49 protein-coding genes (2 of these 49 running past the window's edge) are annotated in these 56,592 nt (G+C 69.4%); 32 read left to right on the top strand and 17 right to left on the bottom strand.

Annotated elements, in window-relative coordinates; genetic code table 11:
• Together QTI45_RS26055 and QTI45_RS26050 are read right to left on the bottom strand one after the other, a co-directional pair.
• Positions 1 to 1,356 carry the 5' portion of a DUF3300 domain-containing protein gene (locus QTI45_RS26055; protein ID WP_286656364.1) on the bottom strand. It extends 192 nt beyond the left edge of the window, so 1,356 of the gene's 1,548 nt are visible here — the first part of the coding sequence; the start codon lies at positions 1,354 to 1,356; the stop codon falls past the left edge of the window.
• Positions 1,357 to 1,384: 28 nt separating this feature from the next.
• Positions 1,385 to 2,155 (bottom strand): response regulator, encoded by a 771-nt coding sequence (locus tag QTI45_RS26050; protein WP_353621332.1) that lies wholly within the window; start codon positions 2,153 to 2,155, stop codon positions 1,385 to 1,387.
• Positions 2,156 to 2,419: 264 nt separating this feature from the next.
• Here QTI45_RS26050 and QTI45_RS26045 point away from each other — a divergent pair, with 264 nt between their 5' ends.
• Positions 2,420 to 3,202 carry a Crp/Fnr family transcriptional regulator gene (locus QTI45_RS26045; RefSeq protein WP_286656363.1) on the top strand — a complete coding sequence of 261 codons (783 nt, stop codon included), beginning with the start codon at positions 2,420 to 2,422 and terminating at the stop codon, positions 3,200 to 3,202.
• Positions 3,203 to 3,218: 16 nt separating this feature from the next.
• Here QTI45_RS26045 and QTI45_RS26040 read toward each other — a convergent pair whose 3' ends face one another.
• On the bottom strand, positions 3,219 to 3,605 hold the full coding sequence (locus tag QTI45_RS26040; protein WP_286369585.1) for a response regulator: 387 nt from the start codon (positions 3,603 to 3,605) through the stop codon (positions 3,219 to 3,221).
• Between the two features lie 203 nt (positions 3,606 to 3,808).
• On the opposite strand from QTI45_RS26040, the gene QTI45_RS26035 reads away from it, so the two are divergent.
• Positions 3,809 to 6,754, top strand: a complete 2,946-nt coding sequence (locus tag QTI45_RS26035; RefSeq protein ID WP_286656362.1) for a PAS domain S-box protein — start codon at positions 3,809 to 3,811, stop codon at positions 6,752 to 6,754.
• Here the strand turns inward: QTI45_RS26035 and QTI45_RS26030 are convergent.
• Complete coding sequence (locus QTI45_RS26030; RefSeq protein WP_286656361.1) at positions 6,696 to 8,000, bottom strand: flavin-dependent oxidoreductase; 1,305 nt, start codon at positions 7,998 to 8,000, stop codon at positions 6,696 to 6,698. The genes QTI45_RS26035 and QTI45_RS26030 overlap by 59 nt on opposite strands.
• A 129-nt stretch (positions 8,001 to 8,129) precedes the next feature.
• On the opposite strand from QTI45_RS26030, the gene QTI45_RS26025 reads away from it, so the two are divergent.
• The 17 genes from QTI45_RS26025 to QTI45_RS25945 all read left to right on the top strand — a co-directional run bounded on the left by QTI45_RS26025 (position 8,130) and on the right by QTI45_RS25945 (position 23,926).
• Entirely contained in the window at positions 8,130 to 9,302 is a 1,173-nt protein-coding gene (locus tag QTI45_RS26025; RefSeq protein ID WP_286656360.1) for a CaiB/BaiF CoA transferase family protein, read from the top strand.
• 60 nt (positions 9,303 to 9,362) lie between these two features.
• Entirely contained in the window at positions 9,363 to 10,376 is a 1,014-nt protein-coding gene (locus QTI45_RS26020; RefSeq protein WP_286656359.1) for an AraC family transcriptional regulator, read from the top strand.
• Positions 10,377 to 10,466: 90 nt separating this feature from the next.
• Positions 10,467 to 11,969 carry a class I adenylate-forming enzyme family protein gene (locus QTI45_RS26015; protein ID WP_286656358.1) on the top strand — a complete coding sequence of 501 codons (1,503 nt, stop codon included), beginning with the start codon at positions 10,467 to 10,469 and terminating at the stop codon, positions 11,967 to 11,969.
• Positions 11,966 to 12,385, top strand: coding sequence for a PaaI family thioesterase (locus tag QTI45_RS26010; RefSeq protein WP_286656357.1), 420 nt, complete (start codon positions 11,966 to 11,968; stop codon positions 12,383 to 12,385). Before QTI45_RS26015 ends, QTI45_RS26010 begins: the two co-directional genes overlap by 4 nt.
• Before the next feature lie 28 nt (positions 12,386 to 12,413).
• Positions 12,414 to 13,400 carry a tripartite tricarboxylate transporter substrate binding protein gene (locus QTI45_RS26005; protein ID WP_286656356.1) on the top strand — a complete coding sequence of 329 codons (987 nt, stop codon included), beginning with the start codon at positions 12,414 to 12,416 and terminating at the stop codon, positions 13,398 to 13,400.
• A gap of 5 nt (positions 13,401 to 13,405) precedes the next feature.
• On the top strand, positions 13,406 to 14,221 hold the full coding sequence (locus QTI45_RS26000; RefSeq protein WP_286656355.1) for an SDR family oxidoreductase: 816 nt from the start codon (positions 13,406 to 13,408) through the stop codon (positions 14,219 to 14,221).
• Positions 14,218 to 14,643 (top strand): PaaI family thioesterase, encoded by a 426-nt coding sequence (locus tag QTI45_RS25995; protein ID WP_286656354.1) that lies wholly within the window; start codon positions 14,218 to 14,220, stop codon positions 14,641 to 14,643. Before QTI45_RS26000 ends, QTI45_RS25995 begins: the two co-directional genes overlap by 4 nt.
• 106 nt (positions 14,644 to 14,749) lie before the next feature.
• Positions 14,750 to 15,934 carry a lipid-transfer protein gene (locus QTI45_RS25990; protein WP_286656446.1) on the top strand — a complete coding sequence of 395 codons (1,185 nt, stop codon included), beginning with the start codon at positions 14,750 to 14,752 and terminating at the stop codon, positions 15,932 to 15,934.
• Between the two features lie 5 nt (positions 15,935 to 15,939).
• Positions 15,940 to 16,383: a MaoC family dehydratase N-terminal domain-containing protein gene (locus tag QTI45_RS25985; RefSeq protein ID WP_286656353.1), complete on the top strand. Its 444-nt coding sequence runs from the start codon at positions 15,940 to 15,942 to the stop codon at positions 16,381 to 16,383.
• A gap of 10 nt (positions 16,384 to 16,393) precedes the next feature.
• Positions 16,394 to 16,822, top strand: a complete 429-nt coding sequence (locus QTI45_RS25980) for a MaoC family dehydratase (protein WP_286656352.1) — start codon at positions 16,394 to 16,396, stop codon at positions 16,820 to 16,822.
• Between the two features lie 13 nt (positions 16,823 to 16,835).
• A complete protein-coding gene (locus QTI45_RS25975) occupies positions 16,836 to 17,663 on the top strand; it encodes an SDR family NAD(P)-dependent oxidoreductase (protein WP_286656351.1) in 828 nt (275 codons plus the stop codon).
• Between the two features lie 17 nt (positions 17,664 to 17,680).
• Complete coding sequence (locus tag QTI45_RS25970; protein WP_286656445.1) at positions 17,681 to 18,817, top strand: acyl-CoA dehydrogenase family protein; 1,137 nt, start codon at positions 17,681 to 17,683, stop codon at positions 18,815 to 18,817.
• Complete coding sequence (locus QTI45_RS25965) at positions 18,814 to 20,505, top strand: long-chain-fatty-acid--CoA ligase (RefSeq protein WP_286656350.1); 1,692 nt, start codon at positions 18,814 to 18,816, stop codon at positions 20,503 to 20,505. The genes QTI45_RS25970 and QTI45_RS25965 overlap by 4 nt, the downstream gene beginning before the upstream one ends.
• Positions 20,502 to 21,305 (top strand): enoyl-CoA hydratase/isomerase family protein, encoded by an 804-nt coding sequence (locus tag QTI45_RS25960; RefSeq protein WP_286656349.1) that lies wholly within the window; start codon positions 20,502 to 20,504, stop codon positions 21,303 to 21,305. Before QTI45_RS25965 ends, QTI45_RS25960 begins: the two co-directional genes overlap by 4 nt.
• A complete protein-coding gene (locus QTI45_RS25955; RefSeq protein ID WP_286656348.1) occupies positions 21,302 to 21,703 on the top strand; it encodes a Zn-ribbon domain-containing OB-fold protein in 402 nt (133 codons plus the stop codon). Before QTI45_RS25960 ends, QTI45_RS25955 begins: the two co-directional genes overlap by 4 nt.
• Complete coding sequence (locus QTI45_RS25950) at positions 21,700 to 22,878, top strand: thiolase family protein (RefSeq protein ID WP_286656347.1); 1,179 nt, start codon at positions 21,700 to 21,702, stop codon at positions 22,876 to 22,878. Before QTI45_RS25955 ends, QTI45_RS25950 begins: the two co-directional genes overlap by 4 nt.
• A gap of 85 nt (positions 22,879 to 22,963) precedes the next feature.
• A complete protein-coding gene (locus QTI45_RS25945) occupies positions 22,964 to 23,926 on the top strand; it encodes a Bug family tripartite tricarboxylate transporter substrate binding protein (protein ID WP_286656346.1) in 963 nt (320 codons plus the stop codon).
• Between the two features lie 16 nt (positions 23,927 to 23,942).
• On the opposite strand, the gene QTI45_RS25940 is transcribed toward QTI45_RS25945, so the two are convergent.
• A complete protein-coding gene (locus tag QTI45_RS25940; protein WP_286656345.1) occupies positions 23,943 to 25,232 on the bottom strand; it encodes an aminotransferase class V-fold PLP-dependent enzyme in 1,290 nt (429 codons plus the stop codon).
• Positions 25,233 to 25,364: 132 nt separating this feature from the next.
• On the opposite strand from QTI45_RS25940, the gene QTI45_RS25935 reads away from it, so the two are divergent.
• Positions 25,365 to 26,288 carry a LysR family transcriptional regulator gene (locus tag QTI45_RS25935; RefSeq protein ID WP_286656444.1) on the top strand — a complete coding sequence of 308 codons (924 nt, stop codon included), beginning with the start codon at positions 25,365 to 25,367 and terminating at the stop codon, positions 26,286 to 26,288.
• Between the two features lie 20 nt (positions 26,289 to 26,308).
• On the opposite strand, the gene QTI45_RS25930 is transcribed toward QTI45_RS25935, so the two are convergent.
• Together QTI45_RS25930 and QTI45_RS25925 are read right to left on the bottom strand one after the other, a co-directional pair.
• Positions 26,309 to 27,202, bottom strand: a complete 894-nt coding sequence (locus tag QTI45_RS25930; protein WP_286369581.1) for an amino acid ABC transporter substrate-binding protein — start codon at positions 27,200 to 27,202, stop codon at positions 26,309 to 26,311.
• Between the two features lie 160 nt (positions 27,203 to 27,362).
• Positions 27,363 to 27,761, bottom strand: coding sequence for a hypothetical protein (locus tag QTI45_RS25925; protein WP_286656344.1), 399 nt, complete (start codon positions 27,759 to 27,761; stop codon positions 27,363 to 27,365).
• A 182-nt stretch (positions 27,762 to 27,943) separates the two neighbouring features.
• Between QTI45_RS25925 and QTI45_RS25920 the strand changes: the two genes are divergently transcribed.
• Positions 27,944 to 28,366 carry a GNAT family N-acetyltransferase gene (locus tag QTI45_RS25920; protein WP_286656343.1) on the top strand — a complete coding sequence of 141 codons (423 nt, stop codon included), beginning with the start codon at positions 27,944 to 27,946 and terminating at the stop codon, positions 28,364 to 28,366.
• On the opposite strand, the gene QTI45_RS25915 is transcribed toward QTI45_RS25920, so the two are convergent.
• Genes QTI45_RS25915 through QTI45_RS25900 form a run of 4 tightly spaced genes read right to left on the bottom strand, consistent with a single transcriptional unit; the run spans position 28,347 to position 33,607 of the window.
• A complete protein-coding gene (locus tag QTI45_RS25915; protein ID WP_286656342.1) occupies positions 28,347 to 29,792 on the bottom strand; it encodes a class II fumarate hydratase in 1,446 nt (481 codons plus the stop codon). The two genes, QTI45_RS25920 and QTI45_RS25915, sit on opposite strands and share 20 nt — an antisense overlap.
• 2 nt (positions 29,793 to 29,794) lie before the next feature.
• The gene (locus QTI45_RS25910) at positions 29,795 to 30,769 is read right to left on the bottom strand and encodes a tripartite tricarboxylate transporter substrate binding protein BugD (RefSeq protein ID WP_286656341.1); all 975 of its coding nucleotides are present in this window, start codon (positions 30,767 to 30,769) and stop codon (positions 29,795 to 29,797) included.
• A gap of 26 nt (positions 30,770 to 30,795) precedes the next feature.
• The gene (locus QTI45_RS25905; RefSeq protein WP_286656340.1) at positions 30,796 to 32,208 is read right to left on the bottom strand and encodes a cation:dicarboxylate symporter family transporter; all 1,413 of its coding nucleotides are present in this window, start codon (positions 32,206 to 32,208) and stop codon (positions 30,796 to 30,798) included.
• 22 nt (positions 32,209 to 32,230) lie between these two features.
• Positions 32,231 to 33,607: a class-II fumarase/aspartase family protein gene (locus tag QTI45_RS25900; RefSeq protein ID WP_286656339.1), complete on the bottom strand. Its 1,377-nt coding sequence runs from the start codon at positions 33,605 to 33,607 to the stop codon at positions 32,231 to 32,233.
• A gap of 102 nt (positions 33,608 to 33,709) precedes the next feature.
• On the opposite strand from QTI45_RS25900, the gene QTI45_RS25895 reads away from it, so the two are divergent.
• Complete coding sequence (locus tag QTI45_RS25895; protein WP_286369570.1) at positions 33,710 to 34,459, top strand: GntR family transcriptional regulator; 750 nt, start codon at positions 33,710 to 33,712, stop codon at positions 34,457 to 34,459.
• Between the two features lie 40 nt (positions 34,460 to 34,499).
• On the opposite strand, the gene QTI45_RS25890 is transcribed toward QTI45_RS25895, so the two are convergent.
• Entirely contained in the window at positions 34,500 to 34,835 is a 336-nt protein-coding gene (locus QTI45_RS25890) for a hypothetical protein (protein WP_286369569.1), read from the bottom strand.
• Between the two features lie 352 nt (positions 34,836 to 35,187).
• On the opposite strand from QTI45_RS25890, the gene QTI45_RS25885 reads away from it, so the two are divergent.
• From QTI45_RS25885 to QTI45_RS25860, 6 genes are all read left to right on the top strand, one after another.
• A complete protein-coding gene (locus QTI45_RS25885; protein WP_286656338.1) occupies positions 35,188 to 41,451 on the top strand; it encodes a peroxidase family protein in 6,264 nt (2,087 codons plus the stop codon).
• A gap of 106 nt (positions 41,452 to 41,557) precedes the next feature.
• Positions 41,558 to 43,240, top strand: a complete 1,683-nt coding sequence (locus tag QTI45_RS25880; protein ID WP_286656443.1) for a type I secretion system permease/ATPase — start codon at positions 41,558 to 41,560, stop codon at positions 43,238 to 43,240.
• Positions 43,241 to 43,268: 28 nt separating this feature from the next.
• Entirely contained in the window at positions 43,269 to 44,615 is a 1,347-nt protein-coding gene (locus tag QTI45_RS25875) for an HlyD family type I secretion periplasmic adaptor subunit (RefSeq protein WP_286656337.1), read from the top strand.
• Between the two features lie 50 nt (positions 44,616 to 44,665).
• Complete coding sequence (locus QTI45_RS25870; RefSeq protein ID WP_286369566.1) at positions 44,666 to 45,970, top strand: TolC family outer membrane protein; 1,305 nt, start codon at positions 44,666 to 44,668, stop codon at positions 45,968 to 45,970.
• 136 nt (positions 45,971 to 46,106) lie between these two features.
• A complete protein-coding gene (locus tag QTI45_RS25865; protein ID WP_286656336.1) occupies positions 46,107 to 46,901 on the top strand; it encodes a response regulator transcription factor in 795 nt (264 codons plus the stop codon).
• 16 nt (positions 46,902 to 46,917) lie between these two features.
• Positions 46,918 to 48,177 carry a sensor histidine kinase gene (locus tag QTI45_RS25860; protein WP_286656335.1) on the top strand — a complete coding sequence of 420 codons (1,260 nt, stop codon included), beginning with the start codon at positions 46,918 to 46,920 and terminating at the stop codon, positions 48,175 to 48,177.
• A gap of 10 nt (positions 48,178 to 48,187) precedes the next feature.
• Here the strand turns inward: QTI45_RS25860 and QTI45_RS25855 are convergent, their stop codons facing one another.
• The 5 genes from QTI45_RS25855 to QTI45_RS25835 all read right to left on the bottom strand — a co-directional run bounded on the left by QTI45_RS25855 (position 48,188) and on the right by QTI45_RS25835 (position 53,068).
• Positions 48,188 to 48,991, bottom strand: coding sequence for an ABC transporter substrate-binding protein (locus QTI45_RS25855; protein ID WP_286656334.1), 804 nt, complete (start codon positions 48,989 to 48,991; stop codon positions 48,188 to 48,190).
• Complete coding sequence (locus tag QTI45_RS25850) at positions 48,991 to 49,863, bottom strand: metal-dependent hydrolase (protein ID WP_286369562.1); 873 nt, start codon at positions 49,861 to 49,863, stop codon at positions 48,991 to 48,993. Before QTI45_RS25850 ends, QTI45_RS25855 begins: the two co-directional genes overlap by 1 nt.
• Positions 49,864 to 49,944: 81 nt before the next feature.
• Positions 49,945 to 51,315, bottom strand: coding sequence for an MmgE/PrpD family protein (locus QTI45_RS25845; protein ID WP_286656333.1), 1,371 nt, complete (start codon positions 51,313 to 51,315; stop codon positions 49,945 to 49,947).
• Positions 51,316 to 51,369: 54 nt separating this feature from the next.
• A complete protein-coding gene (locus QTI45_RS25840; RefSeq protein WP_286656332.1) occupies positions 51,370 to 52,341 on the bottom strand; it encodes a Bug family tripartite tricarboxylate transporter substrate binding protein in 972 nt (323 codons plus the stop codon).
• A 34-nt stretch (positions 52,342 to 52,375) separates the two neighbouring features.
• Positions 52,376 to 53,068 carry a GntR family transcriptional regulator gene (locus QTI45_RS25835; RefSeq protein ID WP_286656331.1) on the bottom strand — a complete coding sequence of 231 codons (693 nt, stop codon included), beginning with the start codon at positions 53,066 to 53,068 and terminating at the stop codon, positions 52,376 to 52,378.
• Positions 53,069 to 53,203: 135 nt separating this feature from the next.
• Between QTI45_RS25835 and QTI45_RS25830 the strand changes: the two genes are divergently transcribed.
• The 4 genes in view from QTI45_RS25830 to QTI45_RS25815 are tightly spaced (at most 33 nt apart) and all read left to right on the top strand, a layout consistent with a single transcriptional unit that may run on beyond the window.
• Positions 53,204 to 54,394, top strand: coding sequence for a CaiB/BaiF CoA transferase family protein (locus QTI45_RS25830; RefSeq protein ID WP_286656330.1), 1,191 nt, complete (start codon positions 53,204 to 53,206; stop codon positions 54,392 to 54,394).
• Between the two features lies 1 nt (position 54,395).
• On the top strand, positions 54,396 to 55,205 hold the full coding sequence (locus tag QTI45_RS25825; RefSeq protein WP_286656329.1) for an enoyl-CoA hydratase: 810 nt from the start codon (positions 54,396 to 54,398) through the stop codon (positions 55,203 to 55,205).
• 24 nt (positions 55,206 to 55,229) lie between these two features.
• Positions 55,230 to 56,216: a zinc-binding dehydrogenase gene (locus QTI45_RS25820; protein WP_286656328.1), complete on the top strand. Its 987-nt coding sequence runs from the start codon at positions 55,230 to 55,232 to the stop codon at positions 56,214 to 56,216.
• Between the two features lie 33 nt (positions 56,217 to 56,249).
• Positions 56,250 to 56,592 carry the start of a Bug family tripartite tricarboxylate transporter substrate binding protein gene (locus QTI45_RS25815; RefSeq protein WP_286656327.1) on the top strand. 629 nt of this gene lie beyond the right edge of the window, so 343 of the gene's 972 nt are visible here — the first part of the coding sequence; its start codon is at positions 56,250 to 56,252; its stop codon lies off the right edge, out of view.

The raw sequence follows: 56,592 nt of genomic DNA, 5'->3' as shown, positions 1-56,592 counted from the left end.
GCCGTGGTTCTGCGCCATCGACTGCCGGCTGGCATCGCCCCGGCTGGCCTGCTGGCGTGCCTGGTTTCCGGCATCGCCGGCGCCCCTGAGCGCGTTGTCGCCGCCGCGCGTCTGCGGGCGGTTCTGGGCGCGGTCGCCGCCGCCGCGATCGCCGGCGCCCGGGCCTCCCCCGCGGTCACCTCCTCGGTCACCCGCGCGGTCGCCTGCCCGATCGCCTGCGCGGTCACCGGCGCGGTCACCTGCTCGGTCCCCGGAGCCGATGCCGCCGCGGTCCCCGCCCGCGTTCTGCCCGCCACGATCGCGCCCGGCGCCGCCTGCGGCCGCCTGCGCGCGTTCCCGTGTCGCCGGATCGTTGCGAAGCTGGTCGCGGCCCTGGCCCGGGTCCATGCCGCGCTGCTGCAACTGGTTCTGCGCCTGCTGGCGCTGCGCATCGCGGGTGGCGGCCTGCGCCGGGTCGCGACCGCGGTAGTCGCCGCGCTGGTTGGCACCGCCCACGTTCTTGCCGAACTGCTGCTGGCTCGCCGAATCCCGGTACGGCACGCCGCGGCGGTTGGCCGCGTTGTGCTGGAAGTTCGTCTGGCTGGCATTGAGCTGGCGGTTCGTGTTGACGCTGTTGTAGCGGTTGACGTTGACGTTCACGTTGCCGCCGCCCCAGTTGGCGTTGCCCCACAGCGCCGCCGTGGCCGCGACGCCGACACCGAACGCGATGCCGGTCGCCAGCGCAGCGCCGGGGTAGTAGTACGGCGCCGGCGGGTAGTAGTACGGGGGGTAGGCCGGATAGGGCCAGGTGCCGTACACCACTGTCGGGTTGTACGACGGCACATAGACCACCTGCGGATTCGTCGGCTCGATCTTGATGATGGTCTGCTGCGTCTGCGGCTCCTGCTCGACGATGACCTTCTGCTGATCGGAGCTCTTGAGGCTGCCCGTCTTCTGCGCCTGGGCGCGCAGCCGCTGCGCCGAATCGAGCACGTCCTTGGAGGAGGCGAGGAAGGCGTCGCCGAGGTTCTGCACCCAGTCGGGCTTGTCGCCCATCGTCTGGAGCACCTGCGGAAACGCGACCAGCGACTGCACGCTCGGGTCCCAGGGCTGGTCGGCCACCAGCTTCAGGGCCGCGTCGCCCTTCTGGTCCCGGTTCGCCTTCGACCACTTGGCGGCATCGGCAACGTCCGCGGGATAGGTCGAGGCCATCAGCACCTGCGACAGCAGCGAGTCGGGGTAGAGCGCGATCGGCGCCATCATCTGGTCGAGCTGCTCCCTGGAGAAGGTCTGCGCCTGCTGGGCACCCGCCAGCAGCGAGAACAGCGAGGTCGCCAGCACGAGGGTGCGCGCGATTCGGACGATCAGGGCACGCATGGCGCCTCCTTTTGTTGTGGGCGGAAGTTCAATGGCGGACCTCGTCCTTGCGATCGGCCAGGGATGGAGCCGTGGGCGGGCCGGCCGGATCGTCGATCCGGTTCTCCATCGCGTAGCGCACCAGCTCGGCCGTGCCCGACAGCTGCAGCTTGTCCTGGATGCGTGTCTTGTGCGTGCTCACGGTCTTGACCGACAGGTGCAGCGCGTCGCCGATGTCGGTGAGCCGCTGCCCGGCCGCGATGCGCTGCAGCACCTCGATCTCGCGATCCGACAGCAGCGTGTGCCGGGGCGCGTCGCGCGTGCCGTTGAGCTGCTGAACCACCTGCTCGGCGAGGCTTTCGTTGACGTAGGCGCCACCCGCGGCCACCCTGCGCACCGCGCCGACCAGCTCGAGCGCCGCGACATCCTTGGTGACGTAGCCGTTGGCGCCGGCCTTGAACGCGCGCAGCGCGTACTGCTCTTGCGCATGCATGCTCAACACCAGGATGCGGACGCGGGCGAACTCGGCCTTGATGCGCCGGACCAGTTCCAGGCCGGGCATGCCCGGCATCGACAGGTCGACCAGCGCCAGGTCGAATTCGTGCGCGCGCAGCAGTTCGAGTGCTTCGAAGCCGGTGACCGCCTCGGTCAGTTCCCAGCCGTTGCCCTGCGGATCGAGCACGCGCTTCAAGCCTTCGCGGACGATCGCGTGGTCATCGACCAGCAGCATCCGGATGGCGGGCAGGCCCGGCGCGGGCGCCGCCTCCCGGCGCGCAGACGGGTCGCTCGCATCGTTCTCGATTCCCTCGTTGTCATGCATACCCTTTCCTGACCGGAGGCAGCTTATGGGTGCATCCTGACCTTTCTGTTGACGAATATCAAGCCGTGGAAATAGGGGAGGCGATCGAACGATCCTTCGCCCGTCATTAGGAATATTCCGAATGCGATGTGGGAAAAAGACCTTGTCAGCGAGGGCAAGTCCGAAGAATTCCCAAGCATCCAGCCTATTCCCAGCAGCCGCCCCGGCGCGCAAAGTTCGTTCGCCCGCGATCTTCATGTCGCCGTGCAAGCCGGGAGTCTTCCGATGAATTCGATTCCAATGCGCGAGCTGCACCCTGGCGCAGTGCCCGAGATGCTCGCCCTGCTCGGCGTCTGCGTCGATCCGGGGCAGAAGCTGCCCGACATGCCGCTCGCCGAGCGCCGGATCCGGGCCGGCCAGTCGCTGTTCTTCGAAGGTGCCCCTGCGACCTCGATCTACGTCGTGCGCGCCGGCACCTTCAAGGCCTTCCATACGGCGGAAGACGGCTACGAACAGGTCTTCGGATTCGCTCGCCGCGGCGATCTGCTGGGCTGCGATGCCCTGTCCGGCGATTGCCATCTCATGGGCACGGTCGCGCTGGAGGATGCGAGCGTCTACGTCGTCGCGCTGCCCGACTTCTATGCGCTGGCGCAAAGCCTGCCGGCCTTCCATCGCGGCGTGATGCGCGCGGTCAGCGGCGCGATGGTCGACCTGACCCAGCTGGCCGACATGATGGCGGCCGTCGCATCCGAGGTGCGGCTGGCCCGGTTCCTGGTGCATCTGTCGCGGCGGATGTCGACCGGCGGCCAGCCCTCCACGTTCCTGCACCTGCTGATGACGCGCCGGGACATCGGCAGCTACCTCGGCGTTGCCCACGAGACCATCAGCCGTTCGTTCGCGGCGCTGGCCGCCCTGCGGCTGGTGAAGGTGAATCAGCGCGAGGTGGAGATCCTCGATCTCGCCGGATTGCAGGGCTTCGCGCAGGGCACGCGGACGCCGGTCAAGGCGAGCTTCGGCACGGCGGTTGCCGGGCTGCGGCCCGGTCGCGTGCTGGCGCTGGCCGCCTGAACGAGGCACGCCGGGCTCAGGGCTTGGGCTGCGCGGCGTGGGCGAGCGAGAGCTCCGCGATCCAGTCGCGCGCCTGCTGGAATTCGGTCGCCTTGTCGAAATAGGCGAGGGCGCCGGCCTCCAGGTGGGTCTTGCGCATCGAGCTCCAGTTGAACTGGGAAAAGACGACCACCTTGATGCCGGGGTACTGCAGCCTGACCCGCCGCAGCACGTCGAGGCCCCGGTCGTGGCCGCGCAGCCGGACATCGAGCACGATGAGGTCCGGCGGGTTGGCCGCGATCGCGGCCAGGGCCGTCGCGACGTCTTCCGCGCAGCCCACGACCTCGACGTCGGGCGCGCTGGCCAGCAGTGCGCCGAAGCTCTGTTGAATGATCACGGAGTCGTCGACCAGCAGCACTTTCACGTCCGTACCTCGTCCGCGCTTGCCTCATTGACCAAGGCCCCATGTTGGCATCGGATGGCGCCCGGCGAAGTGCGCATGCTCAATGTTTGCGGTCGAAGCGCGAAATTTTCGGCCGCGAACCGACCCCGGCGGGCGTTGGTTTCCAGACATAGGAGAATGTCCAGCGCATCGACTCCCTCATCCGCCGAATGACGAGAGGTCCCATGGCTTCGTGGTTCGAGAACCTGAGCTTGCGCCGCCGGATCGTCCTGTGGACGGGAGCGGTCATGCTCGGCTTCGCGGCAGTGGTGGCATCGATGCTGGCCACCGAGGCGCAACGGATTCGAAACGCCGCGCACGAGAAGGTGCGGATCCTTGCCACGGCATCGGCCGCCGACCTGCAGCGCGTGCTCGACCTGTACCGGTCTGTGCTGGAGCGGCCGTCGGCGAGGCCGCTGGTGCAGGCCATGGAAAGCGGTCGCTGCGATCCCTTCATTGCCGAGTCCCTGCGCTTCGCTCCCGCGTTCCTGGGCTACGTCGTGCGCGACAAGCAGGGCAACACCCTCTGCGCCCACGACGCCGGTCCGCTGCCGAGCTTGCCGGCGGCGGACGCCGCGGGTTTCTCGGCCAGCGACCTGTTCGTCGACGAACGCACCGGCAGGAAGGTCGTGGCGCTGGGCCAGGCGGTTCGCGATCCGCAAGCCGCCCGGGTCGGCCAGCTGGTGATGATCGTGGATCTGCTGGCGCTCAACGAGCAGCTGTTCGCCGGGGTCCCGAAGAACGCGCTGGTCTCGGTGGCCGATCGGACGCGCACCGTGCTGCTGCGATCGGCCGACCCGGCGACATTCATCGGCTCGCGCCCTTCGCCCGGCGATGCCGATCCGGTGGCGGGGGCGCGCGAGGGCAGCTTCAGCGCCCCGGGTCGCGACGGCGTGCCCCGGCTGTTCGCGCTCCTGACCCTGCCGGGCGCCGACTGGCGGGTGGCCGCGGGCCTGCCCGAGGCCGATGTGTTCTCCGGCTACCACGACGCCCTGTGGCGAACCCTGGGCTTCGGCGTCGGGCTCTGCGTGATCCTGTTCGTCCTGGCATGGCGCCTGAGTGCAGGCATCGCCGACCCCATTGCGCGACTGGAGCGGGTCGCGGTGCAGATCGCCGCGGGCCGGCACGCGGTCCGCGCCGAGGTCGACGGTCCGCCGGAGATCAGGGCGGTCGCGCAGCAGATCAACAAGATGCTCGATGCGCGGGCCGTCAGCGAGGCGCGGCTGCGCGGCATCTTCGAGTCGGCGGTCGACGCCATCCTGACGGCCAACGATCGCCAGATCATCGTCGAGGCCAACCCGGCGGCGGCAAGGATGTTCCGCTGTCCGCTCGATGAACTGGTCGGCTCGCCGCTGAGCCGGCTGCTGCCGGAGCGCCTGCGCGAGGACTACGCGAGGGATGTAGCGGCCTTCGCCGCCGACCCGCTCTCCGAGCCCCGGATGGGGCGCCAGCAGGAGCTGGTCGGCTTGCGGGCCGACGGCGTGGAGTTCCCGGTCGAGGGCGCCATCTCCCGGCTGACGATCGCCGGCCATCCGCTTTTCACGGTCATCCTGCGCGATGTCACGGAGCGCAGGCAGGCCGAGGAGGAGCTGCGGGCCGGCGCCTCCAAGCTGCAGGCGGCGCTGTCGAGCATGAGCGACGCGGTGTGCATCTCCGACACCGCGGGGCGGCTGGTCGACTTCAACGACGCCTTCGCGACCTTCCACCGGTTGCCGGACAAAGCGGCCTGTCGGCGCAGCGTCGCGGACTACCCGGACATGCTGGACGTCCGGGCGCCCGACGGCACACCGGTGCCGCTGCGGCAATGGCCGGTCTACCGGGCGCTGCGCGGCGAGACGGCGACCAATGTCGAATACCGGCTGCGCCGCAAGGACACGGGCGACCAGTGGATCGGAAGCTACAGCTTCGCGCCCATCTGCGCCGGCGACGGCGCGATCGTCGGCGCCGTGGTGACGAGCCGGGACGTCACCGCCGTCCGGCAGGTGCAGGAAGAGCTGGAGGAATCGCATGTCGCCATGCAGCGGCTGAGCGCATCGCGGGATCAGGTCCAGGAAGAGGAGCGCAAGCGGATCGCGCGCGAACTGCATGACGACCTGCAGCAGACGCTGGCCGCGATCCGCATGGACCTGCGCGTCATCGGCGAGCGCTTCGGCGCCCGCGAGCCCGACCTGCTGGCGCATGTGGCCCAGGTCGATGGCCTGGCCGAGCGCGTCGTGGCGTCGACGCGGCGCATCGTCAACGACCTGCGTCCGCCGATGCTCGAAGACCTCGGCCTGGTGCCGGCGCTGGAGTTGCTGGTGGCCGAGTTCGGCCAGCGGACTCGCGTCGCCTGCGTGCTCGATGCCCCGGAAGAAGCGTCGGAGGCGTTGCTGGCGACGCCGGCGCTGGCACTCTGCCTGTACCGCGTCGTGCAGGAGGCGCTCAACAATGTCGCCAAGCATGCCCAGGCGAGCGAGGCGCAAGTCCGGATCGCCCTCGAGCCGGCGGTCTCGGTCTCGGTTCGCATCAGCGACAACGGACTGGGGCTGGGCGCGGCGGACCGCCGCAAGCCCGATGCCTTCGGCATCCTCGGCATCCAGGAGCGGGTGCGCATCCATGGCGGGAGCCTGCGCATCGACGCGGCGCCCGGCGGCGGCACCGTGCTGGACGTCCGGATTCCGCTGGCCGGCGCGACGGCTGCAGCGAGCCCCACCCAGCAGACCCTGCAGGACGTGATCGACGCGCTGGCGGGGATCGTGGCGGTGGTCGACCGGCGCGGCGTGATCCGCTTCGTCAACCGCGCCTGGAGCGAATTCGCCGAGCACAACGGCCAGCCCGCCGCGGTCGACATCGGGCCGGGCGCCAACTACCTGGAGGTATGCCGCCGCAGCGCGATCTCCGACGCCTCGGCGCTGCACGTCCTGCGCGGGCTCGACGAAGTGATGCGCGGCAGCCGCAAGGTCTTCACCTGCGAGTACCCCTGTCATTCACCCGATGAGCGGCGATGGTTCCAGATGCACGCCACGCTGATGGCCACCGGAGAAATCCTGGTGGCGCACTTCCTGGTCAGCCGGGAGAGCCACGCTCACCTGGTCATCGGATCGGACGGCACGCGCATGCCCCCGCTGCGATGGTCGGCGGCGCCGCATTGAGGGTTTCGATCGCGAATCCCGCGGCCGCCTTGTAGCGCGCCATGTAGGCCTCGCGCTCGGCGGCCGGGATGATGGCGTCGATGTCGTCGAAGACGCCGCCGCAGCGCTCGTCGACCAGCCCCAGGATGCCGAACGGGCCGGCGCCGCGGTTGCGCAGCACCAGGGCCGAGACGTCGGCGCACAGCTTGTCGTCGTAGGCCCGCAGGGCGGCGGGGCCGACGCCATGCGCCAGCATGGCCGCGCCCAGCACCCGCGCATCGACGATCGCCTGGCTGGCGCCGTTGGAGCCCACGGGGTACATCACGTGCGCGGCATCGCCGAGCAGCGCCACGCGGCCGTCGACCCAGGTCGGCACCGGATCGCGGTCGATCATCGGGTACTCGAAGACTTCCTTGGCGCCGCGCAGCATCGCGGGCACGTCGAGCCATCCGTAGTTCCAGCCTTCGAAGTGGTGGATGAAGTCCTCGAGCCCGACGCGACGGTTCCAGTCGCCCTGGGTCCAGCCCTCGGCGTTGTCGACGGTGATCTCGGCGATCCAGTTGATCGTGGCCAGCCCGGTGGCCGGATCGGGCGGCGAGATCGGGTAGAGCACCACCCGATGGCGCAGCGAGCCGACGCCGACGAAGGACGCGCCGGTGCGCACCGGCACGCCCGGCGTGGTGCCGCGCCACATGATGGCGCCGCCCCACTGGATCGGAGGCTGCGCGGGATGCATCTGCGCCCGCACGGCCGAATGCAGGCCGTCCGCCGCCACCAGCAGGCGGCCTTCGATTTCCTGTCGCCGGCCGTCGGCCGTCTCGACCAGCGCGCTGACGCCGTCGGCATGGTTGCGGTAGCCGGTGACGCGGTGGCCGAGCCGGATGGCGCCGCTGCCGAGCCGATCGAGCGCCGCCCGGTACAGCAGCATTTGCAGCTGGCCGCGATGCACCGAGTACTGCGGCCAGCGGTAGCCCGCGAGCAGGCCGCGCGGCTCGGCATAGATGTCGTTGCCGTTGCGCCCGACCAGCGCCCATTCGCGCGCCTGGATGCCGATGGTGTCGAGCAGCTGGTCGTCGAAGCCGAGGTCGTACAGCTCGCGCACGGCGTTGGGCTGCAGGTTGATGCCGACGCCCAGCGGCTGCAGGTCGGCCACGGCCTCCAGCACGATGCAGGGAACGCCGATCTGGTGCAGCGTGAGGGCGAGCGCGATGCCGCCGATGCCGCCGCCGGCGATCAGCACGGGGCGGGTGTCCGGTGATTCAGTCATGGCGCGGATTGTCGGGGACGCCGGGGCCCGATCCATCGGTGGCAACGCGGGGCCTGACGCTTTTCGCCAATCGATGCGAGCGCTGGCGCCATTGCGGCAGCGGCCCGCGCACCCTAGATTGCACTGCCCATGACCTCTTCAATCCAATCCCATGCAGCCTCCGGCGCACCCCTCGCCGGCGTGCGCGTGCTCGACCTGACCCGGCTGCTGCCCGGACCGCTCGGCGCCATGCACCTGGCCGACCTCGGCGCCGACGTCGTCAAGATCGAGGACACCGGTGCCGGCGACTACGCCAACGACGCGGTGCGCGCGCTGGTCAACCGCAACAAGCGGGCGATCCGCATCGACCTCAAGCATGCCGACGGCGTCGCCACGCTGCTTCGCCTGTGCCGCGAGGCCGACGTGCTGGTCGAAGGCTTCCGGCCCGGCGTGATGCAGCGCCTGGGCGTCGGCTACGAGGCGGTGGCGGCGGTCAACCCGCGCATCGTCTACTGCAGCATCAGCGGCTTCGGCCAGACCGGGCCGCTGCGCGACATGCCGGGGCACGACCTCAACTACGCGGCGCTGGCCGGCGTGGCCGACCAGATCGGCAACGCCGCCGGCCCGGCGCTGTCGAACCTGCCGGTGGCCGACCTGATGGGCGGCACCCTGACGGCGCTGGCGGGGATTCTTGCCGCGCTGTTCGACGCCGCGCGCAGCGGCCGCGGACGGCATGTCGACATCGCCATGGCCGACGGTGTGCTGGCCCATGCGGTGCTGCCGCTGGCCGGCCTGCACCAGCACGGCCAGGTGCCGCTGGCCGGCCAGGGCCCGCTGACGGGTGCGCTCGCCTGCTATGGCTTCTATCGCACGGCCGACGGCCGGCAGGTCGCGGTCGGTGCGCTGGAGCCGAAGTTCTGGGACGACCTGTGCCGCCTCCTGGAACGCCCCGACCTCGTGGCGCTGCATCGCAGCGGCGACCCGGCGACCGAGGCGGCCCTGCGCGCGGAGCTGGCCGCGATCTTCGGCGCCCGGCCGCTCGCCCACTGGCGCAGCCTGTTCCACGACGGCGTTGGTTGCGTGACGCCGGTGCTGCGCATCGACGAAGCCCTGGACCATGCGCACTTCCGCGCGCGCGGCATGCGGGTGGACGATGCGGCGCCAAGCCTGCAATTGGGCTGCCCCGTCAAGATGACCGGCTTCGCGCCGTCCGAGCCGCGGCCGGCGCCGAGCGCCGGCGAACACACCGACGAGATCCTGCGCCAGGCCGGGTTCGACGCCTCGGCGGTGGCCGCGCTGCGCCAGGCCGGCGCCGTTGGCTGAGGGCCGTCCGGGCGGCAGCGGGCGCTGCCTACAATCGGCCGGCCCGCCACCGCCACCTCGATGACGCTCACCCACCACACCATCGCCATCCAGCAGGTCCATGGCATCCTGATGGGGGTGCGGCACCGCGGCCTCGACACCGCCCCGCTGCTGGCACGGGCCGGCATCGCCACCTCGCTGCTCGAGTCGCCGCTGGCGCGCATCTCGCAGCGCCAGTACGCGCTGCTGATCCGCGCCTTGCGACGCGAACTGCGCGACGAACTCTGGGGCCTTCTGAGCCACCCGCTGCCACCCGGCAGCTTCGGCCAGTGCATGCGGCGCCTGGTGCGCTGCGCCACGCTGGGCGAAGCCCTGCGCGAAGGCTTCGCCTGGTATCACCTGCTGCTGAAGGACTTCGTGCCGCGGCTGTCGGTGGTCGACGGCAGCGCCCATGTGCAGTTCGTGCTGCGGCGAGCCTCCGATGCGCGGCTCGACTACGCGATCAAGGCCTTCATGCTGCTCGCCTTCAATGCGTTCTCCTGGCTGGTGGCGCGGCGCATTCCGGTGCTGGCGGTCGACTACACGGCCGAGCACACCATCACCGACATCTCGCGCGTCTACCAGGTGCCCGTGCGCTACGGGATGCCGCACGTGGGCATCTCCTTCGAGGCGCGCTGGCTCGACCTGCCGGTGGTGCAATCGCCGCAGAGCCTGGGCGAATTCCTGGCCGGCTCGCCGGCCAACCTGATCGTGAAGTACCGCGACACCAGCAGCCTCACCGAGCGCATTCGCCGGCTGCTGCGCAAGCGGCTCGGCGACGAGTTGCCGTCGCTCGAGGAAGTGGGAGAGGCGCTGGCGGTGACGCCGCAGACGCTGCGCCGCCGGCTGCGCGACGAGGGCCGCGGCTTCCAGCAGATCAAGGACGAGCTGCGCCGCGATGCCGCGATCGAATTCCTGCTGCACACGCCGCTGCCCCTGCTGGACATCGCCAACCGGGTCGGCTTCTCGGAAGCCAGCACCTTCCATCGCGCCTTCAAGCAGTGGACCGGCGTGGCCCCGGGCGAGTACCGCCTGGTGCACGGCGCCGAGCGCTGAACCCCGAAGCGCCGGGCTGAGCGGATCCGCCAAGCCCTTTGGCGCTTCCCGCCATTCGTCCAGCGGGCGTCGCGGCCTAAGCTGTGGCGCATGTACCTGACCCAAGGCCTGCATCGCGCGCTCCAGCGCAATCCCGACAAGACGGCGCTGACGCACGTCGACGAGACCGGCACGCGCCGCCACACGCATGCGCAGCTGGCGGACGGCATCGCGCGGCAGGCGGCCGCGCTGGCCCGGCGCGGCATCGCGCGCGGCGATCGCGTCGCGCTGCTCTCGCCCAACAGCGACCGGCTGGTGCGCGCCATGCTTGCCTGCTGGTGGCTCGGTGCCATCGCCTGTCCGCTCAACATCCGCTGGAGCACGCCCGAGCTGGCCTTCGCGCTGGACGACAGCGAAGCCTCGCTGCTGCTGGTCGACGAATCGTTCGCGGCGCTGGTGCCGGAAGGAGCGCCCGCCACGCTGCAACTCGCCGCGTTCGAGCAGGAGTGCGCGAGCCTGGCTGCGCTGCCCGACACGCGCACCGGCGGCGACGCGCTCGCGGCCATCCTCTACACGGGCGGCACCACGGGCCGCTCGAAGGGCGTGATGCTGAGCCACGCGAACTTCTGGTCCGCATCGATGACGCGCGGCGCCGAACTCAACAACGCGCCGGACTCGGTATCGCTGCTGGTGGCGCCGCTGTTCCACGTCGCCGGACTCGGCCGCCTCGTGGGGCAATCGATCGTCGGCGGCAGCTGCGTGACGATGTCGCAGTTCCGGCCCGGCTCGGTGATCGAGGCGATCGCGGCCCACGGCATCAGCGACATCATGGTCGTGCCGAGCATGCTGCAGTCGCTGCTCGACGATCCGGCGTTCACGCCCGAGCGCGTGAAGAGCCTGGACCGCATCGCCTTCGGCGCCGCGCCCATGCCGCCGGACCTGCTCGATCGCGCGCTCGCCGCCTGGGCGCATGCCGAGTTCTTCCAGGCCTACGGGCTCACCGAGACAGCTGGCGCCGTGTGCATCAACCTGCCGTCGAACCACCGACCCGGGGCGCACATGCAGGGCCGGCTGAACTCGGTGGGCCGCGCGGGGCTGGGCGCGGAGATCATCGTCGCCGACGAGAGCGGCCGCGAACTGCCGCGAGGTGAAGTGGGCGAGGTGCTCGCGCGCGGGCCGATGCTGATGCAGGGCTACTGGCGCAATCCCGAAGCCACGGCGGCGGCCTTTCGCGATGGCTGGTTCCGCACCGGCGACGCGGGCCGCATGCTGCCCGACGGCCACCTGTTCATCGTCGACCGGCTCAAGGACATGATCATCAGCGGCGGCGAGAACGTCTATTGCGCCGAGGTGGAGGCCGCGCTGCGCAGCCATCCGCAAGTCGCGAACGCGGCCGTGATCGGCGTGCCGGACCTGCGCTGGGGCGAGGCGGTGCATGCGGTCGTGGTGAGGGGCGGCGACGCCTCGGTCACGGTCGACGAGCTGCGCGCCTGGTGCCGCGAGCGCCTGGCGGGCTACAAGTGTCCGCGCGGCATCAGCTTCGTGCCCGAGCTCCCGATGTCGGCCGCCGGCAAGGTGCTCAAGAACCTGCTGCGCGACCGGGTGCGTGCATGAAGCCGGCGGCGGCCGACGAGCGGCGCAACGTGTTCGGCCGGGTGCCCTTCATGCGGCTCCTGGGCGCGCGCCGCGAGTTCTCCGCAGCGGGACGCGCCCGCCTCGTGATCGACGAGCGGGCCGAACTCGGCAATGTCATCGGCGCGCTGCACGGCGGCGTGGTGGTCACGCTGCTCGACGTCGTGATGGCCAGCGCGGCCGTGTCGCTGTTCGACTTCGAGCGCACCGCCGTCACGCTCAACCTCAACACCAGCTTCCTGCAGCCGGGTCGCGGCGCGCTCACCGCGGATGGCGAGGTGCTGCGGCACGACGACAGCGTCGCCTGGTGCTGCGCCCGCGTCACCGATGCGGGTGGGAGCGTCGTCGCGCAGGCGCAGGGCTCTTTCCGCTACCTGCCGCTGCCGCCGGCCGACTGAACATTCATCGAAGACCAAGGAGACAGCCATGAACCCATCCTTCCGAACCCTGCGGCGGCGCGCCGCCATCGGCGTGCTGCTCGCGTTCGGCGCCGCGGCCGCGTCGGGCCCCGCCCTCGCGGCCGAGCCGTTCCCGTCGAAGCCGATCACGCTGGTGATGCCGTTCCCGCCGGGCGGCTCCTTCGACCCGATCTTCCGCACGCTGGCCGAAGCGGCCTCGCGCGAGCTGGGCCAGCCGATCGTGCTGATGCACAAGCCCGGCGCGGGCGGCATCAACGGACCGGGCACGGTGGCGCAGATGAGCGAGGCCGACGGCTACACGCTCGCCGTGATGCACAACTCCGTGATCCGCGCGCCGCTGATCCAGAAGGTCAGCTGGGACCCGTTGCGCGATTTCACCTACCTGGCGGGCCTGTTCGGCATGGCCACGGGCGTCGCCGTGGCCACCGACGCGCCCTGGAAGACGCTGGACGAGCTGCTCGCCGAGGCGAAGAAGCGTCCCGGCGCGCTGAGCTGGGGCACCGTGGGCGCGACCAGCATCAACCGCATCTACGGCGAACGGCTCGCGCGCCTGAACGGCACCACCTTCAACATGGTGCCGTTCAAGGGCGGCAGCGAAGCCTTCACGGCGCTGATCGGCCACCACCTCGACGTCTACGGCGACCCCGGCTTCGGCGCCCAGGTGCAGGGCGGCAAGGTGCGGCTGCTCGCGACCTTCACCGCCGAGCGCCTGAGGCGCTACCCCGAGGTCCCGACGGTGAAGGAGCTGGGCCACGATCTGGTGATCGAATCGCCGGTCGGGCTCGTCGCGCCGAAGAACCTCGACCCGAAGGTCGGCGCGCGCCTCGCCGCCGCCTTCCGCAAGGCAGCGGCCGACCCCGCCTACCTGAACCAGCTCGACCAGTTCGACATGCAGGCCAAGTGGATCGACGGCAGCGCCTACACGGCCTATGCCAAGGCGCAGTTCGAGCGCGACGCGAAGATGCTGGCCGAGCTCGGCTTCAAGCCGGAGTGAAGACCATGGACTTCTCCGCCTTCGACTTCAAGGGCCGCCACGTGTTCGTGGCGGGTGGCTCCAGCGGCATCAACTTCGGCATCGCGCAGGCCTTTGCCCGCGCCGGCGCGCGCATCTCGGTGCTGAGCCGGTCGCCCGACAAGGTGGCGACAGCGGCGCAGCAGCTCGCAGCGCTGGGCACCGAGGCGCTGGGCATTCCCGCGGACGTGCGCCAGCCCGCGGCGCTCGAGGCGGCTTTCGCGCAGGCCGCGCAGCGCTTCGGAGCGATCGACGTGCTGGTCTCGGGCGCGGCGGGCAACTTCCTCGCCAGTGCACTCGACATGTCGCCCAATGCCTTCAAGACGGTGGTCGACATCGACCTGCTGGGCAGCTTCAACGTCGCCCGGCTGGCCCATGCGCACCTGCGCCAGCCCGGCGCCTGCGTGATCCAGATCTCGGCCGGACAGGCCTTCATCCCGACGCCCTACCAGGCGCATGTCTGTGCCGCCAAGGCGGGCGTCGACATGCTGACGCGGGTGCTGGCGCTGGAGTGGGGGCCGCAGGGCATCCGCATCAACTCGATCGTTCCCGGACCGATCGCCGACACCGAGGGGCTGAAGCGGCTCGCGCCCACCGACCAGACGATGAAGGCGATGGCCGAGCGGGTGCCGCTCAAGCGGCTGGGTCGCATCGAGGACATCAGCCGCATGGCGATGCTGCTGGCCAGCGACTGGGGCTCGTACATCACCGGCGCCGTGATTCCCGTCGATGGCGGCCTGGGCCTGACCGGACCGCGCGACTTCACGGCGGCAGCGGCCGCATCGCAGCGGGAGAAGGCATGAGCCGGCACCTCGCCACGGCGCCGGAGACGAGGCCGCGCAGCGGGCCGCAGCGCCACGTTCCGTTCTCGGAACACCTGGGCCTGAGGGTGGAGCGTGCCGAAGGCGGCGAATCCACCGTGTCGGTGGAACTGCGCCCCGAGCTGCTGAACAACCACGACAGCGGCCATGGCGGCGTGCTCATGACCCTGCTCGACAGCGCGATGGCGCATGCCGCGCTGTCGCGCGTCGCCTATGCGCGAGAGGTGGTCACGGTCGACATGCACATCGCCTTCATGCGGCCCGCCAGCGGGCGGCTGCAGGCCGCGGGCAGGGCCACCGGCGGCGGCCGCTCGGTGTGCTTCTGCGAAGCCACAGTCACCGACCAAGGCGGCGAGGTGGCGGCGCGTGCGATGGGCACCTTCCGCTACCGCGACCCCGCGTGAACGTTTCGGCCAATCGTTTTGGCCCGATCCGCGATTGTCCGGGCCGGTGCATCGCCCGAGACTTGCCTTCATCGTCCTCAGTCCCCCAGGAGCTTCCATGACGCGTATGCAGCGCCCCGTCCACGTGGTCGGCGTGGGCATGATCCCCTTCACCAAGCCCGGCGCCAGCGATCCGTACACCGTGATGGGCGCGCGCGCCGCACGGCTCGCGCTCGATGATGCCGGCGTCGACTATTCGCTCGTCCAGCAAGCCTACGTGGGCTATGTCTACGGCGACTCCACGGCCGGCCAGGCGGCCATCTACGGCGTCGGCCTGACCGGCATCCCGGTCTTCAACCTCAACAACAACTGCTCCACCGGCTCGAGCGCGCTGTTCCTCGCACGCCAGGCGGTCGAGAGCGGGATGGCCGAATGCGCGATCGCGCTCGGCTTCGAGCAGATGCAGCCCGGCGCGCTCAAGGGCGCCTACGACGACCGGCCGTCGCCGATGGCCCGCTTCGCCGAGGTGATGACCGAGAAGCAGGGCTTCGTGCCCGACGCGCCGCGAGCGGCGCAGTTCTTCGGCGGCGCCGGCCGCGACTACATGGCGCAGTACGGCATCCGCCGCGACACCTTCGGCCGCATCTCGGTCAAGGCGCGCCAGCATGCGGCGCGCAACCCGCTCGCGGTGTTCCGCCAGACGCTGACGCTCGACGAGGTGATGGCCTCGGCGCCGGTGTTCGACCCGCTCACGCGTTTCCAGTGCTGTCCGCCCACCTGCGGCGCCGCCGCCGCGATCGTCTGCTCGGCCGAGTTCGCGAAGAAGCACGGCCTCGACATGCGGGTGGTGATCGCGGCCCAGGCGATGGCGACCGACACGGCCTCGACCTTCGAGAGCAAGGACATGCGCAAGGTGGTGGGCTACGACATGACGGCCGCGGCAGCGCTTCAGGTGTACGAGGCCGCCGGCATCGGCCCCGAGGAACTCGACGTGGTGGAACTGCACGACTGCTTCACCGCCAACGAGCTGATCACCTACGAGGCGCTGGGCCTGACGCCCGAGGGCACGGCCGAACGCTTCATCGTCGAGGGCGATAACACCTACGGCGGCCGGGTCGTGACCAATCCCTCGGGCGGCCTGCTGTCCAAGGGCCATCCGCTCGGCGCCACCGGACTCGCCCAATGCGCGGAACTGGTGTGGCAGCTGCGCGGCCAGGCCGAGCAGCGCCAGGTGGAAGGCGCGCGGCTCGCGCTGCAGCACAACCTGGGGCTCGGCGGCGCCTGCGTCGTCACGCTCTACCAGGCGGCCTGAAGGCGATGATCGACCGCCGCCACATCGGCCACACGCTGCCGCCGTTCCAGGTGGAAGTCGAAAAGGGCCGCCTGCGCTTCTTCGCCAAGGCCACCGGCCAGACCGACCCGGTCTACATCGACGAGGCGGCCGCCCGCGCCGCCGGACATCCGGCCCTGCCGGTGCCGCCGACCTTCCTGTTCTGCCTCGAGATGGAGGCGCCGAACCCCGCCGCGATCCGCGAACTGCTGGGCATGGACTACCGCAGCCTGCTGCACGGAGAGCAGGGCTTCAGCTACCACGCGATGGCCTATGCCGGCGACAGGCTGAGCTACCAGCAGCGCATCGAGGACATCTACGACAAGAAGAACGGCGCGCTGGAGTTCGTGGTGCGCAAGACCCGCGTGACCAACCAGCGCGAAGAACTGGTGGCCGAACTGCGCTGCGTGACCGTGGTGCGCCACCGCTGAGACCGAATCCATGAGCACCACCACACTTCCCGCCTGGGATGCCCTGCAGCCGGGCGACATGCTCCCGGCGCTCGAACTGCCGGAGATCAGCCGGCTCGCGCTCGCGCTCTACTGCGGCGCCTCGGGCGACCACAACCCGATCCACGTCGACACCGACTTCGCGCGCTCCGCGGGCCTGCCCGATGTGTTCGCGCACGGCATGCTGTCGGCCGCATGGCTGGGCCGGCTCGTCACCCAGTGGGTGCCGCAATCCGCCATACGTTCGCTGGACCTGCGCTTCGCCGCCATCACGCATGTGGGCGAACGCATCACCTGCACCGGCAGGATCGTCGAGAAGCTCGAACACGAAGGCCGACGCTGCGTGAAGCTGCATGTCGCCACAGCCAACCGTGAAGGCATCACCAGGCTGACGGGCGAGGCGCTCGTCGCATGGAACTGAACAAAGGAAAGACATGAACCGCAAACTCGAAGGCAAGGTCGCCATCGTCTCCGGCTCCGGCCGTGGCATCGGGCGCGAGATCGCGCTCAAGCTGGCCAGCGATGGCGCCCGCGTGGTCATCAACGACCTCGATGCCGATCCGGCCGCGCAGACGGTCGCCGAAATTGTGGCGGCGGGCGGCAGCGCCATCGCCTGCGCCGGCAGCGTGACCGACGCCGGCTTCGCCGACCGCTTCGTGGGCACGGCCGTCGAGAGCTACGGCGGCCTCGACATCATCGTCAACAACGCCGGCTACACCTGGGACAACGTGGTGCAGAAGATGAGCGACGAGCAGTGGGAGGCCATGCTGGCCGTGCACCTGACCGCGCCCTTCAGGATCCTGCGCGCGGCCTCGGGCTTCATCCGCGATGCTGCCCGGCGCGAGGCCGACGAGGGACGGGAGGTGTTCCGCAAGGTGGTCAACATCTCGTCCACCTCCGGCGTGTACGGCAACGCGGGGCAGGCCAACTACGCGGCCGCCAAGGCCGGCATCAACGGCCTGACCAAGGCGATGGCCAAGGAATGGGGCCGCTACAAGGTCAATGTCAACAGCGTCGCCTTCGGCCTGATCAAGACCCGGCTGACCGAGGCGGATGCCGCCGCGGGCGCCAGCATCGACATCGAGGGCCGGCAGATCAAGGTCGGCGTCAACCCGCAGATCCTCAAGAACGCCGAGGCCCTGATCCCGCTGGGCCGCGGCGGCACGACCCAGGAGGCGGCGGGGGCGGTCTACATGTTCTGCATCCCGGAATCGAACTACGTCAGCGGGCAGGTGCTGGTCTGCGGGGGTGGTCGGCCGTGAATGCGACCCGCGCCTGGATGACGCCCGAGCTCGAGATGCTGCGCGACAGCGCGCGCCGCTTCTTCGAGCGCGAGTGCGTTCCCAACGAGACGCGCTGGCGCGCCCAGCACCACGCGGACCGCGACATCTGGACCCAGGCCGGCGCGGCCGGCCTGCTGTGCGCCAGCATCCCCGAGGAATACGGTGGTGGCGGCGGCAGCTTCCTGCACGAGGCCGTGATCTGCGAGGAACAGATGCGCGCCATGGCACAGGGCTTCAGCAACAACGTGCACAGCGGCATCGTGGCCCACTACCTGCTGGCCTACGGAACCGACGCGCAGAGGCGCCGCTGGCTGCCGCGCATGGCCAGCGGCGAACTGGTGGCGGCGATCGCGATGACCGAGCCCGGCGCCGGCACCGACCTGCAGCGCATCAAGACGCAGGCGCGGCGCGACGGCGACCACTGGCGCATCACGGGCAACAAGACCTTCATCACCAACGGCATGCATGCCGGGCTGGTCTGCGTCGCGGCCAGGACGGATGCGGCGGGCGGATCGAAGGGCATCTCGCTGCTGATGGTCGAGACCGAGGGCACGCCGGGCTTCCGGCGCGGCCCGCTGCTCGACAAGATGGGCCAGAAGACGCTGGACACCACCGAGCTGTTCTTCGACGACGTGCACGTCGGTGCCGACAACCTGCTCGGCGGCGAACCGGGACGCGGCTTCGCGCAGCTCATGCAGCAGCTGCCGCGCGAGCGCATGCTGATCGCGGTCGGCGCGGTCGCGACCATGCAGCGCGCGATCGCCGAGACCGTGGCCTACGTGCGCGACCGGCAGGTGTTCGGCGAGCCGCTGCTCAAGATGCAGAACACCCGCTTCAAGCTGGCGGAGTGCGAGACGCAGTCGCAGGTGGCGCGCGCCTTCGTCGACGACTGCATCGCGCGCCTGATGGCCGGCCAGCTCGACGTGCCGACCGCGGCGATGGCCAAGTGGTGGACCACCGACACCTGCTGCCGCATCGTCGACGAGTGCCTGCAGCTGTACGGCGGCTACGGCTTCATGAACGAGTACCCGATCGCGCGGCTCTATGCCGATGTGCGCGTCGGCCGCATCTACGGCGGAGCCAACGAGGTGATGAAGGAGATCATCGCCCGGGCGCTGGAGCGGCAAGAGTGAGCGCCGCCCGGCCGCCGCACTTTCGCTTCTGGCCCAAGGGCGTGGCGCGCGAGCTGCGCGTGCCGCGCGCGACCCTGCCCGAATACCTGGACACGGCGGCACGCCGCTTCCCCGACAAGCCGGCGATCGTCTACTGCGGCGCGACCACCACCTATGCCGAGCTGCGCCGCCGCGTCGACGCTCTGGCCGCATACCTGCAGCAGCGGCTGGGCGTCGCGCCGGGCGACCGCGTGCTGCTCGCGAGCCAGAACTGCCCGCAGTTCGTCGTCGCCTTCCATGCCGTCCTGCGTGCCGGTGCCGTGGTGGTGCCGGTGAACCCCATGAGCAAGGCCGCGGAGGTGCGCCACTACGCGCTCGACAGCGGCGCCCGCGTCGCCATTGCGGCGCAGGACCTGCTGCCCGCCCTGGCGCTCGGCGACCGCGAAGGCGAGCTGCGCCAGGTCGTCGTCCATGCCTACTCGGATGCCATCGGCTCGCCGTCGGCCGAGGATGCATGGCCCGACTGGGTCACTGCGCCGCGCGCAGGCCTTGGGCAGGCGTCGCTGCACGGCTTCGAGCAGGCGATCGCGCTGGCACTCGCCCCGGCGGTACAGCCGCTGTCGCCCGACGACCTGGCGGTGCTGCCCTACACCTCCGGCACCACGGGCCATCCCAAGGGCTGCATGCACACGCATGCGACGCTGCTGGCCTCGCTGGCCTCCTCGGCGGTCTGGAAGCAGCTGCACGTCGAAACCGTGACGCTGGCGGTCGCGCCGCTCTTTCACATGCTGGGCCTGCAGAACGGCATGAACCTGCCGATCTTCCTTGGCGCCACGGCCGTCATGATGCCGCGCTGGGATGCGGCGCTGGCGGCGCGGCTGATCGAGCGCCATGCGGTCAGCGCCTGGTCGGCGCCGCCGGCGATGGTGATCGACCTGTTCTCGCATGCCGAGGCGCAACGCCGCGACCTGTCGAGCCTGGCCCTGCTGTCGGGCGGCGGCGCCGCGATGCCCGAAGCGGTCTCGGCGATGCTGTCGGAGCGCTACGGCCTGGCCTACAACGAGGGCTATGGCCTGACCGAGACTGCCTCCTTCCTGCATGCCAACCCGCTCGCGCGCGGCAAGCGCCAGTGCCTGGGCATGCCGACGCAGGGGGTCGATTCACGCATCGTCGACCCGGTCAGCCTCGAGCCGCTGCCGCCCGGCGAAACGGGCGAACTCGTCACGCGTGGAGCCCAGCTCATGAAGGGCTACTGGCGCAATCCGCAGGCCGATCGCGAGGCCTTCGTCGAGATCGGCGGCCTGCGCTTCTTCCGCACCGGCGACCTCGCCTCGATGGACGAGGACGGCTACTTCTTCCTGCGCGACCGCCTCAAGCGGATGATCAACGCCTCCGGCTACAAGGTCTGGCCGACCGAAGTCGAGAACGCGATGTACGAGCATCCGGCGATCCACGAGGCCTGCGTGATCGCGGTGCCCGACGGCAAGCGCGGCGAGAGCGTCAAGGCGCTGGTGGTGCTGAAGCCGCAGCAGCGCGGGCGTGTGGCCGAACAGGACATCGTGGCCTGGTGCCGCGAGCGCATGGCGGTCTACAAGGCGCCGCGCGTGGTCGAGTTCCTCGACAGCCTGCCGAAGTCCGGCACCGGAAAGATCCTCTGGCGCGAGTTGCAGGACGCGCATCGCGCCGCCGCCACGGAACCACATCCATGAACCCATTCACGACGCTGCGCTTCGAGCGCCATGGCGGCACCGCCGTGCTGACGCTGGACACGCCAGCCAACCGCAACGCCTTCACCGCCGCCTTGCGCGACGAGCTGGCGCAGGCCATCGCGCAGGTGCGCGGCGACGCCGGGGTGCGCGCCCTGGTGCTGACCGGCGCCAACGGCCAGTTCTGTTCCGGCGGCGACCTGCGCGGCATCGCCGACGCCGCGCTCGACAACGCCGGCTGGCGTGCCCGCATGCAGAGCACGCAGCGCTGGTTCAGCGACCTGATCCTGATGGACAAGCCGGTGATCGCGGCGGTCGATGGCGCTGCCTACGGGGCCGGCTTCAGCCTTGCGCTGGCGGCCGACTTCGTGCTCGCGACGCCGCGCGCCCGCTTCTGCATGTCCTTCCTCAAGCTGGGGCTGGTGCCGGACTGCGGTGCCTTCTACCTGCTGCCGCGCGTGGTCGGCGCCCAGCGCGCGCGCGAGCTGATGCTGTCGGCGCGCGAGGTCGGTGCCGTCGAGGCCCGCGAGCTGGGCATCGCGATGGAACTGCACGAGGCCGGCGGGCTGATGCCGCGCGCGCTGGCGCTGGCCGAGAGCTTCGCGGGTGCGTCGCCGCTGGCCGTGAGCCTGGTCAAGCGCGCCACCGGCGATGCCGGTGCGCTGGCCGGACTGCTGGATGCCGAGGCCAACGCGCAGGCGCTGGCCTTCGGCAGCGCCGAGCACCGTGACGCCGTGCAGCGTTTTCTGGACAAGCAGCCGCTGCCGTTCCAGTGGCCCGCGAACAAGGAGCAGGCAGCATGAGCAGCAATCCCGCTGAGGCCGCCATCGGCGTGCAGGCCTTCCACCAGCGCGAGCTCGACGCCGCCCGGTTCCTGATCCAGCGCTGCGCCGATTGCAGTCGCCACGTGTACTACCCGCGCGAGAGCTGCCCGCATTGCGGCGGCACGGCGCTCGAATGGGTCGCGCCCGCCGGATTCGGCACCGTGCATGCCGTGACCACGATGCGGCGCAAGCCCGCCGAAGGCGGCGATCTCAACCTCAGCCTGGTCGAGCTCGACGAGGGCGTGCGGCTCATGAGCCGGGTCGAGAATCTCGCGCCCGACGCGGTGCGCATCGGCCAGCGCGTCAAGGCCCGGGTGCAGTCGCAGGACGGCCGCGGCCTGGTGCTGTTCGACGCCGTCGACGGAGCCGCCGAATGAACGCCGGACTGAAGACATTGCGCGGCAGCGCCGCCATCGCGGGCGTCGCCACCTTCGGCTGCGGCGAGGCGCCCGGCTTCACCGACATGGAGCTGCTGGCGCGTTCGGCCCGCGCGGCCGTGGCGGATGCCGGCCTGGCGATGAAGGACATCGACGGGTTGTGCACCGCGAGCGCATCGGCCGCGATGTGGACCCTGCCGGTGGTCGAGTACCTGGGCCTGAACCCGCGCTACATCGACGGCACGATGCTGGGCGGCAGCAGCTTCATCGCGCACCTGCTGCCGGCCATGCAGGCGATCCGCTCGGGGCAGTGCGGCGCGGTGCTGGTCTGCTACGGCAGCGCGCAGCGCAGCGCCGCCTTCGGCCGGCGCGAGATCGTGGCGGCGCGCCGCTTCCTCGATCCGCAGCCCTACGAGCATCCCTACGAGCCGATGCTGCCGGTGTCGGCCTATGCGCTGGCCGCCTCGCGCCACATGCACGAGTTCGGCACCACGCGCGAGCAGCTGGCCGAGGTCGCGGTGGCGGCGCGCGCCTGGGCCCGGCTCAACCCCGAAGCCTTCATGCGCGAGCCGCTGACGCGCGAGGACGTGCTGGCCGCCCGCATGGTCTCCGATCCGCTGACCGCGCGCGACTGCTGCCTGGTCACGGACGGCGGCGGCGCCTATGTGCTGGTGAGCGCCGAGCGCGCGCGGGACCTGCCGCGGAAGCCGGTCTACGTGCTCGGCAACGCCACGGCGGTGTGGAACCGGCAGATCTCGTCGATGTCGGATCTCACGGTCACCGCGGCCAGCCAGTCGGGCCGCGAGGCCTTCGCGATGGCGGGGCTGGCGCCGGCGGACATGGGTGTCGTGCAGCTGTACGACGCCTTCACGATCAACACCCTGCTGTTTCTCGAAGACCTCGGCTTCTGCCCCAAGGGCGAGGCCGGCCGCTTCGTGGCCGACGGCGCCATCGCGCCCGGCGGCAGGCTGCCGGTGAACACCAATGGCGGTGGCCTGTCCTGCGTGCACCCGGGCATGTACGGCATCTTCGCGCTGATCGAAGCGGTGCGGCAACTGCGCGGCGAGGCCGGCGAGCGGCAGGTCGAGGGCGTGCGCACCGCGCTCGCGCACGGCAACGGCGGCATGCTGTCGAGCCAGGCCACCGCGATCCTCGGCACCGCCGAAGCACTTTGAATTCCGCATGAACGACGTCGCCAAGAAGCGATGCGTTGATTTCTTTCAGCAACCTTCCTGAGGAGACAAGCCCGTGAAGACATCGATGATCCGCAGACTCTGTCTGGTGGCCGGACTGGCCAGCCTGCTGGCCGTTCCGGCGCTGGCGCAAACGAGCTACCCCAGCCAGCCGCTGAAGCTGATCGTGCCGTACCCGGCCGGCGGTGCCACCGACACGCTGGCGCGCACGGTGGCGCAGAAGCTGCAGGAATCCTGGGGGCAGGCGGCGATGGTGGAGAACCGGCCCGGCGCCGGCGGCACCATCGGCAACCAGGCCGTCGTGAAGGCGCCGCCCGACGGCTACACGGTGCTGATCGGCATCACGGCGCTGATCCAGCAGCCCTCGCTCATGGACAAGCTGCCCTACGACCCGCTGAAGGACCTCGCTCCGGTCACGATGATCGCGCGCAGCCCGAGCCTGCTCGCGGTGCCGCTCGATTCGCCGGCCAAGACCCTGAAGGACTTCATCGCGATGGTGAAGGCCAGCCCCGGCAAGTACAACTTCGGCAGCTACGGCGCCGGCACCTCGGCCCACATCCAGGGTGCGCTGCTGAACATGCAGGCCGGCATCGACCTGGTGCACGTGCCCTTCCAGGGCGCTGCGCCGCTGGTCACCAACCTGGTCGGCGGCCAGCTGGCCTCGGCCTTCATCGACAGCGCCAGCGCCCGGCCGCACCTGAAGTCGATGCGGCCCCTGGCCGTGACCGGCACGCAGCGCATGCCGGGGCTGCCGGATGTGCCGACCTTCGTCGAGCTTGGCTACCACTCCTTCGATCCCTACGGCTGGTTCGGCGTGTTCCTGCCGGCCGGGACCCCCGCGCCGGTGGTGCAGAAGCTGTCGGAGGAGATCAACCGGATCCTGCGCCTGCCCGATGTGACGGCCAAGATCGAGGCGCTGGGCCTGCAGGTCGGGGGCGGCAAGCCCGAGGAGTTCCAGAAGGTGCTGCGCGCGGACGCCGCGATCTACGCCAAGATCATCAAGGACGCCAACATCACGCTGGCGCAGTGAGGGCAGGGCGCGGCTGCTACTGCGCTGGCGCGAAGGCTTCGCTGATCTCCCGCGTGATCCGCAGGAAGCGGTCGACGTCCGCCACGGAGTTGCAGTGCAGCGGCGACACGCGCACGGCACCTTCGAGGCCGAAGGAGTCGAGCATGCGCTTGGAGTAGAGGCTGGTGGCGACTCTCTCGTAGACGATGACGCCGCGCTTCTCGTACTCGCGCACCGCTTGCGCATGCTCCAGGTTGGCGATGCCGATGGCCAGGATCAGGTCCCGCTTGCTCAGGTCTTCGTAGTCCAGGAAGACCTCGACCCCCGCCATCCTGCGCAGGCCTGGATGGCCTTCGCTGCCGTCGAGCATGTGCGACAGCAGTGCGCGCTCGTGCAGTTCGATCGCCTGGATGCCGGCGGCGAAGAGCGTGCGGCGATCTTCGCTGCGGGTGAAATGCCCGCCGACCCAGCAGACGTAGTTCACGATCTCGCTGACGACGGCGAACTGCCAGGTGGCGGCGCTCCCGAGGTCCCAGAAATCCTTCTTCTTGCCGGCCAGCTTGTGGTGCGGCAGCACCGAGGCCCGCTCCGACAGCCAGCACATGCCCGAGCCGCGGCAGCCGAAGAACTTGTACGGTGCAATGTTGATGCCGTCGACCGGCGTCTTCTGCAGGTCGATCAGGCCGTGGGGCGCGTGCTGCACGGCATCGACCACGATGTAGAGCCCGGGCTTGATGCGGCGGGCCTCTTCGACGATGCGCTGGATGTCGAGCTTGGCCCCCGAGATGTTGGAGGCGTAGATCACGCTCAGCAGCGCGGTGTCCTGGTCGATCAGGCCGAGGATCTGCTCGACGTCGACGCCGCCCGTGACCGGGTTCGACTTCGCGACCCGCAGCTCCTTGCCGAGCCGTTCGGCATACAGGGACATGGCATCGAAGGACGACGGATGCTCGAGCGCGGTCGTGACCATGTTGCTGCCGGCCACGTTCTCGGCGATCGCGCGGACCATGTCGAACATGCCGCCCGAGGCGGTCAGCGCGGCGTACACGCTGCCGCCCCGGGCATTGAGGATCACGCGGACGTCGTCGGTGCCCCGGGTCTGCACCTCCTGCAGGAACAGCGCCAGCTCGTGGATGCGCTCCGGGTTGTCGGGCAGCGCGTCGATGCGGGCGAACTGTTCCGAGGCGGCCTTGAGCCGGAACGAGCCGCCGGCATTGTCGAAATAGAGCCTCTCGCGGCCATTCATGTCGTGGTCGACGTAGTGGAAGCGACTCTTGATCTCGCGCATCAAGGCTTCGGGAAACAGCACACCCTTGTCGGTGTTCATCGGATGGTTCCAGTCAAGGCTAGTGGGAAGTCTCGATTTTCCAAGGCAGGAGACATGTGCAAAAGCGATATTTTTGGATAGGATTCAATGAGAAAAAGTGTTGTTTGACCCCGCCCGGATGCATTGACCATGATGACCTTCAAGCAGCTCGAAGCCTTGTACTGGATCGGCCAGCTCGGCAGCTTCGCGCTGGCGGCGAACAAGCTGCACACCTCCCAGTCGGCAGTGTCCAAGCGGGTGCACGAGCTCGAGATGGTCTTCGACACCGAGCTCTTCGACCGCACCCAGCGCAGCGCGCGCCTCACCGACAAGGGCGAGGAGATGTTCATGCTGGCCAAGGCCCTGCTCGAACAGCGCGATGCGGCGATCGAGCAGTTCAGCCGGGTCGACGTCATCGAGCGCCGGGTGCGCATCGGCATCACCGAACTGACCGCGATGACCTGGTTCCCTCGCTGGGTGGAGCTGATCAGCGACCACTACCCCAAGGTGTCGCTCGAGCCCGATGTGGACAGCAGCGTCAACCTGCGCGAAAAGGTGCTGGCCGACGAACTCGACCTGATCGTCGTGCCCGACGCCTTCGCCGACACCCGCATCCCGAGCAAGGCGGTCGGCCAGGTCGAGAGCGCGTGGATGTGCAAGCCGGGCTTCATGCCGGCGGATGGCCCGGTGCGGCTGCACGAGCTGGCGGCGCAGCGCCTGCTGATCCAGGGCAGCAAGTCCGGCACCGGGCTGCTCTACGACAGCTGGATGAAGGAGCTGGGCATCCAGCCCGCGAACGCGATCGTGGTCCACAACCTCGTCGCCCTGATCGGCTTGACCCTCTCGGGACTCGGCGTCAGCTACCTTCCCAAGCGGGCGGTCAGCCAGATGATCGACGCCGGGACGCTGATCGCGCTCGATGTGGCGCCGGCGCTGCCGTCGGTCACCTACGTCGCGATGTACAAGGGCGAGCACCGCAGCGCCCTCTTGGCGTCGATCATCATGCTGGCGCAGGAGTGCTGCGACTTCGACCGGATGTTCCAGGCCAGTCGCGAGCCGGGCGGGGATCGGCGCTGAGTGCGCGCCCCCGAGTCGGCTCAGACGCCCTTGTTGTTCGGATTCTTGTAGAGGTCCTTCAACGGCTCGGTCATCGGGAAGTTCAGGTTCGCGTTCGCCGGGGGAATGGGCTTGGTGAACCACTTCGCGTAGATCGGCTCGATCGCGCCCGACTTGAACAGGTCGGTCACGGTCTTGTCGACCAGCTCCTTGAACTGCGGGTCGTCCTTGCGGTACATGATCCCGTAGGGCTCCTGGCGCAGCGATTCGCCGGTGAGGATCTTGAACTCGCCCGGCGTGGGTGCGGTCGCGATCAGGCCCGCGAGCTGGATGTCGTCGAGGATGTAGGCTACCGTGCGATCCGACGCCATCAGCAGGAAGCCGTCGGCCGTGTCCTTGGCCGCCAGTTCCTCGACTTCGATGTTGCCCGTCTTGCGGTAGCCGCGCAGCAGCTGCACGCCGGTGCTGCCGGCCACCGTCGACACCTTCTTGCCGTTCAGGTCGGCCAGCGAGTTGATGCCCGAGTTCTTCTTCACGGCGGCCGTGATGTTGGTGACGAAGTGGCTGGGCGCGAAGGCGACCTGCTGCTGCCGCTGCACCGTGTTGGTGGTGGTGGCGCAATCGAGATCGACGGTGCCGTTGGTCAGCAGCGGAATGCGGTTGGTGGAGGTCAGCGTGGTGTAGCCCACCTTGAGCTCGGGCATGCCGAGCTTCGCCTTGATGGCATCCACGATCTTCAGGCAGATGTCGTTGGTGAAACCCACCGGATCGCCGGTGCCGGTCGGCCGGTACGAAAACGGGATCTGGCTGTCGCGCGCACCGATCTGCACGGTGCCGCTTGCCTTGATCTTGCTCAGCGTGTCGCTCTGCGCGGCTGCGCCGGAGCAGAAGACGACCGCGGCAAGGCCGACGGCCATCGGAATAGACATGTTCATTTCGCGCTCTCGTTGAAGTTTGAAGGGGTGCGCTCGAATTCTCGAAGCGCTCAAGCTTTTCCAAAAGCGATTAATTTTCAATGGTTTTGGACACCAAAAGTGATGTGTGAGAGGCGATGGCCGGTCGAGCGCACCACCGAGGGGTGGCCGCGCCGGCCGGCTAGCCCGCCTCGACGATCAGGCCTGCATCCACCACCCGGACCCTGTGATCCACGTAGTAGCCGCCGTACTCGGTGTATCGCAGCACCAGCAGCGAACAGTTGCGGCAGCGGTAGACCTCGCATCGATTGAACGGGAAGTGGTGCACGGCGATGGGCGCATCGGCGGAGTCGTAGCGGGTCCCATGGGGATGGAACTCCTCGAAGGTCGGCTCGTCCAGCGACGGATCGCGCAACGTGCCGATCCGCTCCATCAGCTTCGCGGGCCAGCGCTCCTCCGTGATGCTGTCCCAGCTCGTCGCGGCGCGCAGGCGGCAGGCGCAGGCCGGATCGGGTGAGGTCGGCCCGGATTCTTCGGCCAGCCGCCGGAGCTCCAGTGCGTCGATGCGTGCGGGGCTCATGCGGGGCGCCCCTTGCCGATGTCCTGCCGGTATTCGCTGCGATGTCGCATGAAACGATGATAGGTCAATCGAATGCGACTCCTCCCGCACCTCCGTGGAGGCGGCGTGGCCCCACCAGGCCTGAGACCCGAGCGCCCGCCGCGCGTGCAAAATGAGCCGCCTTCGCAACACGCCGATCCTCCATGACAGCCTGGACCATCATCGACGCCCCGCAGGAAGAGGTGAGGTCGGGCGAACTCGGCCGACGCCTGCGCCGCTTCAACTACGCCGTCGTGGGCGAGTACCTTGATTCGCAGCCGGTATGGCTCAGCGCCCGCGACCCGGACGACCGGATGGTCGGCGGGCTGCGCGGCTACGTCTTCCTGTATTGGCTCCACATCGACGTGCTCTGGGTCGACGAGACGCTCCGGGCCGCCGGACTCGGCAGCGAGCTGCTGGCGCAGGCCGAGGCGAAGGCGAAGGCCCTGGGCGCGCACAGCGCCAAGCTCGACACCTTCGAATGGCAGGCGCGCGACTTCTATGCGAAGCGCGGCTACCGGGAGTTCGGCCGCATCGACAACCACACGGACGGCTACTACCTGGCGTTCATGATGAAGAAGCTCTGAGGTCCGGGCGGTTCGCCCGGGCGTGGGGATCGGCCAGCTTCCCTGCATCCACGATCCGGTCGTAGGTCGCCGCGTCGATGACGCCCAGCGACAGGGCCGCGGCGCGCGGCGTGATCCGCTGCTCGAGCGCCAGGGCGGTGATCCGCGCTACCTGGTCGTAGCCCAGGTGCGGGTTCAGCGCCGTCACCGACAGCAAGGCGTTCTCGACGTTGGCGGCCAGGCGCGCAGCGTCCACCTCGATGCCCTGCACCAGCCGCTGCGCGAACACGCTCGACGCATCGGCGAGCACGCGGATCGACTGCAGCAGGTTGGCGATCAGCACCGGCTTGGCGACGTTCAGCTCGAAGTTGCCCGAGGCGTTGGCCAGGGTGATCGTCGCGTGGTTGCCCATGGCCTGCATGCAGGCCTGCGCCAGCACCTCGGCGATGGTCGGGTTGCGCTTGCCCGGCATGATCGAGCTCGTGAGGCCGTCGTCCGGGATCTTCAGCTCCCCCAGGCCGCAGCGCGGGCCGGAGCCGAGCCAGCGCAGGTCGTTGGCGATCTTCTGCAGCGAGGTCGCCAGCACGTTCAATGCGCCCGAGACCTCGACCAGGGCGTCGTGCGCGGCCATGCCCTCGAATTTCGATGCATTGGGCGAGAAGCCGAAGCCGGTGAGTGCGCCGACCTCCTCGCAGAAGAACACATCGAAATCGGGCGGTGCGTTCAAGCCCGTGCCGGCCGCCGTGCCGCCCTGCGGCAGCGACAGCAGGCGCGGCATGGTGGCGTCGATCCGGTCGATCCCGTGGCCGACCTGGCGGGCGAAGGTGTCGAAGCTCTGGCCCATCGTCATCGGCACCGCGTCCATCAGGTGCGTGCGCGCGATCTTCAGGACATCGGCGAAGGCCTCGGCACGCTCGCGCAGGCTGTCGCGCAGCAGGGCGAGCGCGGGCTTCAGCCGCTGCTCGAGCTCCAGCACCGTCGCCAGGTGCATGACGGTCGGGAAGCTGTCGTTCGAAGACTGCGAGGCATTGACGTGATCGTTCGGATGCACCGGCGACCTGCTGCCCAACGGCTGCCCCAGCAGCTCGTTGGCCCGGTTCGCGATCACCTCGTTCGCGTTCATGTTCGTCTGCGTGCCCGAACCGGTCTGCCAGATCGTGAGCGGGAAGTGCGCATCGAAGCGGCCATCGCGCAGCTCGCCCGCAGCCGTCTGGATCGCCTCGGCCAGCGCCGCCGGCAGCGCGCCGCAACGCCGGTTGGCACGCGCGGCCGCCAACTTCTGCAGACCGAAGGCCCGGATCAGGCAGGCCGGGAAGCGCTCCTCGCCGATCTCGAAGACGCCGAGCGCGCGCTGGGTCTGCGCGCCCCAGTAGCGCTCGGCAGGAATCTCGACCGGACCGAAGGCGTCGTGCTCGATGCGCGAGCTCTCGCTGCGTGGGGCGCCCATGCTCAATCCAGCGAGATGTTGGTCTTGGCCGCGACAGACTTCCAGCGCGCGACCTCGCTCTCGGTGTGCTTGCCCAATGCCGCGCCGGTGTACTGCTCGGCCGGCAGCATCTGGATCGCCTGCTCGGCCATCTTGTCGGTGAAGGCGCGGTCGGTCATGACCTTCTGGTAGGCCGCCTGCACCTTGTCGAGCACCGGCTGGGGCGTGCCCTTGGGGGCATAGATGCCGTACCAGGTCGAGGCCTCGAAGTTCGGCAACACGGTTTCCGCGAGCGTCGGGACGTCCTTGAGCTGGGGCAGCCTGACCTTGGAGGTCACTGCCAGCGGGCGCACCTTGGCTTCCTTGATCTGCGGCAGCGCCGTGTTGGTCTGGTCGAAGATGCCGTCCACCTGTCCGCCGATGACATCGATCAGCGCCGGCCCGGCGCCCTTGTAAGGCACCTGGGAGACCTTGATGCCCGCCGACGAAGCGAACAGCGCGGCGATCAGGTGCGAGCTCGAGCCGACGCCCGCATTGCTGATGAACAGCTTGTCGGGGTTGGCGCGGCCGAAGTCGACCAGCGCCTTGATGTCCTTGGCCGGATGGTCCTTGCGCACCATCAGCACCAGCGGCGTGTCCGGGAAACGGAACACCGGCGCGAAGTCCTTGACCGGGTCGTAGCTGAGCTTCTTGTACAGGGCAGGCGCGGCGCCCATGTAGCCCATGTGGCCGACCAGCATGGTGTAGCCGTCGGGCGCGGCGCGCGCCGCCTTGGCCGCGCCGACCGTGCCGCCTGCGCCGGGCGTGTTGTCGATGATGATCGGCTGCCCCAGTTCGCGCGCCACGCGTTCGGCGATGTGGCGCGCGAGCGCATCGGTCGGCCCGCCGGCCGCGAACGGGACGATCCAGGTGACGGGCTTGGCCGGGTAGCCCTGGGCCAGTGCGCTGCCTGCAACGAAGCCCAGGGCAAGCGCGGCGAGTTTCCAGTTCGACTTCATGACGAATTCCTTTAGTGTGAATGAGTTCAGCGAGCGGGGACCGGCGCCTGCATGTCGATGCCGGTGGGATGGGGATTGCTGTCCTTCATGTCTTCCGGCAGCAGGTTGCCGTCGGCCAGTTGCGCGTCCGCCGCGGCGATGTCCGGGTGGCGCTCGGGATAGAGGTGTCGCTCGGCGACCTTCGGGTCGAAGGTGCCCGACCATTTCGCAACCACCACCACCGCCACGCTGTTGCCGATCGTGTTGCAGGTGGCGATCGCCATCGACAGGAAGCGGTAGACGCCGAAGATGACCGCCAGGCCCTCGACCGGAAGGATCCCCGTCGAGGTCACGGTGGCCGCGAAGACCACGAACGAGCCGCCCGATACCGTGGCCGCGCCCTTGGAGGTCAGCAGCATCAGCAGCAGGATGCCGATCTGGTGGTCGATCGAGAGCGGAACGCCGTAGGCGTGCGAGATGAACATCACGCCCATCGCCATGAAGAGCGAGGTGCCGTCGAGATTGAAGGCGTAGCCGGTGGGCAGCACCAGGCCGACCGTCTGCTTGGCGCAGCCCAGGCGCTCCAGCTTGATCAGCAGGCGCGGCAGCGCGCTTTCGGACGAGGCCGTGCCGAGCACGATCAGGATCTCGTCCTTGATGTAGCGCAGGAAGCGCCACAGGCTGAAGCCCGCGAGCTTCGCGATCAGCCCCATCACGACCGCGATGAACAGGAACACCACCGCGTAGAAGCTCAGGACGAGTTGCGCGAGTGCGATCAGCACGGCCGAGCCGTTGCTGCCGACCGAGTACGCGACCGCGCCGAAGGTGCCGATCGGCGCCAGCTTCATCACGAGGTTGATGAACGAGAACAGCACCTCGGAGATGTAGTCCAGGCCACCGTTGATTCTTTCGCGTCGACCTTCGGGGATCGCGAGGATGCCGATGCCGACCATGACCGCCAGCACAACGACCTGCAGCAGCTCGCCCTTGGCGAAGGCGCCGACGAAGTTGTCGGGAACGATGTGCGCCATGAACTCCAGGAAGCCCTGGGGTGCGGCGGCCTTCGCCGCCGGCGCGGCAGCGCCTGCAGCGACGGTGGTCATGCCCTTGCCGATGCCGAGCAGGTTGCCCGCCAGCAGCCCGACCACCAGCGCGATCGTGGAGATGACCTCGAAATACAGGATGGCGCGCCAGCCGACGCGGCCGGCGCTCTTCACGTCGCCGGCCGAGGCGATGCCATGCACGATGGTGAGGAACACCAGCGGCGCAACGCCGGCCTTGATCAGCGACAGGAACATGTCGCCGAGCAGCTTGAGCTGCGATGCGAAGCTGGGGAAGGCGAAGCCGACCACGATGCCGAGGATCAGCGAGATCAGCACCTGGGTTCCGAGCTTTCGATACCAGGGCAGCTTCCGGGGCAGGGCGAGGGCGCCCTCGTCGGCGGTGGATGGATGGGTCATGTCGTCTTGCTCCTGGTGCGCCTCAGGCGCTGACTTCGGCCGACAGCGCCAGCGCGCGGTCCACCATCTGCGGCGCGAGGCCGAGGTAGTTGGCCGGATCGGTGAGGCGGTCGATGGTGGCGCGGTCGAAGTGCTTCGTGACTTCGGGCAGTGCCGCGAGCGCCTCCGACAAGGTGCCGCCCTTCTCGTTCACGGTGCGGCAGGCGTCGTAGACCACGTCGTGCGCCTGCTGCCGGCCGATGTGCGGCGCCATGCCCATCATCACGGCCTCGGCCACGATCAGGCCCCTGGTGATGCCCAGGTTGTGCGCCATGCGGGCCTCGTCCACGATCAGCCCGCCGAGCGCGAACTTGGCCTGATGCAGGGCGCCCGCGCTGAGGATGAAGCTCTCGGGGATCGCGATCCATTCGGCGTGCCACGGACCGGTGGCGCGCTCGAAGTCCTGCACCATCGCATCGACCATCAGCCCGGCGTGCTGGCGCACCGCCTTGGAGGCCGCCAGCATCAGCTCGCTGGAGATCGGATTGCGCTTTTGCGGCATCGTGCTCGACGCGCCGCGACCCTTGACGAAGGGCTCGTAGACCTCGGCGAACTCGGTCGATGCCATGATCATGATGTCGAGCGCGATCTTGCCCAGCGACCCGGTGACCAGCGCCAGCAGGTTCACCGCTTCGGCGAAGCCGTCGCGCGCCACGTGCCAGGTCGTCGCGGGCACGCCCAGCTTCAGTTCGTCGGCCATCGCCTTCTGCACCTCGAAGCCCTTGTCGCCGAGCGAGGCCAGCGTGCCGGCGGCACCCGCGAACTCGACCACCGCCACGCGCGGGCGCAGTTCGGCCAGGCGCTGCTGGTGGCGGTCGAACATCGCCAGCCAGATCGCGACCTTGTAGCCGAAGGTCACGGGCAGCGCCTGCTGCAGATGGGTGCGGCCGGCCATCGGCGTGTCGCGGTGCTTCTTCGCCAGCGAGGCGAGGATGCCGCGCAGCTCGCGGATGTCGCCCTCGATGCCGTCGAGCGCGTCGCGCACCTGCAGCGCCACGGCCGTGTCCATGATGTCCTGCGTGGTCGCGCCCCAGTGCACGTAGCGGCCGGCGTCGCCGCACATCTCGACCAGCTGGTGCACCAGCGGCAGGATCGGGTAGCCGACGATGTCCGTCTCTTCGCGCATGTGGTCGAAGTCGATGCGCTCGAGTTTCGATTCGCGTGCGATCACCTCGGCCGCATCGGCCGGAATCACGCCGACGCGCGCCTCGGCCTTCGCCAGCGCCACCTCGACGTCGATGTAGCGCTGGATGAGCGCGCCATCGGAGAAAATCTGCCGCATTTTCTGCGTGCCGAAGGCATCGCGGAACAGGATGGAATCAACGACGGTGCTGGCCATGGGAAACGAAGGAGTCGACATGCATGCCTCTTGAAGTGGGGAGAGATGAACATTAATATGTCCGGACATATGCAACTCTAATATGTTCGGACATAACTTCAATTTGGGGTTTACCCTTAAGCCATGAACGCCACTCTTGAACCGGCTCCGCAGAAGGCCAACTTCGCGAACATCGCCCGCCACCTGACCGAGGCGATCTCCTCGGGGCACTTCAGCGTGGGCGCACTGTTGCCCACGGAGCTGGAGCTGTGCAAGCACTACGGCACGAGCCGGCACACCGTGCGGGCGGCGCTGGCCGAACTGCAGCAGCTCGGCCTGGTCTCGCGGCGCAAGAACGTGGGCACGCGGGTCATCTCGGCGAAGCCGCGGGCCGGCTTTCGTCCCTCGCTGGCATCGGTCGACGACCTGGTCCAGTTCGGCGAGGAGCACCTGCGCGTGGTGCAGTCGATCGCGCCCGAGACGGTGTCAGGCGAGCTGGCGAAGGAATTGGGCTGCGGCGAGGGGAGCGCCTGGCTGCGGATCTCGACCTTGCGCATGGTCGGCGACGAAACCGCGCTGCCGATCGGCTGGACCGACGTCTACATCGACCCGAGTTACGCCGAGATCGGCGATCTGGTGCGGGCATCGCCGGATGCCTTGATCAGCTCGCTGATCGCGGAGCGCTACGACCGGCAGATCGCCGAGATCCACCAGGACGTCCGGGCCTTCGCCATCACCGACGCCGCCATGGCCCGCAAGCTCCAGGTCGAGGTCGGCGCCTCGGCGCTGAAGATCCTGCGGCAGTACTTCGATGCGGAGGGCGAGGTGTTCGAGATCTCGCTCTCGGTCCATCCGGCGGACCGGTTCTCGGTGTCGATGCGCCTGAGCCGCTGACCCGGGAACTCACCGGCCGGGTCGGCAAAGCGCCGGGCGCTCAGCCGGACAGGGCCTGCTCCGCCGTCGACTTGCGCGGCGCCGGCTGCGCCTCTCGCGCCGCGCGGTAGGCGGCCTCCAGTTCCGCCGCGACCCGTGCCGGCTCGCGGCGCAGGGCGGAAATGTCGCGCTCTCCGACGCAATGGCCTTCCAGGCGCACGTAGATGCGCGGGAAATTGCCTCCCAGCCCACGCGCGACATGCAGCAGGCAATCGGCCAAGGTGGCGAAGCCGATCTCCCTGAAGGACACGGGCGGGACGACCCCGCCCGCGCGCGGTGCGCGCACGCCATAGGTGTAGGAGGAGGCGAGCTTGCGCAACTCCACGACCGGCTGCATCGAACGCTCTGGCTGACCGAAGCTTTGGACCATGGCGCAGTGTAGGGTGCGGCGATCAGCCGATTGGATGCATGTTATTTCAAAAGATACATGTTGTAACTACCGACATCAATCGATCGGACTCGCCCCATCAAGCCGGGGAATTCGTCGGTAGTACCAAGGTATTCAAAGTTGATCGCTCGCAGACGCTCCGGTGGAAACCCGCAGGGAGGTGGGTAAGAAATCTGGGTATTGCCGCGCCGAGCACCTCCTCCAGAGAATTGGTTTCAACGCGAAACAAAATGACACATCAGTCGGTTCTCGCGCCCGGTGTCGGTATTGACGGCTTTTCTCCCCCCACTAGGAGTCCATCGTGTCCTTTCACCTCAACCTTGACGACATCACGCGGATCCTCGCCAACATCAAGATTGCCGAGCGGCACGTCGAGTCGGGCTACGCGCAGCTGACCGACGAAATGGGTAACCCGCTTGGCAACCTCGTGCCCTTCGGCCTGCGCACGGTCAGCGGCCAGTACAACAACCTGGTCAACATCGACTACGGGTCGTCCGACCAGCTCATGCCGCGCCTGCTGACGCCGGACTTCAATGCCGCCGAGATCAATCCGCGCACCGGCCAGCCGACCTCCTACACCCAGACCTCGGGCAGCGTCTACGACTCGCAGCCGCGCACGATCAGCAACCTGGTCTCGGACCAGTCCGTCAACAATCCCGCGGCCTTCGTCGCCGCCTTCACGGCGCTGGGCTCCGCCGACCCCTATGGCGACGCCGCGATCTACGCCGCCGCGAGGCAGGCGGCCGAGGATGCCGCCGCGGCACTGCAGGAGCTGCAAGCGAACATCGGCGGCGGCGCCGATGTCGCAGCGCTGCAGGCGGCCTACGACACGGCGGCCCAGGGCGCCGTGGCCGACCGTGCCGCGGCCACCGCCGCCCAGGGCGTGGCCGACGGCCTGAACGACGGCGCCAGCGCCGACCTCGCGACGGCCCAGCAACGCCTGGCTGCCGCCGTCGGCGCCGAGGCCGCCGCCGACACGGCGACCGCCGCGGCCACCCAGCAATGGCTGGCGGCCCAGGCCGCCCAGGCCGCGGCCCAGACCGCCTACGACGCCGACGCGGCGGTGGCGACTTCCGCCCAGGCCCATCTCGGCGGTGCCGACGCCTTGCTGGCGGCCTCCTCGGCTTCGCTGGTGGCTGCCCGGGCCACCTTGACGACCCTCACCAGCAGTGGCGCCGCTGCCGAGGACATCGCACGCCAGCAGGTGCTGGTCGACCAGCTGGTGGCGGCCGAACAGCTGGCCACGCTGATGCGCTCGAATGCCTTCGCCCTGCACGCGGATGCCGCCACGGAGGCCGCGGCGTCCCTGGCCACGCTGCAGGCGGCGCAGGCCGGCACCTCGTCCGCCCTGGCAGTGCTCGGAACGGCGGCCGCCGCGGAGAACGCCGCCGAGGCCGAACTGGCGGCCGCGCAGGACGCCGTGGCGCAGGCTCAGCAAGCCTTGACGCAGGCCGATGCCGATGCCGCCGCGGCCCAGCAGACCGCCAACGGCCTGGACGCGGTCGCGGATGCCTCGGAGGCCGCGGCGGCGTCCGCATTGGCCGCCCTGCAGGCGGCACAGGGCGCCGCCCAGGCCGGCAGCGGCGATCTCGCCGCGGCGCAGGCGCTGGCCGACAGCACCGCCGCGGCCTTCGAGGCCGTGCCCGCACAGCTGGGCCTCGAGTTCGACGTCAACGACAGCGCGATCTTCATTCCCAACGTGATGCCCGACCTGGGCGACACCGCGGCGTTCAACAGCTTCCTGACCCTGTTCGGCCAGTTCTTCGACCACGGCTTGGACCTGGTCTCCAAGGGCGGCAGCGGCACCGTCTACATCCCGCTGCAGCCGGACGACCCGCTGTACGTCGCAGGCAGCCAGACCAACTTCATGGTGCTGACCCGGGCCACCAACCAGCCGGGCGCGGATGGCGTGCTCGGCACGGCGGACGACATCCGCGAACACCGCAACGAGACCACGCCCTACATCGACCTGAACCAGGTCTACACCTCGCACGAGTCGCACCAGGTGTTCCTGCGCGAGTACGTGCGCGTGGAAGTCGACGGCGCGACCCGGACCGTGGCCACGGGCCGCATGCTGGAGGGCCAGAACGGCGGCCCGCCGACCTGGTCGGACATCAAGGCCCAGGCCCGCGAGATGCTCGGCATCGAGCTGAGCGACATGGATGTCCTGCGCGTGCCCCTGGTCGCCACGGACCTCTACGGCAACTTCCAGCCCGGCGCCAACGGCTATGCGCAACTGGTCACGGCCACCGGCCTGGTGGAAGGCAGTGCGGCGGCGCCCGCGGCCGCATCGACGGCCATCGCCGCCGGCCGCGCCTTCCTCAACGACATCGCGCACGACGCCGTGCCGGGCATGGTCGACCACGACCGCAATCCCGGCACCCCCGAAGTCGCCAAGACGGCCGACAGCGACAGCGATGCCGGCAACGCGATTCCGCTCAATGCCTTCGGCGTGGCGACCACCTACGACAACGAGATGCTCGACAAGCACTATGTGGTCGGCGACGGTCGCGGCAACGAGAACATCGGCCTGACCGCGGTCCACCACGTGTTCCACAGCGAGCACAACAACCGCGTCGAGCAGATCAAGGACGAGATCCTCGAGAGCGGTGACGTGGCCTTCATCAACCAGTGGCTGCTGACGCCGATCGCGGGCGACACGGTGCCGGCCGACACCAGCGCGCTGTTGTGGAACGGCGAGCGGCTGTTCCAGGCCGGCCGCTTCAGCACCGAGATGGTGTACCAGCACCTGGTGTTCGAGGAGTTCGCGCGGCTGGTGTCGCCGGACGTCGATCCGTTCGTGTTCTCGAACACGGTCGACATCGACCCCGGCATCGTGGCCGAGTTCGCCCACGTGGTCTATCGCTTCGGCCACTCGATGCTCAGGGAGACGGTGGACCGGCTGGCCGCCGACGGCCAGACCTCCAGCGACATCGGCCTGATCGAAGCCTTCCTCAACCCGATCGCCTTCGAGGCCAGCGGCCCCTCCGCCGATGCGGCGGCCGGCGCCATCCTGCGCGGCATGAGCCGCCAGGTGGGCAACGAGATCGACGAGTTCCTGACCGAGGCCCTGCGCAACAACCTCGTGGGCCTGCCGCTCGACCTCGGCGCGATCAACATCGCGCGCGGCCGCGACACCGGCGTGCCATCGCTCAACGAGGCGCGCCGCCAGTTTTACGAGCAGACCAACGACAGCACGCTGCAGCCCTATGGCAGCTGGTACGACTTCGCGCTGGCGATCAAGAACCCGGCTTCGATCATCAACTTCATCGCCGCCTACGGCACCCATGGCAGCATCGCCGCCGCCACCACGCTGGAAGACGAGCGGGCGGCGGCCACGCTGCTGGTGATGGGCGGGGAAGGCGCGCCGGCCGATCGGCTGGACTTCCTGAACGCCACCGGCGCCTGGGCCGGCGGCGCGCTCGGCGGCCTCAACGATGTCGACTTCTGGATCGGCGGCCTGGCCGAGAAGAAGATGCCATTCGGCGGCCAGCTGGGCACCACCTTCAACTTCGTGTTCGAAGTGCAGATGGAGCAGCTCCAGGACGGCGACCGCTTCTACTACCTGAGCCGGACGCAGGGCATGAACCTGCTGAACCAGCTGGAGGCGGATTCCTTCTCCGAACTGGTGATGCGGAACACCGACCTGGGCGACCCCAACGCGACGCACCTGCCGAGCTCGCTGTTCCTGACGCCGGACTACATCCTCGAACTCGACCAGGCGCGCCAGAAGGTGGCCGACCCGAACCACACCGACCCGATCCTCGCGGCCTTCAGCCCGATGGTGATCCGCAGGGACACGAATGGCGATGGCGTCGACGACTACCTGCGCTACACCGGCGGCGACCACGTGGTGATCGGCGGCAACGACTTCGACAACACCCTGATCGGCGGCGAAGGCGACGACACCCTGTGGGGCGACGGCGGCAACGACCGGCTGGAGGGCGGCTTCGGCGTCGACCACCTGTTCGGCGGCGATGGCGACGACGTCATCACCGACTCGGGCACCGATTCGGGCGCGGCCGACGTGATCCACGGCGATGCCGGCAACGACGTCATCAATGGCGGCAACGGCCTCGACCTGATCTTCGGCGGCTCGGGGCAGGACTTCATCTTCGGCGGAGTCGACGGCAAGACCATCACGGCCGGCGAGGGCAACGACTTCGTGCGCGCCGCCGACGGCCTGAGCTTCGTGGCCGGCAACGAGGGCGACGACTGGCTCGAAGGCGGCGACAGCTTCGACACGCTGGCCGGCGAGAACTCGGAGCTGTTCTTCAACAGCCCGATCATCGGCCACGACGTGCTCAACGGCCGCGGCAACGACAACGACTACGACGCCGAGTCGGGCGACGACATCATGTTCCAGGGCCTGGGCATCCAGCGCAACAACGGCATGGCGGGCTTCGACTGGGCGATCCACAAAGGCGAGGCCCAGGGCGCCAACTCCGACCTGGGCATCCCGATCTTCGTCAACCAGGAGGCCAACATCCTGCGCGATCGCTTCGACCTCGTGGAGGGCCTGTCGGGCTGGGTGCATGCCGACACGCTGACCGGCCGCGACGTTGCGATCGGCGCCTACGACGAAGCGGCCGGCGCGGCGGCGCAGTTCAATCCGAACTCGCCTTTCGAGTCGTACGCGAACGCGCTGCTGGAATCCGGCGTCGCGCGCATCGCGGGGCTGTCGCAGCTGGTGGCGCACCTGGGCCGCGTCAGCTTCAACGTGGCGGGCCAGCAGCACACGGCGGTGGTGTTCGACGAGGCGGCGGTCCAGCGCGACGCGGCCGGCAACGTCACGACCCTCTTCGACACCGCGGCCGACATCCTGCTGGGCGGCGGCGGCAGCGACATCCTGCAGGGCAAGGCCGGCAACGACATCATCGACGGCGACCGCTGGCTCAACGTGCGCATCCGCATCAACGACGCCCAGGGCAACGAGATCGGCTGGACGGACGACCTCGGCAGCAAGGTCTACAGCCCGGCGGGCCTGGAGCTCTACAACGGCCGCACGCTCGACCAGCTGATGTTCGACCGCACGCTGAATCCGGGCCAGCTGAGCATCGTGCGCGAGATCCTGGACGGCGACCTTGGCGACACTGCCGTCGACAAGGCGGTCTTCAGGGGCAACCAGGCCGAATACGAGATCACCTACAACGCCGACGGCTCGGTGACCGTGGCCCACGTCAATCCGGATGCCGCGCTGCCCGACGACGACGGCACCGACCGCCTGTTCAACATCGAGACCCTGGTGTTCGCCGACGGCGAGGTGTCGACCCGGGCGCCCGACATCGTGGGCACCGCCGCGGCCGACATCCTCACCGGCGACGGCCGCGCCGACCGCATCTTCGGGCTGGGCGGCAACGACCAGCTGTTCGGGCTGGGCGGCAACGACCTGCTCGACGGCGGCAACGGCAACGACACCCTGCAGGGCGGCGAGGGCAACGACACCCTGCTCGGCGGCGCGGGCAACGACACGCTCGACGGCGGCAGCGGCAACGACACGATGACCGGCGGCGCGGGCAACGACAGCTACGTGGTGGACAGCAGCGGCGACGTTGTCACCGAAGAGGCCAACGGCGGCACCGACACCGTGCGCACCGCGCTGGCCGCCTACGTGCTCGGCGCCAACGTCGAGCACCTGACCTTCACCGGCAGCGGCGACTTCGTGGCGACCGGCAACGAACTGGCCAACACGATCACCGGCGGCGCGGGCAACGACACGCTCGATGGCGGTGCCGGCATCGACCGCCTGGTCGGCGGCGCGGGCAACGACACCTACATCATCGACCCCGAGTCGGACGTCATCGTCGAGGCGGCGGGCGGCGGCATCGACACCGCCCTGTATGGCGGCACGAATGCCTTCCTGCTCGCCAACAATGTCGAGAACCTGGTCTACACCGCCGCCAGCAACGCCAACCTGAGCGGCAACGGGATCGCCAACCAGATCACGGCCGGCGCCGGCAACGACACGGTGAACGCGGGCGGCGGCGACGACACGGTGCATGGCGGCGGCGGCAACGACAGCTTGTTCGGCGGTGCCGGCAACGACACCCTCTTCGGCGACGCGGGCGACGACATGCTGTTCGGCGAGGCCGGCAACGACACGCTCGAAGGCGGCGAAGGCAACGACACGATCTACGGCGGCGACGGCGCCGACCAGATCCAGGGCGGTGCCGGCGACGACATCCTGCGCGGCGACGCGGGCAACGACGTGATCGCGGGCGGCGCCGGCAACGACACCATCGACGGCGGCGCGGGCAACGACCGGGTCACGGGCGGCGCCGGCAACGACACCATGGACGCCACGCTGGGGACCGACATCTTCGTCTTCGGCGCCAGCTTCGGCAGCGATGTCGTCACCGGCTTCACGGCCACCGGCGCCGCGCAGGACCGGCTGAACATCGCCGCCTTCGAGTTCGACACCGCGCAGTTCAACAGCCGCGTGGCGATCACCGACCTCGGGGCCGACACCCTGGTGACCATCAACGGCATCGACGGCGGATCGATCCGGCTGGTGGGCGTGGCCGACCACACCACGGTGACGATCGCGGACTTCCAGCTGGTCTGAGGCGCGGCGAAGGCGATCCAGCACCATGCAAGCCACCGCCATGGCCGATGCCAGACTCTCTGGCCAACGCGGGCCGGGCCCCAGGCTGCCCGGCAACGAGATCGGCATGGCGTTGCGCGAGTTCCGGAGCGCCTTTCGCAACGTCGGCATCTTCAGCGCCATCATCAACCTGCTGATGCTGGTGCCGTCGCTCTACATGCTCCAGGTCTACGACCGGGTGCTGGCCAGCGGCAACCAGACCACGCTGCTGATGCTCACTTTCATGGTGATCGGCACCTACCTGCTGATGAACGGGCTCGAGCTGGTGCGCAGCTTCCTGCTGATACGTGTCGGCGCGCAGCTCGACCTCAAGCTCAACCAGCGGGTCTACACCGCCGCCTTCGAGCAGAACCTCAAGCGCGCCGGCGGCAATGCCGGGCAGTCGCTGCAGGACCTCGCCACGGTGCGCCAGTTCGTGACCGGCAACGGGCTGTTCGCGTTCTTCGACGCGCCGTGGTTCCCGGTCTACCTGGCGGTGATCTTCCTGTTCGACTGGGTGCTGGGCGTGTTCGCGGTCGCCGGCACCCTCTTGCTGGTGGGCCTCGCGTGGGCCAACGAGATCGTCTCGCGCAAGCCGATGGCCGAGGCCAATGCGATGTCGGTCGCGGCCGGCAACCTGGCCACCAACAACCTGCGCAACGCCGAGGTCATCGAGGCCATGGGGATGCTGCCGAACCTCATGGGCCGCTGGTTCCAGCTGCACCGCCGCTTCCTCCATCTGCAGGGGCAGGCGAGCGAACGGGCCGGGGTGATCACCGCCCTGAGCAAGTTCGCGCGGGTGTCGCTGCAGTCGCTGATCCTCGGCCTGGGCGCCCTGCTGGCGCTGGAGCACCGGATCACGCCGGGCATGATGATCGTCGGCTCGATCCTCATGGGCCGCGCGCTGAGCCCGGTGGATCAGCTGATCAATGTCTGGAAGGGCTGGTCGGCCACCCGCAGCGCGTACCAGCGCCTGGTCGAGCTGCTCGATGCCAACCCGCCGCGGCGGCGCGGCATGCCGCTGCCCCGGCCCCAGGGGCATCTGGCGCTCGATGCGGTCACGGCGATGCCGCCGGGCTCGGCGCAGCCGGCATTGCTCAACCTGAGCTTCACGCTGGCCGCCGGCGAAGTGCTGGGCGTGATCGGGCCCAGCGGCTCGGGCAAGTCGACGCTGGCCCGCCTGCTGGTCGGCGTCTGGGCGGCGACCGCCGGCAAGGTACGCCTGGACGGCGCCGACGTCTACCTGTGGAACAAGGACGAACTGGGCCCGCAGGTGGGCTACCTGCCGCAGGACATCGAGCTGTTCGGCGGCACCGTCGGCGAGAACATCGCCCGCTTCGGCACGGTGGATGCCGAGAAGGTGGTCCGGGCCGCGAGGCTGGCGGGCGTGCACGACCTGATCCAGCACTTTCCGCGCGGCTACGACACGGTGCTCGGCGATGGCGGGGCGGGCCTGTCGGGCGGCCAGCGGCAGCGCATCGGGCTCGCGCGCGCCCTGTACGACGACCCGTCGCTGATCGTGCTGGACGAGCCGAACTCCAACCTCGACGATGCCGGCGAGCAGGCCCTGCTGGCGGCGCTCGCGCAGTTGCGCCAGCGCGGCAAGACCGTGGTGGTGGTGTCCCACCGGACCAGCATCCTGGCCGTGACATCGCGCCTGCTGCTGCTGCGCCAGGGCAGCGTGCAGGCCTTCGGACCCACGCGGCAGGTGCTGGCCGAACTCGCCAAGGCGAGCCAGGCCGAAGCGCGGCCGGCCGTGGCGACCGCATGAGCCCCATCGTGTCTGCGAGGCCATTGCCATGACGATGAATCCACCTCCCGTGCCCGACGCCGACATCGGCTTGACCGACGAAGGGTCGCTGCGCACCGACGCCGCCCGCCACACGCGCCTGGGCTGGTGGATCGTGCTCGCCGGCGTCGGCGGCTTCCTGCTGTGGGCGTTGCTGGCGCCGCTGGACAAGGGCGTGCCGATGAGCGGCACGGTGACGGTCGCCGGCAACAAGAAGGCGGTCCAGCACCAGACCGGCGGCACGGTTCAGACCATCCTGGTCAAGGAAGGCGACAGCGTGACGGCCGGGCAGCCCCTGGTGCACATGAACTCCGTGCAGGCGCGCTCGAACGCGGCGGTCACGCGGGTGCAGTACTACACCGCGCGCAGCACCGAGGCGCGGCTGCTCGCCGAGCGCGATGGCCGAGCGGCGGTCGTCTTCCCGGCCGATGCCGAGGCGGCCCGCAGCGATCCGCGGGTGGCCGCCATCCTGTCGGTGCAGCAGCAGCTGTTCTCGTCGCGGCGCTCTTCGCTGCAGGCCGAGCTGTCGGCGCTGGACGAGAACATCGCGGGCATCGAGGCCCACACCGCGGGGCTGCGGGAAGCCCGCGTCGGCAAGCAGGAGCAGATGAAGTTCCTGAAGGAACAGCTCGACGGCATGCGGGAGCTCGCGCGCGATGGCTACGTGCCGCGCAACCGGCTGCTGGAACTGGAGCGCACCTGGGCGCAGCTGTCTTCCTCGCTGTCGGAGGACCTGGGCAACATCGCGAAGGGCCAGAGGCAGACCAGCGAACTCAGGCTGCGGCGCCTGCATCGCCAGCAGGAGTTCCAGAAGGAGGTCCGCACCCACCTGGCCGAAGTGCAGAAGGAGGCCGATGCGCTGCGCAGCCAGCTGGAGAACCTCGACCACGAACTGGCCAACGCGGTGGTGCGGGCGCCGGTCGACGGCACCGTCGCGGACCTGAGCATCTTCACGCAGGGTGGCGTGGTCTCGCCGGGCTTCCGGATGATGGACATCGTGCCGCAGGGCGAGCCCCTGATCGTCGAGGGCCACGTGCCGGTGCACCTGATCGACTCGGTGCGTCGCGATCTCCCGGTGGAGCTGATCTTCTCTGCGTTCAACCAGAACACCACGCCGCGCATTCCGGGCGTGGTCACCCAGGTCTCGGCCGACCGGCTGATGGACGAGAAGACCGGCTTGCCCTACTACCGCATGCATGCCGAGCTCACGCCCGAAGGCCGCATCGAGATCAGCAAGCTGCCGGTGCGCCCGGGCATGCCGGTCGAACTGTTCGTGAAGACCGGCGAACGGACGCTGGCCAACTACCTCACGCGCCCGATCAGGGACAACCTGAAGATGGCCCTGACGGAGGAATGAACTTGCAGCTGCGACGGTGCGCGGGAGGCTGGGCCGGGGTGGCGATGTCGATGCTGTTCTTGTGTGGCCCGGCCTCGGCCGCCGACGATCGGATGGGCCTGATGCAAGCCTATGAAGCCGCGCTCGCGAACGACCCGAAGTTCCAGTGGGCCCGGGCTGCGCGGCAGGAGGGCCTCGAGTACCAGGCGCTCGGGCGCGCCCGGGTCCTGCCGACGGTCTCCGCGGTGGCGTCGAGCAACCGCAACCGGGCCGAGGTCACGGATTCGAACGGGCGGGTCGACAACCGGGGCGGCTACGCCAGCAGCACCTCCAGCCTGCAGTTGCGCCAGCCGCTCTACGACCCCGGGGCCTGGGCCGCCCGCGACCAGGGCATTGCGCGCACGGCCGCCAGCGAGGCGCTGTTCGCCTCGCGCGAGCAGGAGCTCATGGTGCGGGTCTTCGATGCCTACTCCAGGGCCTTGCTGGCGGCGGAAGAAGTGCGGCTGGTGCAGGCGCAGCTCAGGGCGCTGGACGAGCAGCTGCGCTCGAACGAGCAGCGCCTGGCAGGCGGCGAGGGGACCCGCACCGACGTGCTGGAAACCGCTTCGAAGCGCTCCCTGATGCAGGCGCACCTGGTGGTGGCGCAGGACCACGCGCAGAGCGAGCTGAATGCACTGCAGGCCATGATCGGCGTTCCGGTCGGCACGCTCGAGCGGCTCAAGGCCGACGGCGCCGGCGTGCCGCCGCTCGCGGACTCGCTCGACGAATGGCGCGCGCGGGTGCTGACTTTCAACAGCGAAGTCGAGAGCCTGAAGCAGGCCATCGCCGCCGCCCGCCAGGAAGTCGTGCGCGTCGAGAGCGGGCATCTGCCGCGGCTCGAACTGCTGATGAGCGTCGGCGACAGCCAGTCGGACACCACCTCAACCTACCAGCAGTCGTCGCGCACCGGCACGGTCGGACTGCAGCTGAACGTGCCGCTCTATGCGGGTGGCGCGGTCTCGGCGGCGGTGCGCCAGGCGCTGGCGCAGCTGTCCAAGGCGGAGGCGGACCTGGCCTCGCGGGTGGCCGAACTGCAAGTGGACCTGCAGCGCCAGTACCGCGTGCAGCGCTCCAGCGTCCAGCGCATCGAGGCGCTGGTGGCCGCCGTCGTGACCAGCCACACGCTGGTCGATGCGACGCGCCGCAGCTTCGTCGGCGGCGAGCGCACCAACGTGGATGTGCTCGACTCGCAGGAGCGCCTGGCGCAGTCGATCCGCGACCTGATCGAGGCACGCTACCAGCAGCTGTTCGCGGGCCTGCGCGTGCGCCAGCTCGCCGGCGTGCTGCAGGAGCCCGACCTGCGCGCGGTCGCGGCCCAGTTCGGCGATCGACCCTAGTTCCTGCACTCGCCGGCCATGCAATGCTTCACGGAACTGCGTTACTCCCACTAGCAATTTGGCCCGCTTCGCTATACCTTCGTCGACACTGACGGGTGCATTCGAGAGGAGACGCGATGGAAGCTGGTACAAGACCATGAAGAGTTCGCTGCAGACGCCCCCCACGACGGCCGATGTGTTCGGCCTCACGAGCAGCAATGGCCAGCCGTACGAGACCCGTCACAACCTGGCGTCGGTCTGGCCGGATTTCCTCACCTTCGAGCCGGGCCGGATGGTGCGCGTGGTCCTGATCGACGACGACCCCCACATCCGCCGCGTGATCGCCGGCGAGCTGACCTCCGACCTGCGCATCGACCTGGTCGGCCAGGCCGAATGCGCGCGCAGCGGCAAGCGGCTGGTGTCGAGCGCCGAGTTCGACGTCATGATCGTCGACCTCAACCTGGGCGACGGCTCCGGCTTCGAGCTGATCGAGCACATGAAGCGGGTACGCAATCACGCCGAGGCGATCGTGATCTCGGTCATGGATGACGAGCAGCGCGCCATTCGCGCCTTCGAGCTCGGCGCCACCGGCTACCTGGTCAAGAACGCATGGTTCGGCAGCTTTCCGCAGGCGGTACTGCAGGTGTGCAGCGGCGGCGCGTCGATCACGCCCAACCTGGCGCGACGGCTGCTGCAGCGGCTCGGGGCGCCCTCCGCGGCGGCTTCGACCGCGGCGGGCGAGGGGACGGCCGGCGAGAGCCATGTGCTCTCGGAGCGCGAGCGCGAGGTGCTCAAGCAGGTGGCGCTCGGCCACACCAGTCCCGAGATCGCGGAGCATTTCGGGCTCAGCGTCCAGACCGTCAACACCCACATCCGCAACATCTATCGCAAGCTGCGCGTGCGGTCCAGGGCCCAGGCGGTCAGCCAGGCGTCGCACCGGCGGCTGATCTGAGCGCGCGCTGCCCCGCATGACAGTGGTCGCTTCGCAAGCTGGCCCGCTGCTCGGCCTGGTGGCGGTCGTCCTGACGGTGGCCGTGCTGTCGATCTCCGGGCGGCAGCGCGAGCACAAGGGGCTGGACCTCGCGATGGCCCTGGGGCTGCTGGCCTGGATGGTCTTCCTGGCGTGGCAGGCGCGCTTCTCGCCCACGCCGCCGGGACCGGTCGACGAATTCATCGAGCACATGGGCTATCAGCTGTGCGTTGCCGCCGCCTGCACGCTGGTGCTGACGGGCACGCGGATCGGCGGCCGCCTGACCTGGATCGTCTGGGTGGTGCAGGTGGCCGGCGGCGGGGCCGTGCTGCTCGCCTGGACCTGGCTCGGCCACGCGGGCTGGTTCTATGTCTGGGAGGCCACCAACTGGCTGATCGTCGGCGCGGTGCTGGCCTTGCTGCTGTGGCGATGGCCCTCCTACCGCCGCGAGAAGGTGGTGGGCACGGCGCTGCTGTCGGTGGTGCTGCTGCTCTACTGCCTGGTCTCGGACCTCTGGCACCATCCCACCTCCAGGCTGGCGGTGGCCGGGATGTTCATCTATCCCACCGTGCTGGTCGCCCTGTGGTCGCTGGTGACGACGCAGTTGCGAGCTCGCGCGCAAGCCGCGAGCCGTGGCCTGGGCGACCTGCAGCGCCAGCGGATCGCCCAGGACGTGCACGACGGCGTCGGCTCCCAGCTGGTGTCGATCCTCTCGTCGCTGGACCTGAAGAACCCCGAGCAGCAGGCCCTGGCCATGGCGCTGGAGCAGTGTCTTCTCGACTTGAAGATCACGGTCGACACGCTGCAGCAGGACAGCCCCAGCCTGGTCGAGGGCCTGGCCATGCTCCGCTATCGCATCCAGCCCAGCCTGGGCCGGCTCGGGGTCGAACTGCACTGGCAAGTCGAAGACCATCCGGCGCTCGAGCGGCTGCCCTCGCTCAGCGTCACGCACAGCTTGCGCATCGCCCAGGAGGCGGTGGCCAACGTGATGCGCCACGCCGGCGCCAGCGAGTTGACGATGAGCTGCCGCTGTCTGCAGGACGGCCATGGCGTGGAGCTGCAGGTGGTCGACAACGGGCGGGGCATGCCGCCCGCATCGGCCAGCGCCCGGCATCAGGGCCGGGGGCTCAGAGGCATGCAGCGCCGCGCCGAGGAGGCCGGGCTTCAGCTCGCCATCACGGATGCGCCGGGGCGAGGCACCGCGGTGCGCCTGTCGATCCCGGTGCCTCCTGCCGGCGCGCGGACAGAGCTCGGCTGAGGCGGCCGGGTCATGGTGCGCGCGCCGGTGCCACCCCGGCGCCCTCGATGCCGTGCTTCTGCAGCGAGGCGGCGACGAAGCCGGAGGCCTTCATGTCCTCGATGAAGCCGCTCAGCCAGGCCTGGGCCGCGAGCCGGCCCTTGGGCACGCCCATGGCCTGTTCGATGACCATGAAGCGTCCGGGCAGCAGGCGCACGCCGCCCGCGCGCCGGGCGTCCGCCTCCAGTTGCTGCTTGACGCCGGCCGCCACTTCGAGGTTCTGCGCCAGGAACATGTCGGTGACCGCCGGCGAGGTCGGCGCCCGCACCAGCGTCGCGGACTTCAGCTCGCGTGTGAGGTACAGGTCGTAGGCGCTGCCGCGGCCCACGACGACCCGCGTGCCGGCGCGGTCGACTTCCTCGTTGCGCTGCAGCGGCGAGGCGGTGCGCACCAGGTAGGCGCCTTCGATGATCACGTAGGGGGCCGTGTAGTCGGTGTCGGCCGCCCGGACCGGATCGATGGCGACGAAAGCCAGGTCGACCTGGCGCGCCTTGACCGCCTCCACCACGTTGCCGGCGGAATTGAAGACCACCAGCTCGATCGGCAGGTCGAGCCGGCGCGCCGCCTCGCGCGCCAGGTCGACCGAGACGCCGCGCGGCTCGCCGGCCGCGTCCCGGCTGGCGAGGATCGGATTGCCCAGGTTGATCGCGGCGCGCAGCTTGCCCGTGGAACCGAGCTCCGCCCTGGCGCCGGCGCGAGGGTCGGGCGCGGTGCCCGCGCAGCCGGCCAGCAGCACTCCGCCCGCGGCGATGAAGGAGCGGCGAGTGGGCGTCATCAGAAGTCGACCTTCTGGCCCGGCTCGGGCACCAGCACCCGGGTCGCGGAAGCGCTGCCGAGCGCAGAAGTGAACTCGGCCGGCGTGCCCCGCAGCAGGGGAAAGGTGCCGTAGTGAATCGGAATCGCGTACTTCGGCTTGATCATGTCGCGCACGGCGGTGGCCGCGTCCTGCGGGCCCATCGTGAAGTGGCCGCCGATCGGGATCAGCACCAGGTCGGGCTTGAATGTTTCGCCGATCAGCTTCATGTCGCCGTACAGGCCGGTATCGCCCATGTGCCAGATCTTGAAGCCGTTCTCCAGCTCGATGATGTAGCCCACCGGCTCGCCGCCGAAGTGCGTTTCCTCCTTGTCGGTGGCGGGGTTCTTCCACACCAGTTCGGAAGAATGCTCGGCATGGACCGCCGTGATCTTCACACCGGTCGGTCCGAAGGGCGCGACCGTGCCGCTCTTGCCGAAGCGCTGCACCTGTGCCGTCGGCAGGATGCCGAGGCTCACGATCGCCGGGCCCATGCCGCCGCCGTTGTAGACCGGCACGTTGTTCATCTTCGCGAGCGCCGGCGCGTCGTTGAAGTGGTCATAGTGCGCGTGCGTCACCAGGATCAGGTCGACCTTGCCCAGCGCTTGCAATTGCTTGAACGCCGCCGGCGTCTTCGGATTGGTGGTGAGCCAGGGGTCGACCACGATGACCTTGCCCCCGGGCGTCGTGATGCGCATGGTGGCCTGGCCGAGCCAGAGCACTTCGGCCTTGCCTGCTGCGATGGCTCCGGGTGGCGCAGGCTGCAGCGCCGGTGCCTGCACGGCGGTGCCTGCGCACCCCACGAGGGTGGCGGCCAGTGCGGCGATGGAAATCAGGGAGGCGAATCTCTTCATGTGCATCTCTCTCTTCTTGTTGAAAAAGCTCCAGCGCCAGCCGCCGCGGCGTCTCGCGCGGTGCGGGCTTGCGCGACCCGCTCAGGGGCGCGCGAGGCGGGTCAGGGCGCGAACGTCCGCTGCCTTGCCGAGCGACCAGCATGCGGCAAGCAGCTCGGAAGTCCGCTCGGCGCCGAGGATTCCGTCCGACAGGCCGTGGAACTTGCGCTCCAGGTCGGCATCGCTCATCGGGCGCTGCAGCGAGCCGATGGCGTGTTCGACGAACACGTGCTCGCGGCGGCCGTCCATCAGCACGGCGGTCACGTCGGCGCTGGCCTCGTCGATGCGGTCGTCCACCGTCGCCACGACCTTGCGCCGCAGCGCGACCACGTCGGGCCGGTTCACGATGTCGTCGGCGAACTCCTCTTCGGCCGCCCGCCCGAACACCAGGCCGGCGGCGCAGCCGTGGTAGACGCTGAACTTGCCTTGCAGGCCGTCGGCCGGTTCCTTCTTGCCGGTGAGTTCGAGCACCAGCGAATGGACCTTGAGCTCGATGCGCTCGATCTGCCCGGGCTGGACGCCGCGTTCGCGCAACTGCACGCAGGCATCGATGCTCGGATGGATCACGATGCCGCAGGCGAAGGGCTTGTAGCTGTTGAACGAGATCTCGAAGCGCTCGCCGAGTTCATCGGTCACTTCGTTCCATGCGTACTTGGTGGACACCACCTGCGCCCAGCCGCGCGGCGCCTCGATCGCCCTCGGGCTCGCGGTGTAGCCATGCTGCGCCATCAGTGCCGCCATCAGGCCGGCGCGCGCGGCGCCACCCGGATGGAAGGGCTTGGTCATGGTGCCGAACTGCTCGCGCAGCCCGATCGGCTGCGAGGCAGCGATGCCGAGCGCCATCGCCGTGCGGTCGGCATCCAGCCCGAGCAGGCGGGCGCAGCCGGCGGCGGCGCCCAGCATGCCGGTGGTCCCGGTGATGTGCCAGCCGCGGTCGTAGTGATCGGGGTACACCGTGTTGCCGAGCCGGCAGGCGACGTCGATGCCGAGCACCAGCGCATCGAGCACCGCACGGCCGCTGGCGCCGGTGTGCTCGGCCAGCGCCAGCACGGCCGAGGCCACCGGGCCGGCCGGGTGGATGATGGTCTTCAGGTGCGTGTCGTCGAAGTCGAAGGTGTGCGAGCTGATGCCGTTGAGCAGCGCCGCGCTGGCGATGTCGACCTTCTCGGTGCGGCCGAGCAGGGTGGCTTGGGGCGCCGGCTGCAGCACCTGCACCGCGGCCAGGGCGGCGTCGACCGCTTCGTGGCGCGCCGCGCCCACAGCGCAGCCCAGCCAGTTGAGGAAGGTCCGGTGGGCTTCGTTATCGACCGCGTCGCTCCAGCCGCGCGAGGCGTGGCCGGCGACGTATTCGGCCAGGATGCGGGTGACGGGAGGGGCGTTGTGGTCGGCTGCGACCTGGGTGTTGCGTGCCATGTGAGTGAGAGCTCTTGCTGGAAGGTTGGAAGAAAAACGGAAAGCTGCGGTGCGCTAGCTGTCGAGTTCGATGTTGCGGTCGCGGGCCAGCCGGGTCCAGCGCGCGATGTCGGCCCGGATGTAGTCGGCGAATTGCTGCGGGCTCATCGGCATCGGCTCGACCGCCTCGACCGACAGCTTCTCGCTCAGGTCCGGCGCCTTGAGCACCGCGTTCAGCGATTCGTTGAGCTGGCGCACGACATCGGCCGGCATGCCGGCCGGACCGACCACGCCGTACCACTGCATGGCATCGAAGCCCTTCAGCCCCAGTTCCTCGAGCGTCGGCACCTCCGGCACCGCGGCATGGCGCTTCGCGCCGGTGACGGCCAGCGCGCGCACCCGCCCCGACTTGAGATGCGGCATCGCCGCGGCAAGACCCGGGAACATGGCCTGGGTCTGGCCGCCCATGAGATCGGTGAAGGCGGGCGCGATGCCCCGATAGGGCACATGCACCATGAACACCCCGACCTGCTGCTTCAGCAGTTCCATGGTCAGGTGAGTGAGCGAGCCCGCGCCGGCGGACCCGTAGCTGACCTTGCTCGGATTCGATTTCAGATAGGCGACGAACTGCTTGAAGTCCTTGGCCGGCATGTCGGCGTTGACGACCAGCACATTGGGCGTGCCGCCGATCATGCCGATCGCGGTGAAGTCCTTGACCGCGTCGTAGGGCAGGCGGCGCGTGGCGGGTGCCGTGCCATGCGTCGCGACGTAGCCCTGCATCAGCGTGTAGCCGTCGGCTGGCGCGCGGGCGGTGTTCTGCGACGCGATCACGCCGCCGCCGCCGGCCTGGTTGTCGACCACGAAGGTCTGGTTCAGGACCTTGCCCCAGCGCTCGGTCACGGTGCGGCCGACCATGTCGCTGCCGCCGCCGGCGGACACCGGCACGATGTAGCGGATCGGCTTGTTCGGATAGCCCTGGGCGTGGGCCGGGCCATGCAGCCCGATCAGGGTCGGGGGCAGCGCGAGGACGAAGGTGCGGCGCTTCATGGGTCTTGTCTCCTGGTTGTCTCGAAGAAGTGGGTCAGCCGGTCAGGCCGGAGAGCCGGATGTAGGCATCGCCGACGTGGCGTGCCATCAGCCTTTCGCAGCGGGGGACGTCACCGTCGCGCAGCGCGCGGGCGATCGCCACGTGCTCGGCGATGGATGCGCGCATGCCCATGTCCTGCGAAAGATTCTTCAGGCGCGAGAGGTGCAGCTTCTGCACCACGCCGCGGTAGGTGTCGGCCAGCGCGTGATTGCCGGCGGCTTCGACGATCGCCCAGTGGAAGCTCAGGTTCTCGCGGTAGTAGCGCTGCACGTCGCGAGCGGCGAAGGCGGCCTTCATGTCGGCGATGGAGGCATCGAGCGCATCGGCCAGCGCGATGCGCGCCGGCTCGCCCAGTCTTGCCGCGCGGCGGCCCGCGAAGCCGTCGAGCAGCCCGCGCATTTCGTACAGGTCCTGCAACTCCGCGGCGTCCGGTTCGCGCACGAACACGCCCGCGTGCTTGCGGGCCACGACCAGGCCCGTGCTTTCGAGTTCGCGCAGCGCCTCGCGCACCGGCACCCGGGAGACGCCCAGGCGCGCGGCGATGTCGGGCTCGTTGATGCGTTGGCCGGTCGGCAGTTCGCCGCGCAGGATCATGGCCAGCATGTCGTCGCGGACCAGCTTGGCGAGCGGAATGTCGCGCACGGCCGAGAGCGAGTCGGCGGGGGGGTCGGAGAGCCAGGGCAGCATGAGGAAGTCCGTTGTGGTACAGATATCGTATACGAATGAATAAAAAAATGTCCACTTGTTTTTAAAAAGTGTTGACACTTGATCGAGAGATATCAACAATCCAGCCGATCCGAAGGCCATCCAAGTCCACCCCGAATGCCCCATCTGCCTGCCTCCTCAGCCCTGCAACGCTTCCGCGTGATCGACCTGACCCAGGTGCGCGCCGGCCCCACCGCCTGCCGCCAACTGGCGGACTGGGGGGCCGACGTGATCCAGGTCCAGATGCCCGAGCACATGCGGGGCGACGACACCCTGGGCGGGCAGGACGGCTCCGACTACCAGTACACCCATCGCAACAAGCGCTCGATCACGCTCAACCTCAAGGAGGACGCGGGCGTGGCGACCTTGAAGCGCCTGATCGCCGCGGGCGACGTGGTGGTCGAGAACTTCAGGCCCGATGTGAAATTCCGCCTGGGCATCGACTACGAGACGCTGGCGGTGGACAACCCGGGTCTGGTCTACGCCAGCATCTCCGGCTTCGGCCAGTCGGGCCCGCTGGCGACGCGCCCGGGCTTCGACCAGATCGCCCAGGGCATGGGCGGCCTGATGTCGGTGACCGGGCTGCCCGGCGACGGCCCGGTGCGGGTCGGCATTCCGATCGCCGACCTGTGCGCCGGCATCTTCGCGGCGCAGGGCATCCTGGTGGCGCTGCTGGAGCGCGAGTCCTCCGGCCGCGGCCAGTGGCTGCACACCTCGCTGCTGGAGTCGATGGTCTACATGATGGATTTCCAGACCTCGCGCTACCTGATCGACGGCGAGGTCGCCAGCCAGGCCGGCAACTTCCATCCGACCAGCATCCCGACCGGGGTCTACAAGGCGCGCGACGGCTACCTCAACATCGCGGTCTTCGGCTCCAAGATCTGGGAGCGCTTCTGCCACATCCTCGGTGCGCCCGAGTGGATCACGGACGAGCGCTACCACGACAAGCCCTCGCGCTCGATCAACCGCGACGCGCTCAACGCGCAGATCGAGCGCCGCCTGGCCGCGCACGACCGCAGCCACTGGATCGAGCAGTTCAATGCCGGCGGCGTGGCCTGCGGGCTCATCAGCGACATGCGCGAAGTCTTCGCCGAGCCGCAGATCGAGCACCTGGGCATGGTCAAGGAAGTGGTCTCGCCGCGCCTGGGCCGGCAGCGGCTGGTCGGCCAGCCGATGCAGCTCGAGCGCACGCCCAGCACCATCGCCCGCGCCGCGCCGCGCCGCGGCGAACACACCGAGGAGGTGCTGCTCGAGCTCGGCATCGCCGCCGACGAGATCACGCGCATGAAAGCCAATGGAGTCTATTGAGATGTCGAATCCCGCCTACGCATCGAGCACCGAACGCGTCCAGACCTGGCTCGATGGGAGCACGCTGCATATCCGCTTCAACAACCCGGTGCGGCACAACGCGCTGTCGGTCGACATGTGGGAGGCGGTGCCGCCGCTGCTGCGCGTCGCGCAGGACGACGACCGGGTGCGGCTGGTCGTGTTCTCTGGCGCCGGCGAGAAGGCTTTCGTCTCGGGCGCGGACATCTCGCAGTTCGAGGACATGCGCGCTGCGCGTGAGGCCGTCACCCGCTACGAGGCGATGGCCGAAGAGGCGCTCATGAGCATCCACGACTTCCCGAAGCCGACGCTGGCCTGCATTCGCGGCTGGTGCATCGGCGGCGGCGTGAACGTGGCGATCAGCTGCGACATCCGCATCGCCGCGGCCGATGCGGTGTTCTCGATCCCCGCGGCGCGGCTGGGCCTGGGCTACCGCTATTCGGCGATGAAGAACCTGGTCGACCTGATCGGGCCCGGAGCCGCCAAGGACCTGTTCTTCACCGCGCGGCGCATCGATGCCGTGGAGGCAAAGTCGCTGGGCCTGGTCTCGCGCTTGTGCGCGCCGGAAGCACTCGATGCGCTGCTGGCCGAGTACACCGGCGCGCTCGCCGACAACGCGCCGCTGACCGTGGCGGCCGGCAAGGCGATCACGCGCGAGATCCTCAAGCCTTCGCCCGAGCTGGATCTGGCCCTGTGCGCGTCGCTGATCCGCGGCTGCTTCGAGAGCGCCGACTACACCGAGGGCCGCACCGCCTTCATGCAGAAGCGCAAGCCCGTTTTCACCGGCCGTTGAACACAGAAAAACGAGAGACACACCATGCAGTCGTACTGGATGCAGATGACCGACACGGCCACCGCGCTCGAATTGCGCGAGACCGCGATGCCGCAGCCCGGAGCGCAGCAACTGCTGCTGCGCATGCGGGCCGCGGCGCTCAACCGCGGCGAATTCGTCGTCGGCCACGGCCTGCACGGCCAGGCCGGCAGCTGGAAGGCGATCGGCGGGGAAGGCGCGGGCGAGGTGGTCGCGGTGGGCGCGGAGGTCACGCGGTTCAAGCCCGGCGACCGGGTCATGGGCCGTTGCGCCGGCGCCTTCTCCGAGTTCGCGCTGATCGACGAGGCCGAGGCCATGGGCGTGCCCGCGGGCCTGTCGTGGGACGAAGCCGCCAGCGTCGCGATGACCTTTCTCGTGGCCTTCGACATGCTGGTGCTGCAGGGACGGCTCGAGGCGGGCGACTGGGTGCTGGTCAACGGCGTCTCCTCGGGCGTCGGCGTCGCCTCGCTGCAGCTGGCGAAGGTGCTCGGCGCCAAAGTCATCGGGACTTCGGGCTCGGCCGACAAGCTGGCGCTGCTGCGTCCGCTCGGCCTGGACGTCGCGATCTGCAGCCGCAGCCCCGACTTCGCGGCTGCCGTGCTCGAAGCGACAGGCCAGCAGGGTGCCGACCTGGTCGTCAACACGGTCGGCGGCACGGTGTTCGCGGAGAACATCCGCGCCATGGCCTTCGAGGGCCGTCTCGCCACCGTAGGCTATGTCGACGGCGTGGTGCGGGCCGAGCTGGACCTCGCGGCGCTGCATGCCCGGCGGCTGACGCTGTTCGGCGTCTCCAACAAGCAGCGCACCAAGGCGCAGCGGGCGGCCGCCGTGCCGCGCTTCGTCGCCGAGGTGCTGCCGCATATCGCCGCCGGCAGGATCAGGCTGCAGATCGACCAGGTGTTCGACTTCGCGCGGCTGGCGGACGCCAAGGCGCGCATGGAAGCCGGCGGCCATGTCGGGAAGATCGTGCTGCGGATGCCGGCCGCTGCCTGACGCGCTGGACAACAAGGACAAGGAGACAAGCGGATGAACAAGACGACCCTGGTGCTGGCCCTGGGCCTGTGCGCACTTGCCGGCACGGCGCTGGCGCAGCCCGGCGACTACCCGAGCAAGCCGATCCGGCTGGTGATCGGCTTCGCGCCCGGCGGCGCGGCCGACTACGTGGCGCGCGCCATGAGCGATGCGCTGGGCAAGTCGCTCGGCCAGCCGGTGGTGGTCGACAACAAGCCCGGCAATGGCTCGAGCATCGCGGCCGAACTGGTGGCCAAGGCGCCGCCCGACGGCTATACGCTGCTGATCGCGAGCCCGAGCAGCATCTCGGTCAATCCGGCGCTCAACCCGAAGCTGGCCTATTCGGCGCGCGACCTCA

The sequence above is a fragment of the Variovorax saccharolyticus genome (assembly GCF_030316765.1).
GTDB lineage: Bacteria > Pseudomonadota > Gammaproteobacteria > Burkholderiales > Burkholderiaceae_C > Variovorax > Variovorax saccharolyticus.
This window is presented reverse-complemented; position numbering and strand designations above follow the sequence as displayed.

Excerpts from the sequence above, each read along its gene's own strand:
- QTI45_RS25980 (WP_286656352.1), top strand. The coding sequence starts at position 16,394 with ATGAGCACCACCACACTTCCCGCCTGGGATGCCCTGCAGCCGGGCGAC.
- QTI45_RS25925 (WP_286656344.1), bottom strand. The coding sequence starts at position 27,761 with ATGAGCCCCGCACGCATCGACGCACTGGAGCTCCGGCGGCTGGCCGAA.
- QTI45_RS25840 (WP_286656332.1), bottom strand. The coding sequence starts at position 52,341 with ATGAAGCGCCGCACCTTCGTCCTCGCGCTGCCCCCGACCCTGATCGGG.
- QTI45_RS25970 (WP_286656445.1), top strand. The coding sequence starts at position 17,681 with ATGACGCCCGAGCTCGAGATGCTGCGCGACAGCGCGCGCCGCTTCTTC.
- QTI45_RS26020 (WP_286656359.1), top strand. The coding sequence starts at position 9,363 with ATGACGCTCACCCACCACACCATCGCCATCCAGCAGGTCCATGGCATC.
- QTI45_RS25865 (WP_286656336.1), top strand. The coding sequence starts at position 46,107 with ATGAAGAGTTCGCTGCAGACGCCCCCCACGACGGCCGATGTGTTCGGC.
- QTI45_RS25990 (WP_286656446.1), top strand. The coding sequence starts at position 14,750 with ATGCAGCGCCCCGTCCACGTGGTCGGCGTGGGCATGATCCCCTTCACC.
- QTI45_RS25890 (WP_286369569.1), bottom strand. The coding sequence starts at position 34,835 with ATGCAGCCGGTCGTGGAGTTGCGCAAGCTCGCCTCCTCCTACACCTAT.
- QTI45_RS25855 (WP_286656334.1), bottom strand. The coding sequence starts at position 48,991 with ATGACGCCCACTCGCCGCTCCTTCATCGCCGCGGGCGGAGTGCTGCTG.
- QTI45_RS26010 (WP_286656357.1), top strand. The coding sequence starts at position 11,966 with ATGAAGCCGGCGGCGGCCGACGAGCGGCGCAACGTGTTCGGCCGGGTG.
- QTI45_RS26050 (WP_353621332.1), bottom strand. The coding sequence starts at position 2,155 with ATGCATGACAACGAGGGAATCGAGAACGATGCGAGCGACCCGTCTGCG.
- QTI45_RS25930 (WP_286369581.1), bottom strand. The coding sequence starts at position 27,202 with ATGAACATGTCTATTCCGATGGCCGTCGGCCTTGCCGCGGTCGTCTTC.
- QTI45_RS26000 (WP_286656355.1), top strand. The coding sequence starts at position 13,406 with ATGGACTTCTCCGCCTTCGACTTCAAGGGCCGCCACGTGTTCGTGGCG.
- QTI45_RS25995 (WP_286656354.1), top strand. The coding sequence starts at position 14,218 with ATGAGCCGGCACCTCGCCACGGCGCCGGAGACGAGGCCGCGCAGCGGG.
- QTI45_RS25975 (WP_286656351.1), top strand. The coding sequence starts at position 16,836 with ATGAACCGCAAACTCGAAGGCAAGGTCGCCATCGTCTCCGGCTCCGGC.
- QTI45_RS25905 (WP_286656340.1), bottom strand. The coding sequence starts at position 32,208 with ATGACCCATCCATCCACCGCCGACGAGGGCGCCCTCGCCCTGCCCCGG.
- QTI45_RS25955 (WP_286656348.1), top strand. The coding sequence starts at position 21,302 with ATGAGCAGCAATCCCGCTGAGGCCGCCATCGGCGTGCAGGCCTTCCAC.
- QTI45_RS25895 (WP_286369570.1), top strand. The coding sequence starts at position 33,710 with ATGAACGCCACTCTTGAACCGGCTCCGCAGAAGGCCAACTTCGCGAAC.
- QTI45_RS25935 (WP_286656444.1), top strand. The coding sequence starts at position 25,365 with ATGACCTTCAAGCAGCTCGAAGCCTTGTACTGGATCGGCCAGCTCGGC.
- QTI45_RS25850 (WP_286369562.1), bottom strand. The coding sequence starts at position 49,863 with ATGAAGAGATTCGCCTCCCTGATTTCCATCGCCGCACTGGCCGCCACC.
- QTI45_RS25875 (WP_286656337.1), top strand. The coding sequence starts at position 43,269 with ATGACGATGAATCCACCTCCCGTGCCCGACGCCGACATCGGCTTGACC.
- QTI45_RS25945 (WP_286656346.1), top strand. The coding sequence starts at position 22,964 with ATGATCCGCAGACTCTGTCTGGTGGCCGGACTGGCCAGCCTGCTGGCC.
- QTI45_RS26015 (WP_286656358.1), top strand. The coding sequence starts at position 10,467 with ATGTACCTGACCCAAGGCCTGCATCGCGCGCTCCAGCGCAATCCCGAC.
- QTI45_RS26045 (WP_286656363.1), top strand. The coding sequence starts at position 2,420 with ATGAATTCGATTCCAATGCGCGAGCTGCACCCTGGCGCAGTGCCCGAG.
- QTI45_RS25900 (WP_286656339.1), bottom strand. The coding sequence starts at position 33,607 with ATGTCGACTCCTTCGTTTCCCATGGCCAGCACCGTCGTTGATTCCATC.
- QTI45_RS26035 (WP_286656362.1), top strand. The coding sequence starts at position 3,809 with ATGGCTTCGTGGTTCGAGAACCTGAGCTTGCGCCGCCGGATCGTCCTG.
- QTI45_RS25940 (WP_286656345.1), bottom strand. The coding sequence starts at position 25,232 with ATGAACACCGACAAGGGTGTGCTGTTTCCCGAAGCCTTGATGCGCGAG.
- QTI45_RS25960 (WP_286656349.1), top strand. The coding sequence starts at position 20,502 with ATGAACCCATTCACGACGCTGCGCTTCGAGCGCCATGGCGGCACCGCC.
- QTI45_RS25860 (WP_286656335.1), top strand. The coding sequence starts at position 46,918 with ATGACAGTGGTCGCTTCGCAAGCTGGCCCGCTGCTCGGCCTGGTGGCG.
- QTI45_RS25845 (WP_286656333.1), bottom strand. The coding sequence starts at position 51,315 with ATGGCACGCAACACCCAGGTCGCAGCCGACCACAACGCCCCTCCCGTC.
- QTI45_RS25920 (WP_286656343.1), top strand. The coding sequence starts at position 27,944 with ATGACAGCCTGGACCATCATCGACGCCCCGCAGGAAGAGGTGAGGTCG.
- QTI45_RS25880 (WP_286656443.1), top strand. The coding sequence starts at position 41,558 with ATGGCGTTGCGCGAGTTCCGGAGCGCCTTTCGCAACGTCGGCATCTTC.
- QTI45_RS26005 (WP_286656356.1), top strand. The coding sequence starts at position 12,414 with ATGAACCCATCCTTCCGAACCCTGCGGCGGCGCGCCGCCATCGGCGTG.
- QTI45_RS25910 (WP_286656341.1), bottom strand. The coding sequence starts at position 30,769 with ATGAAGTCGAACTGGAAACTCGCCGCGCTTGCCCTGGGCTTCGTTGCA.
- QTI45_RS26030 (WP_286656361.1), bottom strand. The coding sequence starts at position 8,000 with ATGACTGAATCACCGGACACCCGCCCCGTGCTGATCGCCGGCGGCGGC.
- QTI45_RS25835 (WP_286656331.1), bottom strand. The coding sequence starts at position 53,068 with ATGCTGCCCTGGCTCTCCGACCCCCCCGCCGACTCGCTCTCGGCCGTG.
- QTI45_RS25950 (WP_286656347.1), top strand. The coding sequence starts at position 21,700 with ATGAACGCCGGACTGAAGACATTGCGCGGCAGCGCCGCCATCGCGGGC.
- QTI45_RS25915 (WP_286656342.1), bottom strand. The coding sequence starts at position 29,792 with ATGGGCGCCCCACGCAGCGAGAGCTCGCGCATCGAGCACGACGCCTTC.
- QTI45_RS25830 (WP_286656330.1), top strand. The coding sequence starts at position 53,204 with ATGCCCCATCTGCCTGCCTCCTCAGCCCTGCAACGCTTCCGCGTGATC.
- QTI45_RS25985 (WP_286656353.1), top strand. The coding sequence starts at position 15,940 with ATGATCGACCGCCGCCACATCGGCCACACGCTGCCGCCGTTCCAGGTG.
- QTI45_RS25820 (WP_286656328.1), top strand. The coding sequence starts at position 55,230 with ATGCAGTCGTACTGGATGCAGATGACCGACACGGCCACCGCGCTCGAA.
- QTI45_RS26025 (WP_286656360.1), top strand. The coding sequence starts at position 8,130 with ATGACCTCTTCAATCCAATCCCATGCAGCCTCCGGCGCACCCCTCGCC.
- QTI45_RS25870 (WP_286369566.1), top strand. The coding sequence starts at position 44,666 with ATGCTGTTCTTGTGTGGCCCGGCCTCGGCCGCCGACGATCGGATGGGC.
- QTI45_RS25825 (WP_286656329.1), top strand. The coding sequence starts at position 54,396 with ATGTCGAATCCCGCCTACGCATCGAGCACCGAACGCGTCCAGACCTGG.